Genomic DNA, 57671 nt, shown 5'->3' on the forward strand with positions numbered 1-57671 from the left:
CCGATGCGTATGCGATGCTGAAAGTCAGTGCGAAATTCAAAAAAGAATGTATGGTTGTGATAAATATGGCAAATTCTCAAACCCAAATCAAACAAGTTTTTACGACAATAGAATATGTGGCGCAAAAAAATATCCCACATTTTACATTAGAATTTTTGGGTGGTTTTACTTATAATGACGCAGTCAAAAAGGCTATTTTACAAAGAAAGCTCATCTGCAAAGTAGAGCCATTGAATATATTTTCAACAACAATGCAAGGCGTTGCCAAAAATCTTATCTCCAAGGTGGAACACAATATGCTTAATCATTCCAAGAAATCTATGGGTGGATTCTTAAAAAAACTAATAGGATATTTATAAAGGCTCATAATGCGTGTTTCTAATTTTATCAATCTTTCAGTTGTCGCTGGGTTTTTTATCGGGCTTATTTTTGGGTTGATAAAATTTAATGAACCAGAATTAGTGCTGTTTTTGACTATTGTCGTAACAATTACTATGTATCTTATATCATTAAGTATGGCGACGATTTATATCCATATGATTGAGCCAAAACGTTCTTTGCTCTCAAATAAAAAACTCATCGAACGACAGCTTGATTTTTTTGATTCTGAATTTGATATGACAGAAAAGCAAGCGCGATCAGTGCGGCAATTTATAAACAACTTTGACTTTTCAGAAGAACTTGAAGAAGACAATAAATCATAAAAATACATTATAAGGAAGAGAGAATGAAAATCGATGCTTACACACAAAATCAGCAATACTCACAAGATGAGCTTGCTATCGCATATCTTCCTGCAGTCAAAGCTATGGCATACAAGATCAAAGAAAGGCTTCCGGGGCATATTGAAGTAAGCGAACTTATCTCAATCGGGACAGAAGAGCTCATCAAGCTTGCGCGTCGCTATGATCAAAAGCTCAATGATTCATTTTGGGGATTTGCAAAATCTCGAGTATATGGCGCAATGCTAGATTATTTGCGCTCGCTTGATATTGTCTCGCGCTCATCGCGAAAGCTCATCAAAGCGATAGATTCTGAAGTGAGTCGTTATTTTAATCAGCACGAAGAAGAGCCAAGCGATGAATATCTCGCAGAAGTATTAGGAGAAGATATTGAAAAAATCAAAGAAGCCAAAATCGCATCTGATGTGTATGTGCTTGTGCCAATCGAGGAGCAATACAACACCATAGAATCTGGCAATATCATCGAAAAACTCGAAAAAGAAGAGTTAGTCGAAAAAATCCAAAAAGTGCTCAAAACTTTCTCTCAACGAGAGCAGTTGATTATTCAGCTGTATTTTCTTGAGGAATTAAGCCTTAGCGAGATAAAAGACATTCTCAATATCACAGAATCTAGAATCTCACAAATCACCAAAGAAGTGATTAAAAAGATTCGAACTTCATTAGGAGATAATAATGGCTGATATATTAAGTCAAGAAGAGATTGACGCGCTACTTGAGGCTGTTGATGATGGCGATAGTGAGGATATGCTCCAAAAGCAAGATATTCTTCCTCAAAAGCAAGTTACCCTTTATGATTTTAAACGACCAAATCGCGTAAGCAAAGAGCAACTCCGATCATTTCGAGGCATACACGACAAAATGGCGCGCTCACTCTCAAGCCAAATCTCTGCGATTATGAGAAGCATTGTCGAAATCCAACTTCACAGCGTAGATCAGATGACTTATGGTGAGTTTTTGATGAGCTTGCCTTCTCCTACGAGCTTCAATGTCTTTTCTATGAAGCCTCTTGATGGCACGGGCGTTTTGGAGATAAATCCTAGCATTGTGTTTCCGATGATTGATAGGCTTTTGGGCGGAAGAGGCGATCCTTATGATAATTCGCGAGAATTTAGCGATATTGAGATTAATTTGCTTGATACGATTTTGCGACAGATTATGCAAACCCTCAAAGACGCATGGTCGTCTGTAACAGATATGTTTCCCTCTATTGACGCCAAAGAATCAAGCCCAAATGTCGTGCAAATCGTTGCGCAAAACGAAATTGTTATCATGGTTGTTATGGAGCTTATCATCGGGCATTCAAGCGGAATGATTAATATTTGTTATCCGGTTATCTCGCTAGAGACGGTACTTCCTCGACTTGGAAGCAGAGATATAACGCTTGGCGAAACAAGCTCCAAAAAATCGCGCAATAAAGAGCTTCAAGCATTAGTTGGTGGAGCTGATGTGAATGTCGAAGCATTTGTCGGCGGGACAAATCTCACCCTAAAAGAAGTGCTTGACTTGCAGATAGGCGATATTATAAGGCTAAATGAAACTGCAAGTGATGAGGTGATTGTCAGCATTAATGGCAGAGAAAAATATATGGCAGTCATTGGATTGCAGCGATTTAGAAAAAGTATCAAGATCAAAAATGAGATCTTAACTGAAAAAGACAAAGTCAAAGAAGTGCTTGAAATGCTTGAAACACAAAGAAAAAACAAGCTTGATGCTATCGATGAAGAAGAATAAAAGAATAAGCTAAGAGGGAAGAGGAATGGAAAATTTTATTAAACTACTCGCACAAGAAGCAACCTCAACTATTGAGGGGCTTACAGGAAGTTCACCAACCATTGCCAACACAAAAAGTGGCTCTATCGCAGAAGTGATAACTCAATTTCCAACGATACTCACCACCATTGATATGAGCGGTGATGGATCAGGAATGGTTGGTATGATAAATCCAATCGATCTCACAACCGCACTCTCAGATCTTATGCTTGGTGGTGATGGTGCAAGCAACACACAAGCAAGCGAAGATGACTTAGATGCGATCAAAGAGATAGATTCTAATATTTTAGGAGCTATCTCCACAGCAATGGGTTCGCAGCCAAATATGCCAAAGCTTAATTTCACTTCTCGCAAAACAGAAATCATAAACGATGCTTCAAGCCTTAGTGCTTTCACGCAAGCCTATGAGTTTTCTTTCTCGCTTAATACAATCAATTCAAAATTTATATTTTTAAGCACTCCAGAGTTTGCAAATCTCTTTCATCAAGAAGTCATTGAGCCATCTTCTGCGCAAGATTCTCAAGACTCTTCACAACCAAGTGCTACAACCCTCAATCAAGATGAAATCCGCAATATCGGAATGCTTCTTGATGTCAAGCTCACCATCAAAGTAAGGATAGGACAGAAAAAGATGCTCCTCAAAGATGTCATCTCTATGGATATAGGAAGTATCGTCGAGCTGAATCAGCTTGCAAATGACCCGCTTGAAGTGCTCATTGATGACAAAGTCATCGCAAGGGGTGAAGTGGTGATTGTCGATGGAAACTTCGGAATCCAAATCACAAACATTGGGACGAAACGCGAACGACTTGAGCAATTACGCGGATTATAACAATCTCTTATAAGCCCACAAGATTAAAGAAACTTAAAGAGATTTAAAAGCCCAGAATCTAAAACGACAAAAAAAGGAGCAAAATGAAACTACAAGGAAAATTTAATAAAAGCCTTGCCAACCCAGTGTATGCAGACACAATCACGCAAAGAGAGTTTTGTATTATTGATACAAGAATGCCAGAAGATTATCAGCAAGCCCATATCAGCGAGGCTGAAAATATCTTTGATTTTGCTACATTAAGTCAGAAGATTTTAGAGAATCCAGATGTTGATTTTTTGATTCATTGTTATAGCGGGCATACCGTTTCTGTGTATGGAAGCCATTTGGTCGAAATGGGTGCAAAAAATGTGTTTTATTTTGATGGTAGCTTTGCAGAGATTTATAACGCTATACAAAAAATAAAATAAATTAAAAACAAAAATCAAGGATAAAGCGTTGAAAGTATTATTTGTAGGCTATGGCAATATGGCATGTGCTATTGCAAAAGGGATTGATTCAAACACAAATGGCAAATACACTATCCAAGTGTGCGGGCGCGACAGACAAAAAGCACAAGATTTTATCCAAACAAACAATCTCCACAACGCCTCAAGCATAGATTCTGCGCCTATTGATATTCAAGATAAAATCGTGATTTTGGCTATCAAGCCTTATGGACTTGATGAATTCATCTACAAAGGCGTGGCAAAAAGCGTATATAGCGTGCTTGCTGGGGTAAATATAGAATCTCTCAAGCAGCATATCAAAGCCAAATCATACATCAAGCTTATGCCAAATGTCGGCGCAGCATTTGGGCTATCAAGTAGCGTGGCTTTCACCCAAAACGCAGATTTGCAAGAAGTCAAAGAGATTTGCGAGAGCTTTGGGAGTGTTGTATTTGTGGATAATGAAAAGCTTGTTGATAGTTCGATTGCGACGAGTGGAAGCTCGCCGGCTTTTTTGGCACTCATTGCCCAAGCATTGATAGATTCTGGTGTGAGAGAAGGATTGAAGCGAAGCGATAGTGCTATTTTAGTGCAAAAAACATTTGAAGGAGTAGCCAAACTCCTAGAATCTAAAACCCCACAGCAAATCATAGATCTTGTAACAACGCCGGGCGGAACGACAATAGAGGGCTTAAGTGTGCTAGAATCTAGCGCAGTGAGAGGGGCTATCATGCAAGCCTGCCACGCAAGCGTGCAAAAGATAAAATAACTGCCACAAATCAAAAATGAGAAAAAATCAATGAATTCTATCACGTCAAAATCCACCTCGCCAAAGCACACTGCTTCAAGCCATGCCACGCCAAAATCTAGCACAAAGCCCATTACAAAGCCCAAAAGCCATATCTCACAGCTTCGATTTTTGCTAACAAGGCGAGATAAAATCATTCTTATAATGCTATTTTTAGGGACGATTGCTTTTTCAGTTATGGAGACAATTAGTATTAGCGTGATTATGCCATTTATCACTTTTGCAAGCAACCCAAGCTTGATTCTAAGCGAGCATATACCGCGCACGATATATGATTTTTGTCATTTTGATAGCACGCTAGATTTTATGATTGCTTTTAGCGCAGTGCTTATTATTTTTTATTTTTTGCGCGTGGCGTATGGCGTGTCTTATACTTATGCGCTCAATCGCTTTGCATTTCGCAAATATCATTATTTTGCGTATCGACTTTTTTGTAAAGCTGTGCAGTTAAATTTCCTTGACTTTACAAAAAGAAAAACAGATTCTATCCGCCAAAACATTACAGGCGAGGCACTTCAAGCATCATTTTATGTGCAAAATCTTTTGCAGATCTTTTCTGAAGTTTTTACAATCGTGCTTATGTATTCACTTTTGCTTATCACAAGCTGGAAAATGACTTTGGTTTTAAGCGTGATTTTAAGCTTGCAAGTGGTTTTAATCCTCAAAACCCTCACCAAAAAAATCAAAAAAATGGGCATAATCCGCACGGAAATGCAAGCGCGATTCCACGAGCTCATCACCAATACATTTGGAAACTTCAAAATCATCAAGCTTAAAGGCAATCAAGAAGAAGTCTATAAAGCCTTCGATACGATAAGTCGCAAAAGAATCAACGCAGAGATTTACACACAGACTATTATTCCTATTCCGCGATTGATTTTAGAGACGATTGGATTTAGCATTCTAATCGCGTGCGTGGCGTATATCCTTATCCGCTACAAAGACGCAGCCGCTGTGATTCCTATCATTTCTATGTATGCGCTTGCGCTGTATAGGATTCTGCCTTCTGTAAATAAAATCTTGCAAAACATCAATATGATGGGCTATTATGGGCATTCAGTGGAGAAAGTGTATGAGGATTTGCTCTATCATACTGATTATGAAGATAATGAGCCTTGCGAGTTTGCATGTGATATTGAGCTTCAAAATGTGAGCTTTGGCTATAAAGATCATAAGCCCATTGTCAAAGATTTTAATCTCACAATACAAAAAGGCGATAAAATCGCGTTTTGCGGGGAGAGCGGTGCTGGCAAAAGCACACTTGTTGATCTTATCATCGGCATATATAAGCCACAATCAGGCAAGATTCTAGTCGATGGCGTGGAGATCACAAATAGCAATCTACGTTCTTGGCGCAAAAAAATAGGCTACATTCCTCAAAGCATTTATCTTTTTGACGGAAGCGTGGCGGAAAATGTGGCTTTTGGTAGCGAAATAGATGAAGAGCGCGTCAAAGAAGCGTGCAAAAAGGCAAATATTTGGAGCTTTTTAGAAGAGTATGAGGGGATTCATACGCGCGTAGGTGAAGGTGGGATTTTGCTTTCTGGCGGGCAAAAGCAGCGCATTGGAATCGCTCGGGCTATTTATGATGATCCAGAAATTTTAGTGCTTGATGAAGCGACAAGCGCGCTAGATTCTGCGACTGAAGCAAGGATTATGGACGAGATTTATGATGTCGCCAAAAACAAAACCCTACTTGTCATCGCACACAGAATCAACACAATAGAACGTTGCAATCGCAAAATAAATCTAGGCAACCCTAAAAAACAAGGAAAAAAATCAAAAAGCTCTTAGAATCTAGCTAAAAAACACAAAATTGTTTGTGCCATTATAAGTGTGTGATCGAGTAAAAAGTTCAAAAGAATCTAGGCTTTTTAGATTCTAGAGCGAAATACCTAATACTTTACTCCACACTCTGCCATCAAGTCGAAGCTCCATATTGACTTGGCAAACGCCTTGCTGGCAGCTTGTTTCTTTGATTTGCGCGCCTCGTATAAGTGCATTGAGTCGTGTTTTGATCGTAGAATTTTGAAGCACCATATTGCGGACGCTATCATTTGAGTTGAGCTGGATTCCATACATTTGCTCGCCTAATTGCCGATACGCATCAACAATCGCCGCTCGTTTTGCCATAGCCACAGCTTGCGCTGGCGTGCAGGATTCTTGTGGCGCGACGCCAATCCCCACTGCTTCTAGCTCGATTACATGTTGATTATTGAGTGGTGAGATATTTGTGCCTTGCGGGATTGTCGCTACATTCACACTCTCTACTTCCTTAGTTGCTTGAGTTGCTTGCTCTGCTGAGTCTTGATTAAGTGCCCACAGCGCACTACAGCTGAGCGCACAGATAAGGATTTTGCGTAAGATACTGGATTTTTGAGTTTGCATTGTTTGTCCTTGCATTTAAATATTTGAATGTATTTGCAAATCGACTTTTTTTAAAAATTTTCAATCTTAATAATTTTAGCCTCCAATCCTTAGAATCTTATACTACAATGTAGATTCACAAACATTAAGGACAAAGAACATAAAGGAGCAAGGTATGAAAATAGTCAATCTTGATGCAATCACTTTGGGAGATGCAGATTTTAGTGAATTAAATAATTTTGGCGAGTATATCAGCTATGATCTGACGCGCTATGAGGAGACATTAGAGCGATGCAAGGGGGCAGAGATTGTTTTGACAAATAAAGTTGTGCTTGATAAAGCTATCCTTTCGCAGCTTGAGGCACTCAAGCTCATCTGTGTAACGGCTACGGGGACAAATATCGTTGATGTGGAGTTTGCCTCACAGCGCGGAATCATTGTCAAAAATGTCGCTGGGTATTCTACGCTAAGTGTCGCGCAGCATACGATTACTATGGTATTAGAGTTTTTGAGTCAGCTTCATTATTATGATACATATTGCAAAAGCGGGCAATGGAGTCAAAGCCCAACTTTTACGCACTTAGCGGGCGGAAGAGTGAGTATAGATTCTAAGAAATGGGGGATTATTGGGTTTGGAAGCATTGGGCAAAGAGTCGCACAGATCGCAACTTGTTTGGGTGCAAAAGTATGCTACACCTCCACAAGTGGCAAAAATCAAAACACCTCATATCCTCAAGTAAGCCTTGAGAATCTGCTCAAAGAATGCGACATTATAAGTATCCACGCCCCGCTTAATCCTGCGACCAAAAATCTCATCAATGCCAAATCTCTAGCCCTGCTTAAACCTAATGCTATTCTTATTAATGTCGGTCGAGGCGGAATCGTCAATGAAGAAGATGTAACAGTTACACTAAAGAATGGAGCGCGGTTTTTTTATGGTTGCGATGTGCTTGAAGTCGAACCTATGCGTAAAAATCACCCATTTTTAGATTCTAGCATTCAAGATAGACTTTTGATTACCCCACACATCGCGTATGCGTATGGGGATTCTCTCAAAAACCTTATCGCACTTAGTATAGACAATGTCAAAACATTTATCAAAACAGGAAAATAAATGAATCCGCCTCATAATCAACTCGCCAAGCTCACCCCGCAAGAAGAGCATATCATCATTTACAAAGGCACAGAAGCACCATTTAGCGGGATATATAATGACTTTTTTGAGTCGGGCATTTATGTCTGCAAACAATGCGAAACGTCACTTTTTTCATCAGAATCTAAATTTAGATCAATGTGCGGGTGGGCGAGTTTTGATGATTGCTTTGAAGGAGTAGTAATGCAAGCAGATCGCGATGGCAGACGCACAGAGATTGTGTGCAAAAATTGCAAAGGACATTTAGGGCATGTATTTGAAGGCGAAGGCTTCACGCCCAAAAACACGCGCCATTGCGTAAATTCTCTCTCAATCAAATTTATAGGAAACTCATAATGCAAAATCTCTACAAAACCACAAATGCGCTTGATAAGCGACTTTTGAGTAAGTTTTTATTGCATGATGAGATTCTGATGGAAAACGTTGCAAATGCGATGTTTGCGCTAATACAAAAAATCACTCACGCACAAAGTGTGATTACAATCGTATGCGGAAGCGGGGATAATGGAGGCGATGGCTATGTGCTAGCGCGCAAACTGCATGGCTCTTACAAAGTCAGAATCTACGAAGCCAAAGAGCCAAAATCTAAGCTTTGCAAAATCCAAAGTGAGCGCGCAAATTTATGTGAAATCGAACGCGTCAAAAAGATTCTGCCTTGCGATGTAATTGTGGATTGTTTGTTTGGAAGCGGATTTAGCGGAGAGATGAGGGTAGAGTATATAAAGCTTATTGAAAGCATGAATTGTCATTCAAGACTTCGCGTAGCTTGCGATATACCAAGCGGATTAGATATGGAAGGAAATATCGCTCAAATCGCATTTAAGGCTGATTATACAATCAGTATGGGCGCGCTCAAACTCGCGCTTTTTAGCGATATGGCAAAAGATATTGTCGGTGAAGTGCTTGTCGGAGATTTAGGCGTTAGTAGAGCACTTTATGAAGTAAGGACGCCATTTTTTTTGCTTGAAAAATCCGATCTCAAACTGCCATTTCGAGAATCACAAAACTGCCACAAAGGCAACTTCGGGCATTTAGCAGTCATTATGGGAGAGAAAAAGGGTGCTGGGATATTAAGTGCGCTTGCTGCGTTGCGTATGGGTGCAGGGCTTGTAAGTGTGATTGGGCAGCTTGATGGGTATCCAGAGATTATGTGTGCGCAAGAGATTCCGCATAATGCAAATGTCATAGCCATTGGAATGGGATTTGGCAGAAACTTTGCAAATCGCGCAAATAGCCAAAAAAATGACGAAAAAAGCGGCGAAATACATAATGAAAATAATGAAAATAATGAAAATAATGGCGAGAAACAAAGCGATATAATAAGCTTTAATCCTACATATAAGCAAATAAGCCTTATAGATTTGCTTGGCTCTACTTGCGCTGTGATTGATGCGGATTTGTTTTATGCAAGCGAGCTCAAAGACTTGCTTATCGCACGCAAAGATTTGCCAAACATCGTGCTTACCCCTCACCCAAAAGAATTCGTCTCATTGCTTGAGATTTGCGGGATCGCGCAAATAAGCCTCCAAGAAGTAATCACGCAAAAAATAGAGCTTGCACTGCGATTTAGTGAGATGTTTCCAAACGTTGTGCTACTCCTTAAGGGCGCAAATCCTATCATCGCCTTTCAAAGCAGAATCTATATCAATCCGCTTGGCAATAGCGCACTTGCAAAAGGTGGCAGTGGCGATGTGCTAAGTGGAATTATTAGCGCATATCTTGCGCAAGGCTTTAGCACGCTAGATTCTGCGCTGTTTGGCTCTATGGCGCATGCTCTTGCCGCGCGATGCGAGAGGGCTTCTTATGCGCTTACGCCATTGCGATTAATCGAGCATTTGGGTAAATTGTAGAATCTAGTTTTCATGAGATCTAAATCCTAGCTTTTAAGCGATTTTGTGGGAGTTTGTTTTTTGTTTCGTCAATGAATCATGAGTTTTATTTCTTTAAAGTTCTATTTCCTCGCTTTAAAACCACACAATATATCAAACCCTTGCAAGCCCTTGCAAATTCATCTTAAAATCTAGAATTTCTTAATGCACCATTGCGTTTGCATAGATTCTAGATTGGATTTAGATTCTTTAGCAAGCCTAAGACATGACAGGCTTCAACAAGGATTATTTAAGTGGATTGCCACGCAGTTTTGCAACTGCTCGCAATGACAAAATAGATTCTAGAATCTAGTTTTCATAGAATCTACTTGCGTAAAAATCCCAAAATACTCTCAAGCACATCTTCATCATCTTTGCTTGGCGAATGCAGTATAATTTTTTGATTATCGCGTGTTTGGATTTGGATATTTTGCCCAAAATGCAGAATCGAGGTGATATTTTTTTGGTTTGCTAGAATCTTAATCAAAATAATCTGAATAAAAGCAAAACTCAACGAATCCAAACTCCCAAAGCGATTGGCGATTTCATGCTCTATCTGATAGACTTCTTGGACTTCTTTGCACAAAGAAAGCCTGCGATACAGCTCTAAGCGCAAACGATCGCTACTGATAAGCTCAGGATTGAGATACGCGCTCACTGAAATGCGTAGTTCTACGCCATTTTCGCTTATGCTTTCTTTGCCACTAAGCGTATTTATCGCCTCTTCTAAAAGTCGCAAATACAAACTATAACCGATATTTTTGATATGTCCGCTTTGTGATTCTCCGATAAGATTCCCACCACCGCGTATCTCTAAGTCGTGATGAGCGATACTCGCCCCACTTCCAAGATATGAGTTTTTCTCCAAAGCAAGCAGCCGTTTTGTGGCTTCTTTGGTGATTTGCTTGTCATTATCGATCAAAAAATAGCAAAATCCCTCTTTGTCGCCTCGCCCAACCCTACCGCGCAACTGATGCAAATCCGCCAACCCAAAGCAATCCGCGCCATCGATAATGATTGTATTTGTGTTTGGAAGGTGGATTCCAGATTCTACAATCGAGGTGCAAAGTAGAATCTCAAATTCACCCGCAGCGAATTTTTCCATGATAGATTCTGTTTGTGTTGCGCTGATTTGTGAATGCAAAATCGCAAGGCGCACATGTGGCATAAGATCTTTTAGATAAAGCGCGATACCCTCAATCTGTGCGATATTATTAAACACATAAAAAACCTGTCCGCCTCGCTTAAGCTCGCGATGAATGATCTCTTTTATCAATGGATCGCTTTTTTTCTTGACAAAAGTCCTAGAATCTTTCCTCTCGCTTGGCGGAATCTCTAAGCGACTCATTCCTTTGATATGTGAGAGTGCCATATTGAGCGTGCGCGGAATCGGCGTTGCTGACATACTCAAAACATGCACATTCTGACTCATTGTTTTTATGGATTCTTTTTGTTTGACGCCAAATTTATGCTCCTCATCAATCACAACCAACCCAAGATTTGCAAACTCTAGCCCAAACATCATATGCGTTCCGATTAATACATCAATCTTGCCATTTTTAAGGGCTTGAATGATGGATTTTTTGTCTTTGGCGCTTGAGAATCTATCAAGCTTTGCAACTTGCAATCCAAACTCTCCTAATCGCTTTGAGAGACTGGCAAAATGCTGTGCGCACAAAAGTGTCGTAGGAACGATAAGGGCTGCTTGAAATCCGCTTCTACACACCGCAAAAATCGCATTCATCGCTACTTCTGTCTTGCCAAATCCAACATCTCCGCTCAAAAGCCTATCCATCACCCTGCCACTTGAAATATCGCTATAAATCTCGCTAATCGCGCGCTCTTGATCGGGTGTCAAAGTAAAATGGCAACCATATCGAAACACTTCTAGCTCTGGATTTTTGACATCAATGACTTGCCCTTGGATAAGATTGCGCTTTGCTGCAAGCTTAATGATAGAATCTGCGATTTCAAAAAGCTTTAGTCGCGTCTTTTCTTTGAGCTTAGCAAAGCTTCCTTTACCCAAACGATCAATAATAGGTATGCTTCCGCTTGTAGCGATATATCGATCGATGAGGTGGAGATTTTCAACAGGCAGTAAGAGCTTATCATCGCCCTGATACATAATCGCGATAAAATCTCGCACATGACCTAGCACGCTTGTTTGCGTGATGCCTTTAAAGATTCCGATACCATAGTGTGAATGCACTACATAATCACCGATATTAAGCTCATCAAGCACGATTTTTGGGCGCGATTTTTTGGATTTGGGATTTGCTGTTGTATTGGCTGGGGTAAGGCTTAGGACAATCTGTGAGGGTGTGATGAAATTGACATTATCGCTTGAATCTAGAATCTTAATATTCTTATCATTTAAATGCAACGAAGAAAGCAGGCTTTTGCTTTTGCATAAAAGCGTGATATTTTTAGTGGAATTATGTGTGATGATAGATTCTAGCGCACTAAGATGAAAATCAACATCACTATACCCCTCACTATCGCGCAATATACTAAGCTTTTGCGTAGTCCAAAAATCAGGGAGATTTTCTTTTATTTGGAGTATTTGGGCTAATTCATCTGATGCGGATTGCGTCAAAAGAGTGCTGTATTCTTGAGGAAGAAGGATTGTATCTTTGAGAAACCAGAATCCAAGCGAGGCAAGATTGTTTTCAAACCCTTCACAATCTTGTATTTGAGAGAGAATCTCATCGTATTCATCATGTGAGAGCGAAAAAAGCGCAGGCGGTATGTCTATGGATTCTAATTTATCGCCTAAAGTGAGCTGTGTAGCGATGTCAAACTCTTTAATATCTTCACATTCATCATCAAAAAACCCTATGCGATAGGGCTTAAGAAGTGGCGGATAAATATCGATAATGTCGCCTCTAAAGCTTGCCTCACCCTCCATTTCTATCACATCTACGATGTCATATCCAAAGTGTATCAGATCTTGTTTGAGTGCGTCTAGATCATAATGCTTGCGGATTTGCAAAGAGATAGAGCGCGTATATTGAGATGAAGGCATAGGATACAAAAGCGAGTAAATTGGGGCGATAAGCAATGTGTTTTTGGATTGATAAAATGTCTGAACCTTTGCCAAACACTCGATAAATTCTACAAAAAAACTTCGCAGATCATCACGATAGCTTAGCCTCATCTCTGGAAGCAAAATAGGCGTAGAATCTATAATCTTTTGTGTAAAAGCAAAATGGGTAAGATGATATGCTTTAAGTGCTTCATCTTGATCTTGACAAAGCAAGATTCTATATGTAAAACCCTCTTGAAATTGTTTATAAAGATTTGCTTGAATCATTTTTAGCTGTGGATTGCGCGCCTTTGAGTTTGCTTTCTCCGATAAATACACCCTTTTTCTCAATGACAAGTTCAGTGGCAGTAATCACACCTTCAAATCGCCCAAGTGGCGCGATTTCAACGCTATCGCTTTCTGTTACGCCTTTGAGCTTGCCACTTACGATGAGTTTGTTTGCATACACTTCGCCATTGATAAATCCGCTTTTTCCGATCATCACAGTGCTTTTAGAGCGCACGCTTCCTTCAAACTCGCCATCAATATGTAGATGACAATCTGTAATAATTTCACCTTTGATTTTTGTGCCTTGCGCGATGATTGTCGCTGCTCCGGGTTTTTGGGCTAGTCCATTAGGTTGTTTATTGTCGTTAGTAAAGATTGCCATGCAATGCTCCTTTCTTTGGTAAATATAGAATCAAAATTTTTCATATCCCATTGTGCGAAATGAATCGGATTTATAGGCTGCTCCAAAAATCTAACTTCATAATGCAAATGCGGTCCTGTGCTGACTCCACTATTGCCTGTTTTGGCAATGAGTTGTCCTTTTTTGACAAACGCCCCACTTTTTACCAAAACCTCGCTTAAATGCGCATAATATGTCTTGAATCCAAATGAATGTGTAAGCTTGACAAGCTTACCATATCCGCCATTCCACCCAGAATCTGCCATATCAACCACACCATCAGCAGTCGCATATACCGGCGTGCCAATCCTTGCAGCAAAATCCGTGCCTGTGTGCTGTCGCCTGATATGAAACACCGGGTGATAGCGAAGCCCAAATGGATCTGTGATTCCCATTAATGTCGCTAGAGGATAGCCATTAGGAATAAATTTCATAAAAAATGCTTTTTGTGCGCCGGTGATACTTGCGACATCAATACGCTCTAAGAGATTCTCATTTGCGACATTATCAACCCCTATCACGCCTTCTAAATTATCAACCTTATCGCTTGCGATAGCGATTTCTTCAAGTCGTTGATTGATCTCATCATTTAAAGTCGCATTACCCAAAAGCATTGTCTCATTGTATTCTTCAATCAATGAAGTTTTGACATTAATATCTGCAATCTCTGTCCGAAATACCAAAATAGACAAAATAATAAAAAATGTAAGGCTTAAAAAAAACAATACAACATACAAAACAATTTGCCGAAATACCATACTGACATTGATATAACGACTACCATTTCTATCAGTAATCATCAATACCAAACGTTTTGTAAAAATCATAAAGACTCTTTTTGGTATTGATCTGTAACGCTCACTCTAAAAGTTTGTAATTTAGCAATATCCTCAATCGCCCAGACGAGATTTTTCCAATCTATGCCATCTTCGCCCTCAAAAATAATATCAAAATTATTGATGCTCCAATCTGCATAATGAGTCGGATTAAGCGGGGTATTTAAAAACCCAACTTCATAATACAATCTCTCGCCATCTGATCGCCCGCTATTGCCACTATATCCGATTATTTGCCCTTTTTGGACGAAATCGCCCTTTTTGACAGCCAAGCTATCTAAATGCGCATACATAGAAGAAAACCCAAATGAATGCGTGAGCTTGATAAGATTGCCATATCCTGTTTTACCATTGCTTTGCACGAGCATCACGACACCATCAGCAGTCGCATATACCGGCGTTTTGGACGATACAAGATAATCCATTCCGCCTTCTATGCCCTTTATATTTCGCAATGGGTGAATGCGCTCTGAAGTAACAACTTTGCTTTGAAAATCCTTGAGCGGATCTCCATTTGGAATCAAGCTCAATAAAAGCATTTTTTGATCGTTACTAAGATCTTGTAAGTCAATTTTGTTGATTTGAGGTTGTTTGAAGTTATTGCTTTTGATACTAACAATGTCTTCGAGTTTGTCGATTTTAGAATTCACCACCGCAAGCTCATCGCTTTTTTCTTTGATCGCGCTTTTTAAAATCGCATTTTTTTGGTAGATCGAATGATAGCGCGCAAGTGCGTCTTGCTTTTGTGTCGCAATCGTATTGATTTGATTCATCAAAAAATTCATCGCCAAGAAGCTTAAAAGAAAAAACAAAAGAACAACAATGCCAATGATAAAAAGAAGTTTTGTCGCTTTTTTGGGCATACAAAACTGCTTCATTCCATGTTCATCAGCAATAGAAACAACTAATCTATCTTGCATTTTTCCTCTCCAAAAATTCCTTTACAACGCTAAATGAACCAAATACGACATATTCAGAATCTGCATCTACACCCCTAAAATCAGACCAATCAATTTCTAATTCCCTACAAATCGCAATGAGCTGATCTTTTGGCAAAATCCTATCATTGACAACATCTAGTATAAGAAGTTTTTTGATAATAGGCTTTAGAATCTGCAAAATCTTGACTACATCTTTTTGAAAAAAGCTATTATACACCAAATTTACTTGTTTTTTGCCAATAATTTTCAAAATCTCCCGCGCGCACGCCTCATTATGCCCGACATCAACCAAAATATTTGGCTCTAGCTGCCAAGCACGCGCCAAAAGATTAAAGCCACTAAGCCTATCAAAATCAATCTCCTTATCAAGCAACGCAAGCGTATGTTTAGCGACATTGAGATTCTGCGTTAAAAATGGTGCAAGATGATGTTTTTGCGCGTATTTTAAGAGATTGTTATCATTGATTTTTTCACTTACAAAAACAAGTGAGGCATTGCGCTCTTTGGCAATAGTGCGCGCTATGTGATTGACTTCTTCAAAGCATTGCGGGGCGATTACATTACACTTAGACATTGCGCGTAGCTTTGTTGAGGCGATTTCTTGTATGCTTTCACCTAAAATCTCTTGATGATCGTATGAGATTGGCGTAAAGACACTTAGCGTAGAATCTACCACATTTGTGCTATCAAATTCCCCGCCAAGCCCCGCTTCAAGCACCAAAAATTCACAATCACAAGCCAGCACAAACGCTAAAAAAGTCGCATATTCAAAATAGCTTGCCTCTTGTATGTAGTCAAATTGCTGCAAAAATGCATGTGCTTGCTCTAATTGCGTATCGCTCACACAAGAGCCGTTTTTGTAGAATCGCTCATTGAAGTCAAATAAATGTGGCGAGGTAAAATGCAAAACTTTGCAATTATGCTGCTCTAACCCTAATGTGATAAATCGTCCGGTGCTGCCCTTGCCATTTGTGCCGATGATATGGATAATCGTACGCGGTAATTGCAAATGTATTTTAAGCTTATTGTAGATGTTTTTTGCTCTATCTGGGCAAAATGGCGCGTATTCATTGCCTTTTGATTTGAGATAAGAATCTAAATCCACCTATCGTCTCCCCTCGCTTCCCTCAAAAGACATTTGCGCTATAAATTTATCAAGCGTTTGAGAAAAAGCCTGATTGAGTGCATAATCTCGATTGTTATAAGTTGTGAGTGGATTATCAAGCGATAAGCTATAATCATAATACCCATTAATGCTAAATGTTTTTTTTGTGCCTTTTTTGTCATTATATTCATATGTTACATATGTATTGACACGATAATAACTCGAGAATCCATCGCTACTTACAGCCATAGGATTATCGATAATTTTATTAATATTAATCGTGATAATGCTATCTGCATTTTCTTGATTTGAGAGGCGCGTTTGGAATCTTGAAATCACAATTTTATTAACCAAATCTTTGAGCTCTACTGAATTTTCCGGATTTGCAAGATTGATATTGAGTTTGACAAAAACTTGATTGCCTAAAAGTCTTTGTGTATAGGTTGATGAAGGCACATAGCCACAGCCAGCAAAGCACAACATCACCAAACAAACACACAAATATCTTGTGCCAAAAACTCTCACCAAAAAACCTCTCGCATTATTTATGTCTAAAAATCCCATGCCCTGCTCTAAACATCAAGATTTTACGACAAAATTCACCAATTTAGATGGCACGATAATCTCTTGTTTGATTTCTACATCAGCAAGCCATTTTTCTATGGTTTGATGCGCGAGTGCTAGAATCTCCTCTTTTGTAGCATTGACACCCACGCTCATCTCTCCTCTTTTTTTGCCATTAACCATAAGTGCCATAACCACACTCTCACTCACAAGAGCTTGTGGATCGATTTGAAGTGTGCAAAAATTTTTGCGTTCAAATAATTCATCGCTCAACTCCCAGCAAATATGCGGAATAATTGGCTCTAGGATTGAGAGCAAAATAAAATAACCCTCCGTCCATATATCTGCATTATCTTGATTTGAAAGAAAATTGAGTGCTTCCATACATGAGGCGATAAGCGTATTGAAATTATAATTATTCGCCCGCTTTGTAAAAACATCATGCGATTTTTGCAACGCCTCATAGACTTTTTTTCGTGCAAGTTTTTGGGCTTTGTTTAGCGCGCTAGAATCTATCTTTGGAATGCTTTGTGTTTTGTAAGCACTTCCGCTTCGCTCATACAATCGCCTTATGAAGCGATACCCGCCCTCAACGCCACTATCACTCCATTCTAGCTCACGCACAGGCGGTGCTGCAAATAATATAAACAATCGCGCTGTATCTGCGCCATATTGATCTATAAGCGAGTTTGGATCGACGACATTGCCTTTGGATTTACTCATTTTTGCGCCATTTTTAAGCACCATTCCCTGAGTGAGTAAATGTGAAAATGGCTCATCAAAAGTGCAATACCCCAAATCACGCAAAACTTTTGTCCAGAATCTTGCATACAATAAATGCAAAATCGCATGCTCAATCCCGCCTATATACTCATCAACTTCCATCCAATATGCAAGCGATTTCTCATCAAATGCCTGCTTTTGCCATAATTCTTTGGGTGTAGTATAGCGCAAAAAATACCAACTTGATTCGACAAAAGTATCCATTGTGTCTGTCTCTCTTAGTGCTTCTTTTCCACACTTTGGACAAAGACAATGCTTAAATTCATCATGCTTTGCTAATGGATTGCCCTCCCCGTCAATCACGACATCATCGGGCAGTTTAATCGGTAGATTCTGTATTTTTTCAGGCACCACCCCGCAAGTTTTGCAATGCACCATAGGAATTGGCGCGCCCCAATATCTTTGCCTTGACACGCCCCAATCTCGCAAACGATAATTCACAATATGCTTGCCATTTCCCTCTTTCTCAAACAACTCAATAATACGTCGTCTTGCTTCATCTCCACAAAGCCCATCAAATACACCACTTTGCATAAGCGGGGCTTCTTGAGTAAATGGAAGCTCTTGTTTTGTTTGCAAAACCTGCTTGATTGGCAGATGATATATCTTTGCAAATTCAAAATCTCTTTCATCATGAGCTGGAACGCCCATAACAGCACCACTTCCATAATCCATAAGCACAAAATTCGCCACCCAAATTGGCACAAGCTCTTTTGTCAATGGATGGATTACACAGATTCCCAAATCCACGCCCTCTTTAGTAGCAGTAGCCCTTGCGCGCGTTGAAGTGTTTTGGATAGCTAGGATTTCTTTTTGGCTAGATTCTGGCAAAAACTCAAATATCGCTTTTGTCAAAGGGTGCTCTGGCGCGATAGCACAATATGTAACGCCAAAAATCGTATCAGCTCGCGTTGTAAAAACCTCTAAAGATTGGATTTTGGTAAGCTCTTTTGCTTTTGCCTCAAGCTCAAAAGCAAACTGCAATCCATCTGATTTACCAATCCAATTTTTTTGCATAAGCAAAACCTGAGCAGGCCAATTCCCCTCTAAGCCTTCCAAATCTTTTAACAACTCTTCCGCATAATCAGTGATTTTGATATAGTATTGCTCCATTTCTTTTTGGATAACTTCTGTATCGCAACGCCAGCATTTACCATCAATTACCTGCTCATTTGCTAAAACCGTCTGATCGTTTGGACACCAATTCAAAAATGATTTTTTGCGATAAATAAGCCCTTTATTCCACATTTGGATAAAAAACTCTTGCTCCCACCTTGTATAGATTGGATCACAAGTGGCGAGTTCTTGTTGCGTTGAAAACGAAAGCCCGAGCGAAGATAGCTCTTTTTTCATCGTCTCTATATTGGCATAAGTCCATTGTTTGGGGTGGGTTTTGTGCTTGATAGCTGCATTTTCGGCAGGCATTCCAAACGCATCAAACCCTATGGGGTGCAATACATTAAATCCCTGCATTCTATAAAATCTCGCAATCGCATCGCCTATAGAATAATTACGCACATGCCCCATATGAATAGCCCCACTTGGATAAGGAAACATACTTAAAATATATTTCTTTGGTATATCAAAGTCCCACGAGGGCTCATACATATTGTTTTTGAGCCAAAAATCCTGCCATTTTTTCTCAATCACTTTAGGATTATATGTTTTCATCTTTAGTGTCCTATTTCTAGATATTACTTATCTTAAATATTTAAATATAATGTCTGCTTGCTATATTCTATACTCTGCCACCCTCATATTGCTGTCTAATTTTTTTGCGCTCTTGTGCGCGCTTTTCTTTAAGCATTTCTTTGTGGTGGTATTTTTGAATATCAAACCTAAACAAAATCGCTAATTGTGGGGCGACAAGGGTTGAAGTATAAACCCCACAAAGAACGCCAACAACCATTGGCAACGAGAATCCAACGATAATCTCCCCGCCAAAAATATACAAAGTCAAAACAACAAAAAACACCGTTAGAGTTGTAAGAAGTGTTCGCGAGAGTGTATTTGATACGGCTTCATTCATCACTAAGGCTATATCATTTGTTTTGTCTGTAAGCATTTTTTCTCGGATTCTGTCAAAAATAATAATCGTATTATTGATACAATACCCAATCAATGTCAAAAGAGCAGCAAGCACTTCAAGATTTAAATCAATCCCAAAAATAATCACACACGCCGCAGCAATCACAACATCATGCACCAATGCCAAAATCCCCGCCAACGCAAATCGCCATTCATAACGAAAACTCACATACACCATCATTGCCAAAAATGCCAGAATCAAAGACATAATGCCTTTTTGGCGCAGTTCATTTCCTACTTTTGAGCCGACACTATCAAATTTACGCACTTCAAATTCACCCGTTGGGGCAAGATCTTTGACAATCATTTGTGAGAGTGTATCGTTTTGGATTTCTGCGATAAATGGAATCTTAAGGAGCACCTCTTCTTTTGAGCCAAATTCGCTGACTAAAATCCCCTTAAATTGAGATTCTAGAATCTTTCGTATATCATCAATAGGCGCTTGTTCTGGGTATTTGATCTGCATAACGCTTCCCCCAGCAAAATCAATCCCCAAAGAAAAGCCCGGCTTTACAAATAAAGCAAAAGAGCCAATCATCAAAACACAGCTTACTATCAAAGCATATTTTGAATATTTCACAAAATCAATAATTTTCACTTGTTTAAAAATTTCCACTTCTTTACTCCATTATGTGTTATTTGCGTTTTTATCATTTACATAGCGCACACCAAACCAAAAATAAAGTCGTTTTGACTTAGTGATATAAGGCAAAATAGCCTGATAAAATCCATGTGTGCCAATAATTGCGGTAATAATAGAAGCCAAAATCCCTATACAAGTCGTAATCGCAAATCCCTTAATAGGTCCTGTCCCATACGCATAAAGTAGCACAGATACGATCAAAGAAGTGATATTTGAATCAAAAATCGCCCTTGAAGCATTGACATACCCGATATGTATGGCTTTTGTAATACCATCTCCTGCGCGCAAAGATTCTCTGATACGCTCATTAATGATGATATTTGCATCTACGGCTACCCCAACCGTGAGGACGATCCCAGCCATACCCGGCAATGTCAATGTCGCCCCAAAAATCGCCATAACCGCAATGATGATTAATAGATTCACAATCAACGCTACACACGCAATCACACCAGCCATACTATAATACATCATCATAAAGCACACAACCAAAATAAACCCACCCAAAAGTGCGATCATAGAGGCTTTGATGCTATCTGCTCCTAGGCTTGGACCCACACTGCGCTTTTCTAGCACACTCAAAGGTGCTGATAATGCCCCGCTTCGCAATGTAATAGCCAAATCGCTTGCTTCCTCCACGCTAAAGCTTCCGCTAATTTGCCCACTTCCACCGCCTATGCGCTCTTTTATCTCTGGTGCTGAATACACCTTCCCATCAAGCACAATCGCCATTCTTTTGCGGATATTTGCTCCCGAAAAATCCGCAAATCGCTTTGCGCCCTCTGAATTCAGGCTAAAAGATACCACTGGACGATTATTTTGATCATACGCCACACGCGCATCGCTTATCATACTTCCGTCCAAAATCGGCACAGCCTTAAGCAGAATCTTAGCCTCTCTGCCTTGAGCTTGGGCGATTTGCGCTTCTTTTGTTGTTTTGGCAAATTCCAAAATCACATCATTGTATTTTTGCGCTTCAAAATCGCTCATTTCATACACTCGCGCAACTCTCTCTTCATCAACTGCCATCATTTGCAAAAACGCCACTTTTGAGATGAGATCTTGGATTCTCTCTTCTTCTTGCATACTTTTGACACCAGGCAACTCAACCAAAATATTATTTTTGCCTTGTTGTGTTACGCTAAGCTCGCCTAGCCCAAATTGATCAAGACGATTGCGAATCGTAGAGATAGCTTGCTCTATGGCTTGCTTACGCACTTCATCTTGTTCTTGTGTGGTCATTGTGATGATGTAGTGATTATCGCTTGAGTCAAATTTTACCCCGCGCATACCTTCAAGTATGGTAAGAAGATCTTTTGTATCATCAGAATCTATAAGCTCAAATTGCACATTATCATCTTGTGCTTGCAATCCACTCAAAAGGATAGATTTTTGATTTGTCGCATAATCAATAGAAGACGCTATGGAAGAGTAGCGACTTTTGATAGCTTCTTCGACTTCTACGCCTAGCAAGAGATTTAATCCCCCTTGCAAATCTAGCCCTAAATTAATCTTTGGACCTTGTGTGTGAAAAAACGAAGGTATCGAAAAGATGACACCAAACACAATCGCAATCAGAAAAACAATTAAACGAGGATTCAAAATTTTCATTGTTTAGATTCTGTGTTTGTAGGATCAACTTTATACGCTACATATTCTTTTGAAAGTTTCGCTGTGCTTTCATCGCTTAATCTCACACTAAAAAACCCATCTTCAACCTTTAAAATCTCGCAAATAAATCCACCTTGGGAGACTATTTTATCGCCTTTTTTGAGAGATTCTAGCATTTCTTTGTGTTTTTTGGCTTGCACCCTTTGAGGACGAATCAAGAAAAAATAAAACACCGCAAAAAGCACAACCAATGGCAATAACGAAACTATAAGACTACCTTCTTTTTCCATACATATCCTTTAATGATAAAATCAAGCCAGTATTTTAGCAATTTGTTTATTTATTTTTCTTTAGTTTTTGAAATCAGCATTAAAAAAAACGCGCCAATGATGCCTGCTGTAAGCGAACTACTCAAAATAGCAATTTTTGAGACTTCCATAGCCACATGCGCGTTGGCAGTGTTTTCAAACGCCAAATCAGATACAAATATAGACATCGTAAATCCAATGCCCGCTAGCATTCCAGCCCCCAGAATCTGCACCCACGATACACCAGCAGGTCGCGCAGCAATCCCTAGCTTTTCACATAAAAATGTCGTCAAAAATATCCCCAATGGCTTGCCAACAATAAGCCCCAATGCAATGCCTAAGAAAATATGATCAATATTAAATGTTATATCACCACTAATGCTTACCCCAGCATTTGCAAATCCAAACAAAGGCATAATAAAATACGCACTCCAAGGGTGCAATGTCCTTTGAAGCCTGCCTAATGGGCTTTGAACGGTCGCAAGCTCTGTTTGAATATCTCTCAAAGCTCGCACTTGAGAATCATTTAAAAATTTTTGCGTTGTGTCGTTGTTTTGCACAAAGCTTTTAGTCATATTTCCCACCAAAGGCGCGAAATCCTCAAATTTTGTCTTTGGTGCAGTCGGAATACAAAATGCCAAAATCACTGCTGCTATGGTCGCGTGGATTCCGCTATGGTGAATCGCAAACCAAAGCACAATCCCAACCAACAAATAAGGAAACAAAATTTTCACACCCATTTTATTCATCACAATCAGCACAACTATCAATAATATAGCCACCAAAAACCACACATAATGCAAGCTTGAAGTATAAAAAAGCGCGATAACAACAATCGCCCCCAAATCATCAACCACCGCCAAAGTAACCAAAAATACCTTCAATGCCATAGGCACTCTGGATTTAAGTAGCATAATCACACCAAGCGCAAAAGCAATATCTGTCGCCATTGGTATCCCAAATCCATGCGCTGATGGGGTATTGTAATTGAGACAATAATAAATTAGTCCGGGCACAATCATTCCGCCAATCGCAGCAAGGGCTGGAAAAATAGCTTTTTTGAAAGTCGCTAACTCACCAAACAAAATCTCTCGCTTAATCTCTAACCCAACCATCAAAAAAAACAATGCCATAAGCACATCGCTAATCCATTCTTTGATGCTAAATCCGATAAATCCATTATCGCCGATTTGAAACCCAAAAATCGTCTGCAAATCCTGAATCTCAAATCCAAGCTTAAGCTGCCAAAACGCAAAATACTGCTCTTTAAATGGCGAATTTGCAATAATCATCGCAAGCACAGCCGTAAAGCACAAAAACACCCCACCAAACGCCTCGCTATGCATAAAATGAATAAACACATCACGTAACCCGACTTTTTCTAATTTGTATGTATCTTTTCTCTCCACGCAAATACTCCTTTTTTAAATACCTTTCAATATAAATGAAAAATTTTATAATAACAAAATCTTTTTTAAACTCTAGATTTTTAGATTCTAAATTTTTAAAACTCCAAAATACTTCAAAATCCAAATTTCTTAAACCTCAAATTTCTTAAACCTAATAATAAATTTTGGTAGAATACACCAAATCATCACAAAGCGAACCCAAATGATTTCAGAAGAAAACAACCCACAGCGCGCCAATAATAAAGATTGCGTGCAATTATTGCAGGCTTTTTTTGCGACATTACATAATGTAGATAATGCAAATTATGTAGATTCTAGCAACTCTCAAATACCAAATCCAACACCTCAAAGTGCTACCATAAACACCGCTCAAAATAGCGCACCAAACACTTCTGATATAGACTTTACAGCCGGCATAGCCACTTCACATACCATTGCCTCACTCCCGCCTCAAGCAAAAGCAATCATTCTCTCCACATACCAAGACAACTTCAGCATATACATAAAAAACCCAATCTTTAAAGCCATTCTTGCAAGCCTTACAACCCCAGAATCTAATCCCAAACCCCACACGCTAGAATCTTTGCAATCCCTCCAATCCCAGATTCTACTTTGCACTGATATAAATGAGCTTAACGCACTCAAGCCATTTTTTTTGCGTTTGAGCGCAAGTGAGCTTTTGGATTCTCAATGCGCGCAAAATCTTATCGATATATTTGAGCAGCACGCCCTCAACAAAGAATCCAAACCCCAAACACAACTCAATCTTACTGCGCTAGATAACGAGCTAGAATCCATACAAGCACAAATTGCAGAACTGCAAATAGAGAGCCATTTTCTACAACAAATCAAATCCATAATCCAAAAAGCCAAAGACAAGCATTTTTCAATCGGCGTTACAGGCGTGCTTAGTGCCGGAAAAAGCACATTTTTAAACGCGCTTTTGGGCGAAGAGATTTTAGGCACTTCGACAATCCCAGAAACAGCAAATCTTACAATCCTTAAATACGACACGCAAAAATACGCCACGATACATTTTTGGACGCAGCAAGAATGGAGCGAACTTCAAGAATCTACAAATCCCTTGATACAGGATTTTGTCAAAGAAAGTCGTGTGATTTTTCAAGATGAGCTTGAAACACTCCTTCAAGAATCTACACGACAAATCACTCTTGATGCAATCAGCCTTTACACCTCCGCAAATGCCAAGCCAAAGCTTTGTAATCTTGTCAAAAAAGTTGAGATTTTTACACCGCTTTCATTTTTGCAAAATGGCGTTGAAATAGTCGATACGCCCGGACTTGATGATCCAATCATTAAGCGCGAAGAGATCACCAAAGAATATGTGCGAAATTGCGATTTGCTTATCCATGTGATGAATGCAAGCTGTGCGGCAAGCCAAATTGATATTGACTTTATTTTAGATGCACTGCTTATCCATAATGTCGCACGACTTCTTATCGTGCTAACAAGGGCGGATTTATTAAGCCCTGAGGAGCTACATCAATCCCTCCAATACACCAAAAACTCACTCACAACCCAACTTCACAAACATCACAATAACAACGATATACACGCCCTGCTTAAGCGCATTGAGTTTATACCTATTGCTGGATTTTACGCGCTTTTGCATAAGACTAACCACCCTCAAATCGCGCTTGAAAATGGCTATAATTTAGAGCAAACAAACATCACCAAAGTAGAATCTTATCTTAACACAATGCTTTTTAGCCCAAATAGCCCAAAACACAAAGATATACTTTTTGTCGCGTATAGAGATTTGGCGCGAGTGATTGATTCAAAGCTTGAAGCACTCAATCTAGAATCTCAAATCTTAAACCTCACAAAAGAGCAAACAGCCGACCTTATCCAAGATATACAAGAAAAAAACCAAGCCCTGCTTGCTAATCTTGAAAAAGAAAAGCAACTCATACACACCCAAACACAAGAATTTAACGACTATCTCAACGCTTTGCAAAAGCACATTACAGCAGAGCTATCACTCCAAAACCAAAAACTCAAAACTCTAATTCTTGATGATGCGCGCTATGAAGCGACAAAGAAAAAAACCCCAACACTTGAGCGAATCAAGCATATCGTTACAACCAATCTCACCGATAGTTTTGTGGATTTGAGTCGGGATTACAAATACAAAATCGCCAAAAAACTCGCGCAATTTTTGGATTCTGCAAGTTTGGATTCTGGTTTAGATTCTAGCGTAGATTCTGCGCGCAAAAAGAACCTACCAATAACCAATCTCACCACAAATCTTGCCACTCATAACGCTCAAATTAGCCAAATCGCAGACACTCTTGCAAACTCTATCCACACACTCATTACCCAATCCCAATCCAAACTAGAATCTAGCCTTAGCTCTACCATTAAAGACGGCTTTATGCCACTAAGTGAGCTTATCGCGCAAAAAAACGCCCAAATAGTCGCACTCTTTCTTGACTCTCTAAACCAAAATCTCGCCACAAAAAAGCAACTTTTACAAGAAAACATCGCCCAAACCCAAAATAATCTCAAAAACGCCCTTGAAAAAGCCCAAAATAAAGAGAGCCAAAAGCACTCAATCGCGCCGATACAAAACGCCCTCAAAGAAATCCAAAACGAAATATCCCTCATCATCAAGGCATTACAATGAATCCTACGAATCTAACAAACCCCAAAAACCAAAGCACACAAACCACAGACAATGCAAAAAATAGAGCGCAAAACGCACAAAGCGCGCAACTCTTATACGCAGATACGCTCCTTGAGGACTTCATCAAAGAATGCATTGCACACTCTCAAAATCCGCTAGAAAATCACATAAACCAAACAAAATATATCCTCACCCAAACTGCCGCACTCTCACAATCTGCTAAACACACTCTAAACGAGCTTGTAAGTCTTATTGACTCACCGATAAAAATCGCTGTCATCGGGCAATTCTCAAGCGGCAAAAGCACATTTTTAAACGCGATTTTAGGGCAAAAAATCCTCCCAAGCGGAATCACACCCGTTACAGCCAAAGTGTGCGAGATTTGCTATGGGCAAACATTAGGGCTTGAAGTGTTTTTTGCAAATAACACAACTACCCTTATGCCTCTTGAATTTCTCAACAATACAAACAAACAAACCCTTGCAAAAATCTCACACTTCAAGCTTTATGCGCCAGTTGAGATTCTGCGCTCAATCACCTTCCTAGATACGCCCGGATTTAACTCCCAAAACGAATCTGATACCAAAACAACAAATGAGATTCTTAAGCAAGCTGATGGAATTATTTGGCTCTCTTTGATTGATAATGTCGGCAAAAATAGCGAAAAAGAGATTCTGCATTCGCATATACAAAAATACGCTACAAAGAGCATCTGCGTGCTTAATCAAAAAGACAGACTCAAAAATGAAGATGAAATCCAAACAAGCCTAAAATATGCCAACGAAGCATTTAGCGGGCTTTTTTCACACATCGTAGCAATCTCTGCCAAACAAGCCCAAGATCACGCACGCAAAGCAGAATCTAATATCCAAGCGGTTTTGGATTTTCTTTATACACAAATTATCCCTAATGCCTCATCTTACAAACCACACAGAATCCTAAAACAGCTCCAAGCCCTCACTTTGCAAGAATTATATATGACGCACAAATACGCCTTGCGACTCCAAGAGCTTCAATCCTATCTCTCCCTCCAAAACGCACAAATAAAATTTGATCTCTTGCAAACGCACTTGCAAGATGAATTTGACGCGCTTTTTAGGCAATATGACGCACAGCTTGAGAATCTAAGTCTTAAAATCTTTAATGCCCTAAGAGAGCAGGAAATAGAATTTAGCATTCCCCACAAAAGCGCATTTGGGCTCACCAAACTTCACACACTCAAGCAAACAATCACAACCCTGCCAAAAGATGAAATCCTAAGCCTACTCACCCACAACGAAAACCAAACCATACGCGATTTGAGAAAGCTAAGATTTCAAATCAGCAATTTTGGCAAAAGCTTTGAGTGCTTTTTACATCAAGAATTACAAACATTCCAAGAAACGTTCCACAAATGGCTTTTTCAAGTGCAAAAATATACCCAAGATAACGAACAACCGCTCACAATAACTCTCACCAAAGACTATCAAAACGCTAGCCAAAAAGCACTTTTTGCTTTGCAAAGCGAGCTTGAGACATTAAGCCATTTGCTGATTATAAGTTACCAAAATGCCATAGAACTTGCACTTGAAAAAATCGATGCCAAAATCACATTCGCGCTCAAAAAGCACAAAGAAAATCCAAAAGAGTTTGCGCTATGGATACCAACGTTTGAAAACATTAGAGACTTTATCAATCAAGGATTCCACTATGGGCTGTATCAAGACAAGCTTTTTTTAACCAATTCGCTTTACAAAAAAATGCTTTTTAATTTAAGTGCGGAAATTGAGATTTTTTATCAGCATTATGCTACAATGCTCGCTCAAAAACTCGCTGATTTGGCACAAAAAAAGCAGAATCTAAAAGCTCATCTTAAGGTTTTGCGTGATGGGCGCGATTTGATGTGATGTTTTATAGAATCTAAATCCTAGCTTTTAAGCGATTTGAGCTACGAGATTTGTTTTTCGTTTTGTCGATAGGCAACTAGCCTTATCTCCTTACTCAAAACTTCACAATCTATCAAACCCTTGCAAGCCCTTGCAAACTCATCTTAAAATCTAGAATTTCTTTAGAAATTCTAGATTTTGAGCTTATTTTTGTAGTTTTGCAAGTTTAGCGAGTTAGTCGCTACTTTTCGTGCGTCGCCAAAATAATACAAGATAAGCCCTAAACGAAGCAATCTGCAAAAAGAAGCAAAAAAGAGGATTTAGATTTTAAATCGTCATTGCGAGGACGATAGGACGAAGCAATCTAGTCAAAATGGATTGCCACGACTTCCTAGCGGAAGCCTCGCAATGACGACAAAATGGCATAGATTTTAGATTCTATGGAAACTAGAAAAAAGGACACCAATGATTTTCAGCTCTTTTAATTTTATTTTTATGTTTTTGCCTCTTGTGTGGGTTGTGTTTATGGTGCTAAAAAACACTTCTTTTCCACATCATTATGTCTATGCAAAGCTTTTTTTGGTGCTTAGCTCACTCTTTTTTTATGCGTATTGGAAGATAGAATATTTACCGATTTTGTTTAGCTCTATTTGTGTCAATTATTTTCTTGCGCTTCTTATTATTAATCCAAAGAAAGTATGCGATACTTTACCATCGTTATTTTCATCTTTACTTTCTTACTTGGCTTTTTCATCTCAAAAAGCTTCTAAAGTGCTAATGAGGGGGGGGGCTAAGACGACATAAGTCAAAAAATAAAAAAGAAAATAAATCAAAAATTAGCAAGATAAAAATTAAACACTCTAGCATAACAAAATCTAAAAATCAAGATTCCACAGAATCTAAAAAATCTCTCTCTCAAAATAACCTAGACTCTAAAAATCCTTTACATCTCAAATCTCACAATACTTTAGATTCTGCGCTTAATGCAGATTCTCAATCCACACCTACAACTTTTAAACCAACTCTTTTATCTTTTTTCTGTCTGCATTCAAGTTCATTGTATCTTATCATTGGTATTATATTTAATCTAAGCTTGCTTGGATTTTTTAAATACACTGATTTTTTCTTAGAAAATTTCAATTTCTTTACGCAGATTCTGCATCTAGATTTTACTATTCCGCTACCTCATATTCTTTTGCCTCTCGCACTTTCATTTGTTACATTTCAGCAGATTGCTTTTTTGGTGGATTGTTATAAAAGGATTGATACATCTGATATAGCAGAATCTCACACGTACACTCAAAAAAATCAAACACTCACAACACACAAAAACCAATCCAAATCTCTCTCTATTGATTTTTTAGATTATTGTTTGTTTATTACATTTTTTCCACAGCTCATTGCCGGACCTATCGTGCATCACAAAGAAATGATGCCCCAATTTCAATCTCTTGCAAAAAGTATCAGTATCAATTATGAATACATTGCCAAAGGCTTATTTATCTTTAGTATAGGCTTATTCAAAAAAGTCTGTATTGCCGATAGCTTTGGGATCTGGGCAAATGCTGGATTTAAGGCAGTAGAATCTGGCTCTGTGCTAAATTTTTTTGAATCATGGGCGAGCGCACTCTCTTATACATTTCAGTTGTATTTTGATTTTAGTGGATATTGCGATATGGCTATTGGTTTGGGATTATTCTTTGGGATTGTGCTACCGATAAATTTCAATTCACCTTATAAAGCGAGCAATATTGCTGATTTTTGGAGAAGATGGCATATCACTTTAGGGAGATTCTTAAAAGACTATGTCTATATTCCACTTGGAGGCAATAGATATAGCAAATTTATCACTTTACGCAATCTTTTTATCGTGGCGTTTATAAGTGGGATCTGGCATGGAGCTGGTTGGGGCTTTGTGATTTGGGGGATTTTGCATGGGCTTGCGATGTGTACTCATAGAGCTTATAGATTCTTACTTGAAGCATTTAACCTTACAAATACAAGATTTCTACAAAGCAAAATTTACAAACTCCTTGCGTGGATTCTGACATTTAATTTTATCAATCTCACTTGGATTTTCTTTAGAAGCGAGAATCTAAGTGGTGCATTAAATCTAATAAAAGGAATGTGCGGAGGTGAGATTGTATTGCCAAGATTTATAGAATCTAAAATAGCAAAGCTTGATGTATTACTGCATACTCATTTTGCAAATTATATACACTATTGATCGATGGGCGAGTACAATTCAGACAAGTTCATATATTGTTATTCCTGCGATTATTGGAGGATTTGTGGTGGTGTGGGTGAGAAATAGTTGTGAGCTCACACAAAGCCTAAAACCCAAAATCCATTGGCTGATTTTGAGTTTGGCTCTATTTTGTCTTGCTTTGGGCGTTTTATCTTATCACGATTCAAGCGAATTTTTGTATTTTAATTTTTAGGAAGTATGTATGAGACTTGATTACAAACGCTTTAGTATTGCCTTTATTGTGTTATTTGGGATTATGTCTGTTGGTGCTTTTTGTGTGAATTATTATGCAGATATGTATGGTTTGAGAGATTCTCACCATAAGCGTTTAGCTAATCTTGTAAGCACAAAAACACATCTCTACAAGCCAAGACTTGAAGCCAAAGCATCATATTATACGATTGGCTCTTCGCGTTTTTTGAGAATCAACATATCACGTCTTGCAGATGAGCTACATTCTCATACGATAAGTAGCGCAATATCAAGCATTACAAGCGCAGAGATATTATTTATCGCTAAGCAATTCAAGAAAAATAACGTTCATTTGATTGTGGGGCTTGACGCATTTTCACTCAATACTCAAAAAATGGTGCAAAACAATCGCTTTGAAGAGGCATTGCATACCAATACACTTCCTTATTGGACAAATCTTGGGGATTTTTTGATTTTAATTAAAGAAAAAATAACTGACTTTGTGTTTCAAAGAAATACAAATTATGCTTTTGAGCAAGAAAATAAACAAATAGCACCAGATTTTACTTTTGAAAAACTTGAGCAAACATACTTTGGCACGCCACCCCAAAAAAACTATCTGCATTACTTCAATTACACTATTGATTTAGATGAGATTACAGAGCTAGCAAAGATTGTAGATTCTAAGGATATATTTATCATTTTTCCAAAGCACGCAATGCATTACGAATTATTTGAAAAATATGGCATTAAAGAGCAGTATTTTAAGGCGATTGAGACATTAGTAAAAAACACAAAAGCACGCGTTATTAGCTTTTATGGAGTCAATGAAATCACAAGCCAAAAAGATAATTTTGATACATTAGGGTGGCATTTTAAGCCAAAAATAGGAGGGCTGATTCTTGATAGAATCTTTCAAAAAGGAGATTATCTCAATTTGCCAAATAATTTTGGCGTGGAACTCAATGCGAGCAATATAGATTCTTATTTACAAGCCTTATAAGCCTTCGTTAAAATAAGTTTGTATATAATTGCGCCTGAAAAAACAATCAAAAATGAATGAAATAAGGTTGCTTTGATGATACAAACCATAGTCGGAAAAATACTTGGCACACGAAATGACAAACTCATAAAAAAATACCAAAAGTGCGTCAATGCTATCAACACCCTAGAATCTAGCTACAAAAACCTCAGCGATGATGAGCTCAAAAGCGCGTTTGAAGCACTCAAGCAAAAAGTAAAAGACGGCGCAAGTCTAGATTCTGTGCTAGAGGCAAGCTTTGCTATCACGCGAGAAGCGAGCGTGCGCACACTTGGTATGAGACATTTTGATGTGCAGCTCATCGGCGGAATGGTGCTTAATGATGGCAAAATAGCCGAGATGAAAACAGGCGAAGGAAAAACCCTTGTAGCAACCCTTGCTGTGAGCCTAAATGCGATGCGCGCTCAAAGCGTGCATGTCGTAACGGTTAACGACTACCTAGCCAATCGCGATGCAAACGAGATGATGCCTTTGTATAACTTTTTGGGATATAGCGTAGGTGTCATCACCTCAAACCTCAAAGATGACGCCACGCGCCTAGAAGTGTATGCAAATGATATTGTCTATGGGACAAATAACGAATTTGGCTTTGATTACTTGCGTGATAATATGAAATATGATTTAGAATCTAAAGTCCAAAAATGCCATTTTTATGCGATTATTGACGAGGTGGATTCTATACTTATCGATGAAGCAAGAACTCCGCTCATCATCTCTGGTCCTGTAAATAAAAAGCTAGAAAACTACCAAGCCGCCGATCTTATCGCCAAAAAAATGGAAACGTCAAAAGACTTCAGTATCGATGAAAAAAACCGCGTGATTTTAATCACAGAAGAAGGTATCAAAAAAGCTGAAAATCTCTTCAAAATCGAGAATCTATACAGCATAGAAAACGCCGCCCTCTCTCATCATCTCGATCAAGCCCTGAAGGCAAATTATCTTTTTTCAAAAGACAAAGATTATGTCGTGCAAAATGGTGAAGTGATTATCGTTGATGAATTTACAGGGCGTCTAAGTGAGGGACGACGATTTAGCGAGGGCTTGCACCAAGCACTTGAAGCCAAAGAAAAAGTCAATATCAAAGAAGAGAGCCAAACATTAGCAGATATTACATTTCAAAACTACTTCAGACTTTATGAAAAGCTTGCTGGAATGACTGGGACAGCGCAGACTGAAGCGACTGAATTTTTGCAAATCTATAACCTTGAAGTCGTCTCCATACCCACAAATGTGCCAATAAAAAGGCAAGATCTCAATGACTTAATTTACAAAAGTGAGCGCGAAAAATTTAATGCCGTTATCGCCAAAATCAAAGAGCTTCACGCAAAAGGACAGCCTGTTTTGGTCGGGACAGCAAGCATTGAAAAAAGTGAGATTCTGCATAATCTCCTCAAAAAAGAAAAAATCGCCCATACCGTGCTAAACGCCAAACAGCACACAAAAGAAGCTGAAATCATCAAAGACGCTGGGCTCAAAGGCTCTGTAACAATCGCTACAAATATGGCAGGAAGGGGCGTTGATATAAAGATTGATGATGAGATAAAAGAGCTTGGTGGGCTTTATATCATCGGCACAGAGCGACATGAGAGTCGCAGGATTGACAATCAGCTTCGAGGACGCGCGGGCAGACAAGGCGATCCGGGTGTGAGTCAGTTTTACCTTAGCCTTGAGGACGCGCTTTTGAGGATTTTTGGAAGTGATAAACTTAAGGGCATTATGGAAAAATTAGGACTCAAAGAGGGCGAACATATAGAATCTAGCCTTGTTACGCGCTCTGTGCAAAATGCGCAAAAAAAAGTCGAGAATCTACACTTTGAGTCAAGAAAACATTTGCTTGAATACGATGATGTCGCAAACGAGCAACGCAAAAGCGTGTATAAATTCCGCAATGAGCTTTTAGATCCAGATTATGATATGATTCAGCGCATTCAAGATAATCGATCTCTTGCCCTCGCGCAAACAATCAATAAAATCAGATTCCAAGATGAGCACTCATTAGAGCTTGATACAAATGCGCTTATTGCGATTATCAAAGAAGAATTTGGCTTAGAGCTTGAAAGCGAGGCTTTAAGCAAGATAAATCCTGCTGAAATCGAAGAATACATAAACCACCAGCTCACCAACAGCTACGAAGAAAAAATGTCGCACCTTCCGCCACAGCAACGCAATGAGATTGAACGCATTATCTATCTACAAATCCTTGATAATCTTTGGCGCGAACATCTCTATGCAATGGATACACTCAAAACCGGCATAGGGCTGCGAGGCTACAACCAAAAAGATCCGCTTGTAGAATACAAAAAAGAAAGCTACAATCTTTTTATGGAGCTTGTCGAGCAGATCAAAATCCAAGCAGTAAAAACACTTCACATCATACGACTTCAAGCCGAAGAAAACCCACAAAACCAAACGCAAGAAATTATCCATGATCTAAAAGCCCAAGATAAGAATCTAAGCTTCAATAAAGATGAAATCCAGCAGAATCTAGACTTTGAAGCCAAAAAAATATCGCGCAATGATCCATGCCCTTGCGGAAGTGGCAAAAAATACAAACTCTGCCATGGCAGAAGCGGTCCCAAAAAAGGAATGCTAGCACAATAATGAACCCAAAACAACGCAACATCGCGCACTTTTTGCATAAAAAATTTTTGCGCTTTGATAAAACCCAGCCATTTATATCCATCACTGCTTTGCTCGCGTTTTTAGGCATTGGCGTTGGGGTTATGGTGCTTATAGTCGCAATGGCGATTATGAATGGTATGAGTAAAGAATTTGAGAAGCGACTTTTTGTGATGAGCTATCCACTCACGCTCTATTCGCTCAACCAAAAAGGCATATCTGAAGATTTGCTCCACAAGCTAGAATCTCATTTTCCAAATCTATCATTTAGCCCCTATCTCTACTCTCAAGCTGTCGCAAGGATCAATGGCACAATGGACGCAGCGATTATTTTTGGGATTGATCCCAAAAAAGAAGCGCAAATCAATCCTGTGTTTGCCAAAGCTTTTGGCTCTCAAGAAGTCTTAGAGCAATTTAGCCAAAATAAATTTGGCATTATCATTGGTCAAAGCGTTGTGTATTCGCATTTTTTAAATCAAGATGACAAAATCACTCTGTATTTCACCAAGCTTGAGCCAACAGGGCTTGTCCTAAGCCCTGTGATGAAGCGATTTTCGCTATTTGGATCATTTAGCTCCGGGATTAGCGCGTATGATTCAGCCTATATGTATGCAAACAAAGAAGCACTTGCTGCGATCAAGGGCGTGCCGCAAGGCTTGTATGATGGCGTGCATATTTTTTCAAAAGAGCCGATGAAAGACATTGTGCTATTGCGGGAGTTTTTGGATTCCATCAAAGGGCTTAATGTCGCGCTTGAAGGGTGGTGGCAAAAAAACGCGAATCTTTTTGCCGCGATGAATCTTGAAAAACATGTGCTTTTTATCGTGCTTATGCTAATTATCCTTATGGCAAGTCTTAATATCATAAGCTCTTTGCTTATGGTTGTGATGAATCGACGCAAAGAAATCGCCCTTTTGCTTAGCCTTGGAGCGAGCAAGGCAGAGATTAAAAAGACATTTTTTTATCTTGGTATGACTATTGGCATTTTAGGCATTGTCTTTGGCGTGGGGCTTTCATTTGTCGTGCTATGGGTGCTAGATACTTTTCCTATCATCAGCCTGCCTGCTGATGTGTATGGCACAGATAAGCTTCCGCTTGATTTGTCGTTGTTTGACTTTGTAGCGACAATCATCGGCGCGATCATCATCGTATGCCTCTCATCATATTATCCAGCCAGACAAGCTTCAAAAATAGATTCTCTAAGCGTTCTACGCAATGAATAATTTTAAGAAACTTTAAGCTTAAAAAGCTTATGATTAACAACTTTGAGATGAAACCTTTGAGATTGGACTCTTAGAACCTTTTATTCTTCGCCTTCTGACTCAATGATGACAAATTAAAGCAAAACATTCAAACGGAGAATAATTTGAAAAGTATCTATGTTGGAAATCTCGCTTACTCTGCGACAAATCAGGATTTAGTTGATTTATTTACACAATTTGGCAAAGTAGAGTCTGTCAAACTCATTAACGACAGAGAGACAGGTAGACCAAAGGGGTTTGGCTTTATCGAAATGGACGATGAGAGCGCACTAAAAGCTATCAGCAGCCTTGATAATACAGAATTTATGGGACGCAAAATAAAAGTCAATGAGGCTAATCCCAAAAAATAGCCCCATTTAAAAAAAAAAAAAAACGCTCTGCCACGCACTCCTTTAGCTATGCTTGGCTTTGCTTAAAGTAACACTTGATGCGCCTTAAGTGTCTTTGGTATTTTGGTGGATTTAATGTATTAAAGATATTAAAAGCATTAATATAAACACCAAAGCAAGCAAAATTATTGCCTTATTACCTTGCAAACCTCAAAATTCCTTTAAATTTTGGAATTTCTTTACGCGCCATTGTATTTCTATAGAATCTAAATCCTCTCTTTTTAGCATATTTCAGGGAGTTTGAAATTTTTAGCCTGCGATGAACGCTTAATGTTACACTTTTTTGTATTTTTGCTTGTCTAAAAATTTCTACACAACCCTAAAATCTGCTAAAAATAGAGGATTTCTTAAATGCCTCTTGTATTTGTATAGATTCTAGAATCTATGTCATTTTTATTGTCATATCTTAAGCGACAGCGAAGAATCCAAAAAGAAATTGTCATTGCGAGACTTCGCAAGAAGTCGTGGCAATCCATTTTTTACTAGATTGCTTCGTCCTATCGTCCTCGCAATTGATTGGGCAGGCTTGTCATTGCGAGCAAGGTTTGTCCTTTGCAAACTTTATTTTTTCTGGATTCTTCGGTCGTGCATACGCACTCCTTAAGACATGACAATAAAGATAGATTCTATGCAGACACAAAAGAGCGTGTAAAAAATTCTAGATTTTAAGATGGGTTTGCAAGGGCTTGATAGATTGTGAAGTTTTGAGCGAGGAAATAGAACATGTAGTTCATTGACGAAGCAAAAAACAAATCTCGTAGCTCAAATCACTTAAAAGCTAGGATTTAGAATCTATGGAAAATAGAATCTAGAATCTACCCCTGCACAACATCTTGATAAATCACTGACATATCAGCTAAGCCATTTTTTCTGTGCTTAGCGATTTCTTGTATATCATCAAATGTGTATTTTGTGTGGTTATAGACTATGATTGCGACTTTATCGCCATTTTTCAAAAATCTATGCTCGTTTTTTGGCGTGTAGCGCGTCGCACCGACTGCAAAAATCGCTTTGCTTGGGTATCGTGCCTCTTGTATGAAGTGCCAAAGATTCTCCAAAACCCCGCAATCCTCCTGCGTATTGAGCTTTCTTGCGATCCAATCAAGCAATTTGGTATAAAAATAACTATAAGTTACAAGCTCGCTTTTTTCGCCATATGATTCCATCACACCTTGCGACTCGACAAATGAAGCGATTGAATAGCGATCGCAAATCCCGCCCACATCAAACACATCAAGTGCTATTTTTTGCCCTATCGCTTTTGAGCCGCTTGAAAAATTTTTTTTCTGCGAGAGTTTTTTTGCGTTTTTGTCATTGCGAATTGAGACATCATTAAACGCCATAAAAAATTTAGGCTGGATTGATTTGATATGATTGTCTTGATAGATGATCTCGCATTCAAGCCCTACTTCTGGCTCTGCTTGGATATTGAATGACTGGTTTTTGGGTAGGATTATTTTGTGATTGTCATAGCAAAATCTCCCCAAAAACCCCTCATTATGAGGAATGTAAAACGGAAAAAGCCCTTTTGGCGCGTTTTCTTCCTCTCCCTCAATCTGCGCAAAATCACACGCTTCTCCTGCCTGCTCGAGATGATTTGCGAAATTCCCCGCTACTCCAAATCCCAACATTTTATCCATTGTAATGCCCCTTTTGTTAAATTCTACATTATAGTCTAAATGCGATAAAACGCAAGCAAATTCACACCCCAAAATCTAAAATATACTCAAATCTCAACACTTCATAATCTCATTTTTAATCTTTAAAGTGTAAAATGCGACATTTATTTCTTAGGAGCTAAGATGAAAGAATTGTTTGAAGGGGCAATAAAATTTCAAGAAGAGGACTTTAACGCGCATAAAGATCTCTATGAAAGCCTCAAAAAACACCAAGAACCGCACACGCTTTTTATCTCTTGTGTAGATTCTCGTGTCGTGCCAAATCTCATCACCAATACCCTGCCGGGCGATTTATTTGTTGTGCGTAATATCGGCAACATCGTCCCTCCTTATAAAGAGTCTCAAACCCTGCGCGAAGGCTATCTAGCGACAACAGCAGCGATCGAATACGCACTCACGATTTTAGAGATACAAAACATCATCATTTGCGGGCATAGTAATTGTGGCGCGTGTGCGGCGATTTATGAGCCTCCGACAAAGCTTGAGCAAACGCCCTATGTCAAAAAATGGATAAGTCTTCTTAATCCTGTAAAACAAAAAGTCGAATCACTCAAGCCAAACTCTAAATCCAAACGAATTTGGCTCACAGAGCAAATCAATATCGAACAGCAATTAGAAAATCTAATGACTTATCCATTTGTCGAGGAGAGATTTGATAGAGGCGAGCTACGAATTTATGGTTGGTATTATATCATTGAGACAGGCGAGATTCTAAACTACAACCTCATCTCACGCGAATTCAAACCAATCTCACATAATAAAGAAAAAAAACAATAAAGGAAAAACAATGAAAAAACTACTCTGCTCTATAATGATCCTCATAGCTACCACTGCACTCAATGCAAAAACAGATTCCACACCAGAATCTAAAGATTTAGATTCTAAAATCAATGTGCTTTTTGACAAACTCAATGCTCCTATATGGATACAAAACACTACCCAATATATAAAATACACTGAAGCAAAAATGTCAGAAATCTCACAATGCCTAAGCAAAAAAGCCCAAAAAACTTGGAAAAATCTTTATAAAGAAATGAATAACAATATCAAAAAAGGCGATATTCTTTTCAAAGAAGCCCTTAGCACGATTAATCCTAAGCACACAGATGAACTCATAGAAATGTTTGAAACCCCTATGGGACAAAAACTAAGCCAAGCTTTAAAAGAAAAAGAGAGATATTTTATCTGCCCAGAGCTTGCGCATTATGATCCAGAGTTTTGGGGTGATTCTTTTACGCAAGAAGATTATCAAAAACTTCGAGAATTTCTTGATGGCACATCAGAATCTCTAAAAGACAATCTCACAGAATTTAACAAAACACTCCGACTCAGACTCTCACAAAACAACTCTCTTGAAAACAAAGAAATGCAAGAACTTCAAGATGAGATCACACAATGCCAACAAACACAAAAGCTAAAGGAGGAGAAATGATTTTATTTTGCGGACCTTGCGTGATTGAGAGCAAAGAGCAACTCCGAAAAATCGCGCATGATTTGGCGGTATTTCACGAGGATAAAAGGATTGATTTTTATTTCAAAGCAAGCTTTGATAAGGCGAATCGCACAAGCCTTGAGAGCTATCGAGGACCCGGGCTTGATGAGGGATTGCGCGCGCTTGATGAGATCAAAAAAGAATTTGGCTACAAAATCATCACAGACATTCACGAATCCACCCAAGCGCAAGCAATCGCCCAAGTGGCTGATGTGATTCAGATTCCGGCTTTTTTGTGTCGCCAGACGGATTTAATCGTCTCTGTGGCAAAGACAAATAAAGCCATAAATATCAAAAAAGGGCAGTTTATGAACCCAAAAGATATGCGATATAGCGTGCTAAAAGCGATAAAAACGCGTAGCAATGCTAGTGATAATATCGATACTAGCGATAATGAAGCAATCTTTGCAGAATCCAAAAAACATCAAATCTGCCTCACAGAGCGCGGGGCTAGCTTTGGCTATGGGAATCTTGTCGTTGATATGCGATCGCTTGTGATTATGAGGGAATTTGCGCCGGTGATTTTTGATGTAACACATAGCGTGCAAATGCCCGGCGGTGCGGGTGGAAAAAGTGGCGGAGAGAGCTATTTTGCGCCATATTTAGCCAAAGCTGCGGCGGCTGTGGGGGTTGATGGGTTTTTTATCGAGACGCATTATGATCCTACAAATGCGCTTAGTGATGGGTCAAATATGATTCCGCTTGATAAGCTACAACCGCTCATAAAGCAGCTTTTTGCGATCCAAGATGCCTTGCATTTAGATTCTACCAGTGCAAAAACACATTCTCTAAATATGCATTCTCCAAAAATGCATTCCACACTATAAATTTTTAAACATAAATTCTTATAAAGGAGCAAAAATGAATACATTTGAAGGCAAAATCCTACTTCAAGGATCAGAAAAAATCGCAATCGTTTGCGCGAGGTTTAATCACATCATCAGCGATAGGCTAATCGAAGGCGCGAAAGATAGCTTTTTGAGACACGGAGGCAATGAAAAAAATCTCGATCTCATTTTAGTGCCGGGCGCGTATGAGATTCCATTTGTGCTTGATAGAATCCTAGCCACCAAAAAATACAGCGGAATCTGCACTCTAGGCGTCATCATTAGAGGCGGGACACCGCATTTTGATTATGTGAGTGCTGAAGCGACAAAAGGCATTGCCAATGCCACGCTCAAATACACCACACCTGTGAGCTTTGGCGTGCTTACGACTGATAATGTCGAGCAAGCGATCGAGCGCGCAGGCTCAAAAGCGGGCAACAAAGGATTTGAAGCGATGAATGCACTCATAGAACTCATAAGCCTCTATCAAGCACTCAAAATCTAATGGCGACAAGAACACAAGCCAGAGAGGCTGTCATTGGGCTTTTGTATGGGTATGAGATAGGCAATGACGACATAAAAAAAAGCGCGATCACTATCCTTGAAGAAAAAAAAATCCGCAACAAACAACAAGAATTCGCGCTTTGTCTATTTAATGGCATCACGCAATGCCTTCCGCAAATTGATGAACTCATCAAATCTCATCTCAAAGAATGGGATTTTTCGCGATTGGGCAGAATCGAAAAAAGTATCCTACGACTTGGCGTCTATGAGCTTATCTATACCCAAACTGACACACCTATCATCATCAATGAAGCCATTGAGCTTGCCAAAATCTATGGCGAAGAAAACGCCCCAAAGCTCATCAATGGCGTTTTGGATTCTATTAAAAGTTACAAAAAGGAGCAATAATGTATCATATCTGTTTGAACGCAAATGAAGGGTATATCAAATTTGCAGCAGTGCTTATCACAAGCATAATTACAAATACACATAAAAAAGAGCCAACAAAGCCTCAAAAATCTCGGTTGGGGGGGGGGCAAATACTGCTTTCACATCTTAACTGATAATATCTCAAAGCCTACCAAAGACAAACTCCAAATCCTCCAAAATGAACTCTCGCTTATTTTTCCTTGTGAGATACGCATTCATTATGTAGATATTTCTATTTTTGATTCTGAAGGTATGCCGCAATGGGCAAGACAAGGAACAAATAAGCTTGCATATTGCAGAATCTTACTCGCTCAATTTTTGCCTCAAGATCTTGATATATGCCTATATCTTGATGTCGATATGCTCACACTTTCAGATATAAGCGAACTCTTTGAGATGGATTTAGGTAGCACTTTTGCTGGAGTTGTGCTTGATCCGACTATTGCAACAGAGCCATTTAAGGCTATCCGCCCACACACAAAAGACTTCAAATACCCCAATCCATACGCGTATTTTAATTCAGGCTGTATGCTTATCAATCTCAAAGAATGGAGAAAGCAAAACATACAACAGCAATGCATGGATTTTTTAAATACCTATGCAACACGATTTCGCGATCAAGATATTTTAAATGCGATTATCGGCGACAACACCACAAAGCTAGAGCCAAAATGGAATTTTATTATTTACTTTATGATGATAGCAAATCACAACGCACGACTCAAAACCCCCGCGCAAAACATCTGCAAATTTTCAATCGACACCTATCAAGCCTCGCTTGCTAATATCAAAATCATTCATTATTGCTGCTGCCCTAAGCCTTGGGCGTCCGCTTATAGCGTGCTTGATTTTGATTTTAAGCCTTTTGTAGAATCTTACTTTCGCGAGCAATGGTGGAAAATGGCGGACAAAACCCCAGCTTTCGCACAAGAGCTTCAAGAGCTCAAATCAAAAATCGCTGATACAGATTTCATCTCTTATGCCAAAGCCCTAAGCCAAAGCCTCCAAACGCTCGATGATCGCATAACCAACATAAAATCCGCCCTGTTTGCACCTCATAAATTTATCTACCAAAAAATCAAAAATAAATTTGGATTCAAATAATGAATTAAAGTAAGTTTTAGCGATATGGTGCTAATATTTAGAGATTTTAATGACAAAGGAATAAAATGAATATGTATCATAAGCATATAAGTGAAGGGGGGGGGGGCAGAGAACAACACTCATAAATCTCAAATCCCACTTATTAAATTCGCTCATAACGATTTCTGCCTTACAACTAAAAAACTCCCCACTCGTAGGGCTGTTATATGGCTTGGACAAACTTGTAATCTTAACTGCTTTTTTTGCTACTTTGCCGAACGCATTGCTGACAAAAATCACCCCGAACACGCATTTTTTACATTAGAAAAAGCCAAAACAATGTGTAAGATTTTTGTAGAGGAATATGGACTCAATAGCATTGATATACAAGGTGGTGAGCCAACAATTTATCCGCATATCTTTGAGTTGATTTCATACTGCAATCAAATTGGGCTAAAGCCAACGCTCATCACAAATGGCATAACTTTGAGTAATTTTGAGTTTGCACAAAAATTCAAAACTGCTGGAATCTATGATTTTTTAATATCGTTACAAGGTATTGGCGAGACTTACAATAAGGTCGTAGGAAGCAAAAATGCTTTTGAAAAACAACAAAAAGCCTTAGAAAATCTCAAAAAACTTCAAATCCCAATACGAGTCAATGCAGTCCTCACAAACCAAATCATAGACGAAATGGAGCAAATCGCTGATTTGGCAATCCAATATAATGCGAGGGTTGTAAATTTTATAGCGTATAATAACACTGGTGATCAAAAAATACTCCGACAAGCCCATAAGATTCCATATTATGACATTATCGCTCAAAAATTAGAGCCAATCATTGACAAACTTGAGAATCTTAATATCGAAGTGAATTTGAGATTTTTACCTTTTTGTGTAGTGAGTGAAAAATATCGTAAAAATATCCAAAACAGCGATCAAATGCTTTATGATAATCACGAATGGGAAGCAAGCTCACGATTGTGGGTTGATAGACCTGCACAACGACAAGCCAAATCACCAATTGAGCCAAGACGAACAATCTACTATCTCTCAAGATTTAAAATATCAAGAATCTATCGCTCATCGACACTAAAAGAAAAACTTCAATGGATAAAATCATTGCTTTTACCTTTTGTGCCTTTACGCTTTAAATCATATGCCCCGATTTTGTCATATCAAAAGCCTATATTTGACAAGATGAAACACTATACGCCAAATGCCAAAAATTATGACAAAACCCACCAATATTCAAAAGTAGAATGCTTTTATTTCGAACAAAAAGAAATCATGCACAATATCTCAAAACATAAAATTTATCATTCCAAATGCAATCAATGCGATATAAAGGCTATTTGTGATGGATTTTATTGTGATTTTATCGATGAATTTGGGTCAAATGCTATAAAGCCAATCAAGCTTAAATCCCCAACTACAAATCCTAGATTCTATTCACAACACCAATATAAAGTGATAGAGGCAAAAGAATGGTCATGGTTTTTTAGCCAAGACGAACTTACCCAAATCAAAAAGCACCCTAAATGACAAGCCACAATCTTCCAAAAGTCGCAGTTATTATCAGTAATTATAACTATGCAAAATATATCAAAGAATGCGTAAAATCTATACAAAATCAAAATTACCCATATCTCCAAATACTCATTGTTGATGATGGAAGTAGCGATAATTCACTCCAAACAATCTCATCTCTTACAGGAGTCAAAGTCATCAGTAAAGAAAATGGCGGACAACTTAGTGCATTTAACGCCGGATTTAAGGCACTCAATAAAGATATTGACATTGTGTTTTTTCTTGATGCTGATGATGTGATGAATAAAAACTATATGCTTCAATGCGTTGAATTTTATACACAACACAAAGATGTTGAATTTGCATTCTGCAATAATGAGCATTTACTACCCGATAATAGCACTTACAAACCACAATCACCATACAAAAAATCAATTTTGGGATTTGGGCTGTATAAGGCATACTTTCTCAAAGAATATTTAGGCAACTCAACATCTAGCATAAGCATAAAAAAATCTATCTTAGAGAAGATTCTACCTCTGGATTTGGAGGGTGATTGGCGGATTAGGGCTGATGATTGTATTATCTGGGGCGCAAGCTTAGTGGGAGCAAACATAGGATATCTTGATATATATGGGATCAAATACCGCATACACTCAACAAACAATCATTATGGCAAAACATTTGATAATGCTTATCTGTTTAGGCGAGAACTCAATATTGAAAAAATGTTCGCACTCATTATGTCAAAAAACAATATTATCCTCTCTGCAACAAGCCTATATTTAGAATTTCTCTCCAACAAAGAAAAAACTAAATACATCAAAATCACTCTTTTGTCAAATCTTCACATAATTCAAAAAATAAAACTTATAGGCAGGATTTTACTCTCATAGAATTAAATGCCAATCTATAAAATAAATCGTCATTACTTAAGCACAAGCGTTGTAATCCAAAAAAGAATCGTCATTGTAAGACTTCGTAAGAAGTCGTGGCAATATATAAGAATCCACTTCATCATTATTCTAAAGCTTTGCAACAACTAAAGAATCCTAGAAAATTTTGTCATTGCGAGTAATCGTAAGATTGCGTGGTAATTATGATGAGTTTTAGATTCTCTTTTGCTTCGTCCTATTGTCCTTGCAATGACAAACCTGCCCCCTCAATTGCGAGCAAAATTTTCAAATTTTGCATGGCAATCCATTTTTTAAGTTTTAGAATCTAGATTCTATATTGTTTTGACGCACTCTTACCCGTCATGTCTTAAGCGTTAGCGAAGAATCCAGTAAAAATCTAATACAAAATCTAAAATAGATTCCAGTTTGGATTTGGATTCTTCGTTCGTTTCACTCACTCAAGTAATGACAAGTTTTAATTCTATGCAAACACAAGCAAGCATTAAGAAATTCTAGACTTTTTTTAATTTTTAGATTTTAGAATTTATGCAAACACAATGGCGCGTAAAGAAATCCTCTATTTTTAGCTTATTTTTGTAGCTTTGCAAGTTTAGCAGTGAGTCGCACTTTTCGTGCGTCGCTAATTAAGAGAACCGATGCAATCCGCAAAATTTACCAAAAAGCTAGGATTTAGATCACATGGAAATTAGAATCTAAATTCTAAAATCCATTGATAACTTTGCTAAGTATCGCATCATTTTCTTTGAGTTTTTCAGAACGTTCGACAACTGTTTTGATTACTTCTGATGATTTAAACAAAAGCTGATCGATTTCGTTAAGCTCATTTATGATACCGCGAGTTTGCTTTGTGATCGCGATTGAGCTTTTTGACTGCTCGCTAGTGTTTTGCACCACTTCAAGCATAAAGTCTTGGATCGTTGTGATACTTTGTTTGGAAGTATCCGCTTCATGCGAGAGATCCGAGAAAGTTTGAGAGTTTTGCGTCATCGCAGCACTTATATCGCCTAGATTTTGCATAGCAAGATTAATGCGTGATTCGATTTCTTGTAGGCTTTTTTGTGTAGATTCTGCAAGCTTTCGCACCTCATCAGCCACGACTGCAAATCCCCTTCCATGCTCGCCCGCACGCGCCGCTTCGATCGCTGCATTAAGCGCAAGCAAGTTTGTCTGGTCTGCCACATCATAGATAAGGAGCGAGACATCTTTGACTTGCATGATACTATCGCTTAATTCTTGGAGCTTTTTGTTGAGCTCATCTTGGCTTTTGACCGTGTTACTAAGCTCTTCAAGGAGGGCTGAGATATTGTTGCTTGTATCATCAAGATAGTTTTTGCTCTCTGTGATTTTGCCTTGTGAAGCACTCGCAAGCTCGATATTAGAATCCAAATCCTTAATGATACTATTTCCTGTGAGTGTGTTTTTGTTGGTGCGCACGACAATGTTATCTATGTTGTGTTTGAGATCAGAGATGTATTGATTGAGTCGGACGATTTCTTCTGTCGTATGCCCGGCTACTTCGATAGTTTGCTTCATTTTGTCGATAAATGAATTGATAAAAAGACTTACGATATATAGCTCATCATTTTCACTTCTGCCAAGTCTCAATGTCCCGCCAGCTCGCAATTTATCGCCACCTTTGCTTACATCTTTGAGGTAAGTTGCGACTTGTTGAGAATCCTCTTTAAATCGTCTTAGAATCCTAAATATCACAAACATTGTCATTGCTGTAATCGCTACGATGATAAGAAGCATAAATAAAATAAAAACTGATTGGTTTGATGCAGAATCGCGGATAGAATCAATTTTTTTGAGATTGCCGATGACACCAGAGAGTGAGGCTGAGTTTTGGCTTAAGCTTTCGCTGATTTGTTGGATATTTTTTGATGAGCTATCAAGTTTTTTGTTTATGCCACTTGTCGTGTCATAAATGCGATCAATCAAAATCGAATAAATCTCCTCAAAATACCCCTCCAATCTCATGCAAAGCATTGGGATATTTTGGATCTCTAATGCTTGGGCTATTTTGGGGTAGAAATTTTTAAGATTCTCATCTTTTTTGATAAAGCTTTCATTCCAGCTTTTTGTCATCTGCAAGATAATATTTTTATTGTTGCTATCACCCGGATTTGTGAGAAGTTTGATAAGTTTTGCATTGATTTGCCCGATAAATTCAAACTGCTCGATAAGCTCCTCATAAGTATTCATTGTTTGCTTGGTTTCATTGATGTGGTTTTTCATTATCGAGAATTGATCGGTAGCGCGTGTGGAGAGTCCATTGAGAGCGTCAAAGCTTTTTTGAATGTCTTTCATACTTTGTTCTTCATGTTCCACGAAATTTGAAAAAGTGGATTTAAATCCAAAGAATGCAAGCGTCAAAAGCACAATAAGAGCCGATAGAGTCGTCAATCCTATGTTGAGTTTGCTAGAAAGACTAAGGCTTTTTAGAGTGCTTAGTCTCCCCTCGATCTTAGCACTATATTTTGACATAAACCCTCCTTGGTTATTGACCTGCGACCTGTGCTTTATTTGGATTGTCAGCAGCTTTTGCGATCATGCATTTTTCAAGCTCTTTTGCATCATTGCTATCTGTTACTTTTTTTTCTATCCAGCGTGAGATCTGACCCATTGTTTTAGATTCTGGATCAGGAGCGTCGTATTTTTTCATCAATGATGCACAATCAGCAAGAACCAAACTCGGAATAAATGCCATCATTACAAGTAGAGCAAATTTTTTCATACAAAACTCCTTTATTAGAATCTAAGTAAATACGCTAAAGCGATGTTATGCGTTGTTTGATCGGTAGCTCGCGTAACTGCTGGTAATTCAGCTGCCTCAAAGTTGCGAATCTGTGCAGTATAGCTTAGGCGGAAAAACTGATACAAGTCGATTTGCCAAATCGCATATACATCATGCACATTACCGCGTGTTTGTCGGAAGTTGAGCGGATCGTTGATACTTACTCTTGAGAATGCATACCAGTATTTGCTTCCATGGAAGTATTCATAGCCGAGCTTAAAGTGTCTGCCTATATCATAGCGTCCGCCTGCATGGATAGCAAACGCATTTTCATTAGCAAATCGTGTAAATGGGCTTTGCAGAAGAGTTTGTATTGCAGCAGTATTGCCATTTGCTGCTTGCGTTGCAGCAAGAGTTGATGTCTTGCCATCAGTGCCGATGTAATATGACGCAGAGATAAACCAGTTAAACCCACTTCCAAGCATTTTTTCGTTTTCTAAATGCAAGTTGATGTAATTCATATTTCCTACATCTTGTGCGGGGATTGTCTGTGTAGAACTGACTTGGACTTTAGGTGCGGAGTAATTACTAAGATTTACATAAGTAAGCATAAAGAGATTTGTCCCGAAGCTTTTTGGCAAAAATGGCGTCTCAAACGCAGCAAAATACAAATTTGCATCTTTTACGCCCGCTGTGCCAAAGATATTTCCGCCCGCATAATCGCTATTGAGCGCGAGTGGCTGATAGACTTTTGAGTATCCGACACGAAGTGCGGCATTGCTATAAGGCTTATAAGTAAGCACCCCACCATCGCCAAGTGCATTTACCGCAAGCGCAGGATAAGTGCTCATTCTTGCTGAGCCATTGCGAAGGTTTGCGCCCGGACCATCAGTAGCAGGAAGTCGTCCAAGTGTAAGCGCGAATTTGCTTCCCATAAAAATATCCACATACGCTCTCTCTACATAGATAGCCGCACCGCCAGCTACACCTCTACCCGCATCAAGTGTGCCGATAGAGCCTGCAAGTGGATAGCCAAGATCCAAATCGCCAAATGCCTTTGTCATCGAGAGGCGACCTGTGAATTTCGCGTATTTACCGATAGTGGCGTTCATATTGAGATAGACACCAAGCATAAGTCGTGCGTTTTCAAATCTTGTTGTGTTGTTTTGATTAGTCATAAAGTTATTAAGCGAAGTATTGAAATCAAGCCCAAATTTGACTTTGCTTAATTCTGCTTTTGTCTCGACTTCATCAAGTCGGTCTTCAAGATCATTAATCTGCTTTTGAAGGGCTTTTTCATCAGCCATACCAAAAGAAAGAAGCATACCTGAAAGAAGAAATGCACAAATTCCAGAATGTAGATAATGTAACTTTTTCATTTGTTTCCTTTGTTCCTTGCGGTTTGAATTTGGATTAAATAATGCGCTGTGATTCTAGTAAAAAAAACCTTAAAAATGCTTTATAAAGGCAAACCGTATCGTGTAATGTGTTTTGTGTTTCTTAAAGAAGCAAATGCGAGACATAAGTGCTTTTGATAGTTTTGATAGTTGCATTTGCAACTTGTTGTGTTGTGTGTAATATTTTGTTTTGTTGTATTGCGTTGCGATTTGATACATTAGTTTTGGTATTTAATTGGCATTTGAATCGAGATTCTAAAAGTGGATTCTTATGGATTGCCACGACTTCCTAGCGGAAACCTCGCAATGACTAGGCGAGTTTGTCATTGCGAGCAAGGTTTATCCTTGCGTGGCAATCCATAAGAATCTAAATTTGTCATTTTGACTTTGTTTGTCATCGCGACTTGTTATTTCGTCATTCTTAAGTGGTAGCGTTATAATCCACTTAATCTCCACAGAATCTACACAAAACATTCAGCACTTTTTGTGTGCTACTTTAGTGATATGCAATATTCTTTTTGATAAAATTTGGCTTATGAAAACAACTACATCTGTATTTTATTTGATTGTCTTTTGCACGATCATTGCGCGTGGCTTGTATGCGGACTTCACAGGAAGTCTGCCATACTCTTATACGCTCAATGGCAGAGATGGAGTGCATAAGGCAATTACTGCTTGTAGCAATGTATGATGTGAATTTAAAAGTAGTAATTTTACGCTTTCAAATTCTAGCTCTACTTACGCTAAATCGTGTCAATCCTAATAATGAAAGTCTCCTTACACAAATAGGCTTTCATGATCTCACACTCAATGCAAATACAGGACTTGTGATAAATGACTTTCAAAATCTTAATGTAGGCAACAGCGGAGGGACACAACTTATTTTAGGCTTAATAATGCGTCTTTGGTTTTTAATGGGGATTTGGCAACAAGTATTTTTTCAGGATTTAAAAATAGCTTTATACTTTTAGATTCTAGCACTTTTTCTTGGAGCGGTAATAAATTTACTATGCAAGGACAACTTCAAACAAGTTAATTCTACGCTTACTATTACTTCAGAATCTGTGGCATTTGAAAATAACATAACCAACAATGCAAGCACTTGGGACATCGGCACAGCAAATGCGACAATTTATCTGACTGGAAAAGAGGTTCTTGTGAATACCAATAAGCCCGCCACAGATATTTTGACAAATAATGCTGGCACAATCCCTATCAATGGAAATCTCTTAAATGGTGGAAAATGGCAAAATGACAACCCTTACCCTAACCCTAACCCTTGTGATGTCGATGAATGCGGAGACAGGCATATCATCAATAATGGCGGAAGTATCACGATCACAGGCAAGCTTACAAGCACGGGCATTACAGATTCTAAGGGCAATGTCTATGGCTCGCAGATTCTGATTTATGGCGGGAGCGTGAGTGCGGGCGTGATAGAAAATAGCGCGAATTCTAGCATTGTGATAGGGGCGGATTCTAGTAGGAATCTAGGGTAGCTGATCTCAAATAACATCACAAATAATGGCAAGCTTTTTGTGGATATTGCAAGCGCGAAATTTGGCAATTACGCCCTTAGCACTTCCGCTATCAAGGGCGATGCGACGATTGGACTTTTGAATGCTTGGGGCAATGGATTTGTCAATGCGAGCTTAAATGGCAATACGCTAAACCTCACACGCAATGATAGCGCAATAAATGCCTTAAAAGCGCATTTAGTGTCAATGACAGAGCGATTGTAAGCGCGCTAGAATCTAGGTTTGAGACGCTTTATACTTCTGGCGGGACAAGCGACATTACAAGCCTAACGAGCGCGCTAGATTCTGGAATCTATGGGCAGTTTGTGCTTGCGCCATTTGTGATGTTTGATAGCTTCAAAGAGCAGATTAAGCCTACAAGTTTTTATGCAAATTTTTATGTGAATCCTTTGACAAACTCGCACACAAATGTTTCTATAAGTAGAAATTCTTATGCAAACTCTTATACGCAATATCGCGCAAATCGCGGTTATAGCGGGATTGAGGTGAGTGGATTTGGCAATATGCTATTTGGCTCTGGTAATCTTGGCTCTAGCATTGGCTTTGGCAGGATTGGTGGATTGTGTATCAGAGGGGGGTTTAGTGCTTTAAATCACAATCTCATCGCAACTTTGAGCTATGCGTATGCAAGCACTCAAAGTAATGCAGCTCAAAGTGGCACACAAAATGCCAAAACCAACGCGCGCTCGGAAGTGCGGGCTTCTTTGTTTGGTGTGAATGTTGTTGATATGATGAGGTTTGGCAGGGTTGAGATAGGGCTTAGGCTGTATGCTATGGGTGGTGCGTTTGATAGCGCGTTTAACGCAAGTGGAGTGGGGGCTTTGAGTCTGGCTTCAAATGCGAAGTTTGGCGCGTATCAAATCGCGCTAGATTCTAGCTTGGGCTATCGCTTAAAGTGGCGACATAGCGCATTGAAGCCATATATCGGGCTCAATCAATACCTCAATATCCAAAATGCCATTACAGATTCTGAATTACTGCAATTTAAGGCGTCATCGTATCTGGCGTATATTTTGGACGCTGTGGCTGGCGTGCGCTATGATCTGTATCCAAACTTAGATTTTAATCTTTTTGTCGATGCGCGATATGAGCGGACATTGGCGGATTCTCATAAGGATTTTACGCTATATGTGGCTGATAATCCTTTGCATTTCGCATCGCCATACACGCACAAAATCGCACTCAATCTTGGCGGAAGTTGGCATTTCACGCGCAATCTCTCTATGCAGGTAAGCGGGTTTTATAAAAGTGCTTTGGTCGGCGCGCATTATATAGGCGGGAATCTAGGGCTAGAGTATAGATTCTAGATTCTCATTTACATATTTACATGTGATCTAAATCCTCTCTTTTTGCTTCTTTTTGCAGATTGCTTCGTTTGGTTTCATCTTGTGTTATTTTTGCGACGCACAATATAGTGCGACTCACTTTGGTTTTATCTTGCGCCAAAGCTTTCAAAACTACAAAAATAAGCTAAAAATAGAGAATTTTTTACACGCTCTTTTTGTGTTTGCATAGAATCTAAAATCAAAAAGTTAAAATGACGATTAGATTCTATGGATTGCCACGCGACCTCACGATTACTCGCAATGACAAAATTTTCTAGGATTCTTTAGTTTTGCAAAGCCTTAGAATGATGATTTATAGATTCTCACTTTAGCACTGATAAAGTTTGAGGCTGTTTATGGAGTAATCCTTAGCTTTATATACGCAATGGCACAAAGCGCAAAATCATTGATAATTTTATGCAAAATATCATACAATACGCTCTACTTTCACAAGCAAGGACAACAAAGGATAGCAATGGAGTATGAGATTATAGGATTTATCGCGCTGGGGCTTATTTCTGGGATTGCGGCTGGGTTTTTTGGTATCGGCGGTGGGACTATCATTGTGCCGGCTATGTTTGCGTTTGGACTGCCTATCCACCATGCTATCGGGATTTCGATTATCCAAATGGTGTTTTCATCAATCTTTGGCTCAATTCTCAATTACAAAAAAAATCTCCTTGATCTTAGAGATGGTATTTTCATAGGATTGGGCGGGCTTATTGGGGCGAGCTTTAGCGGGCTTATCCATAATCTCTTAAGCGAAGTTGCGCTTGGTGGGCTATTTTTGGTGCTTACATTTTTTTCATTTTATCGTTTCGCATTCAAAATCAAACCCACAATAAGCCAAACTCCACCTATTCAAAATCGCATTCAAAAAAATGCCATTCTCATAGGAGCTGGCGTCTTCACAGGATTTTTTGCTATTTCTTTAGGTATCGGTGGTGGGCTTCTTATCGCGCCTATTTTGGGGTATTATTTGGGGTATGATTCCAAAAAAGTCGTGCCACTTTCGCTGTTTTTTGTGATTTTTTCATCAGTCTCTGGCGTGGCGTCTTTGTATGGCTCAGGGATTATCAATCACGATATAATGCGTATCGGAATATACATCGGGCTTTCATCAATTGTCGGGGTGAGTATTGGCATTTATCTTATCCACAAAGCCTCAGCCAAAATCCATAGAATCGCACTTCTTTGGATTTATGCTTTTGCGCTGATTGTTACAAGTGTCGAGCTTTTGTATAAGACGCATATACTTTAGAGATAAAGATTCTACAAAAATAAAAGCTATTTCTTACGCAACGCAGAATCTACAATCTGCTTTATCTCAGGATTGAGCTTATAAACATTATGTGCTGTCTCTACATTGAAAACAATATCATAGATTCTAGATTGCATGCTGGCTTTTTGGATTTGCACAGGAAGCGAGATAATAATGCTTGTATCACTCTCTCCAAGCGCAGTGATAAACTCCCAAAACTTGCCTATATCCTCCGTCTGGACTTGTATCTGATAGAGGGTGGTTTTGATTTGGCTTTCCTCATCGATGTGAGAAGAGAGCAAGCGCATAGACTTTTTGCTAAAATACTGCGCCAACAAATCTGTGATAATGTTTTGCGATTTGGCATTATTGAGTCGCGACAAAAGAGATTTGTTATTTGTAAGAAGCCAAACGAGCCTATCTTTTGAGCTATCAAAATCTTTTTGGACTTCTGTAAGAATGAGATTTTGCTTTCTCTCCTCGATGTATTTGACCTTAAAATCCAAAATCAGTGGCCAGAGCATATAGCTAAAAAACATCAAAATCGCGCCAATATAAATCACCACAAATATCATATTGTGCAGCACTAAATCAGTATCTAGATTTCTAAAATTTGGGACTTTAAAGTTTTTCCAAGTTTTTTTCATTATTTTTCCTTATGTATCACGCTTTTTCATCATTCTTCATCATTTTTCATCGCTCTTTTGGCTTTGGCTTAATTCTTGCTCGATGTAGCTAAGAGAGATAAATTGATACCACCCATTTGGCAATGCATAAAAATTCACGCTTGATTTACCAAAGCTTGCTTTAAGCAATGCTTGCAACCCAAAATAAAAAAACTCTTTAGAAGGTGTAACGCCCTTAAGTGTGAGCGAATAATTGCTAAATTCTATGAAATTTATGGTGATTTTGTCAGGAATAATCTCAAGCAAATCTCGCAGCTTTTCTTTGCGGATATTGTGCGTATCAAGCCTTTTGTTTGTCAAAGTCGCCTCATATACAATGCGTTCAAAGTATTCATTCAGATATTTTGTCTGAAGCTGGATTTTGCTTTGAAGTGCGCGATACTCGGCTACACGTCGCAAAGAATTCGCGCTCTCTATTTGCAAAAACATATAATACCCGACCAAAATAACCGCTGTAAGTGCGATATAAAACCACCATATTTTTGTGATGTTTGCAAAAATGTGTTTGGTTTGGGGCTTGATAAAACTTAAGCTCATTATTTCTCTCCAATCTCTGCCCTAGCAAAATCAATCAGCACTTGAGATAAATTAAAATCCCTTTTTACAGATTCTATCATGACTTCTTTTGAGATAAATTCAAACGCATCATCAGCGATTTTGCACGCGTCCAAAAAAATAATCTTCTCTATAAAGCTTCCTTTGCATATAGGATTCTGGTAGTATTCTTTGAGAGAATCTAATATGACTTTTACGATAGTTGGGGCTTTTGACATATCATTATAAGTGATTTTTTCATCTTCTTCGAGATTTGGGACAAACATATCAGTCTGCAAATGCTCCAACGAAAAATCAAAATTAATCTTTGAAAAATTCTCAAACTCTTCATTCATCGAAAAATCATCAAACTGACGCAATTCAAAATTCATTCCGTCATCTTTATTGCTTACAATCTCAACCTCGCTATCTGTCAAAAAAAATCCAGAAAAAGAAATCTCTTGATTTTGCATAATCATTAGCGCGATATTGCCTCTTTGAAGTAGCACATAAAGATTTTTGCCTTCTGTTGGGTTTTGCTGAATGTGATGAGCAATAAGCAAAAATGGCGAAAACAAAAAATCAATCTTGCCAATTCCGTCATATTTTTTTAAATAATCTTTAATCATGGCTTTTTGAGCGAAAAACTCTACTCCATTTTGCTCGATGACTTGGTATTGGCTTGATTTAATGTCTTTGAGTATGCGTTTGTCATTTTTGTCAAACACCACGCCTTGAGCGAGCGTTTTTAGCATAGCAGCGATATAAGTAAATGGATATTTTTTGTGATAAAGTCGAATGATTTTGATAGCGTCCATTGGAATCTTGCCATTGATAGTTTTAAACTCTTTAAAAAAAGATTCTGTTTTTGTTTTGTTTTTGAGTCTAGAAACCTTGATAAAACAAGAGGACGCATCGATATTAATCGAGATAAACACCTTGCTAAAAAATGGCGATACTATTGCACTAAAAATCCCCATATTTATTCCTTGTGTTCTGTTTGACTGATTTTGGCATTCACCATTTGACGTGCCTGCTCTAAGGACAAATCCCTACTGATAGAGAATCCCTCATTCATAAAATAATGTATTTTACCAAAAGGTAGAGGCAATTTGAATCTATCCCATGTTTTAAACTCATAATATCGGCTAGGAAAAATACGACAAATGGTGATTTTTTTGCCTGTTTTTTGTGCCATCATCATCATACCATCAGCGACTTGGTGATATGGTCCCCTTGGTCCGTCCATTGCCACACCGACATCATAGCCATCATTAAGGGCTTTGAAAGATTCTATAAGCACGCGCACACCGCCACGATTTGAGCCACCAGAATTTGTGCTTCCGCGAATCACTTTCATACCAAAAAGCTCGCACATATTTGCGATGAGCCCGCCGTCAAAATGGCTACTTGCGATGATATATACATTTGGCTTTTTGCGTAATTTACGATACAGAAATGGCATCATCAAAATCTCTCCATGCCAAAATGCAATAATCACATTGTCAGATTCTAGATTTGTATCAATCACAAAGCGATGACGATTAAGTGCATACAAAATCCATACCAAACAATACCCAAGACGAGGAACAAAAAATAAAATCATTTTTTGCTTGAGATTCATTCTAGCCTCTTTTGACGCGCCCAAACAGGCTTCCGCCTTCATTTTTGACAATCTCTACATCGACAAAATCGCCTATTTTGAGACATTCATCATTAATGTGGATAAGTTTGTTATTATCACTCCGCCCTTCACTAAAGCGCATCGCGCCATCGTCAAAGGTATTTTCAATCAGCACTTCATACACCCTGCCAATCTCTTGTGATGCTTTTTCTTGCAAAATCTCTCTATGTCGTGCTTGCAGTGTGCGAAGTCTTGATGAGGCGATGTCTTTTGGCACACTCCATTTATCTCCCCATAAATCAGCCAAAGTATGAGGTCGCCTTGAGTAAATAAAGCTATATAAAGTATCAAAGCGCACTTTTTCCAAAACCTCTAAAGTATCGGCAAAATCGCTCTCCTCTTCACTCGGAAACCCCACGATAATATCTGTGCTTATGCAAAGATTGGGAATGAGGCTTTTCATTTTTTCTACGCGATTTAAAAACCACTCTTTTGTATAGCCTCTACGCATTGATTTGAGAATCTTATTTGAGCCACTTTGTAATGGCATATGGATGGATTTGCATACTTTTTTGTTGCGTGCGAATTCTTCGATAAATTCATCGTCCATATGCAATGGGTGCGGAGAAGTAAATCGAATGCGCTCAATGCCTTCAACGCGCGAGAGTTCAGATAGCAAAGTAGCAAAATTAATTTTCTTATGCTCTGAAGAAAAGCGCACACCATAATTATTGACATTCTGCCCCAAAAGCAGAATCTCTTTTATGCCATTTTGGGCGAGTTTGCGCGCTTCATTAAGGATCAAATCCGAAGGAATAGAAATCTCTTTGCCTCTTGTGTGTGGCACGATACAATACGCGCATGATTTATCGCAACCTATTGAGATATTAAGCAATGCTTTGATCCCGCTACTACGCACACTCTCAAACGCATACAAACTATCATCATAATCCAAATCCACCTCAACTGCTTTGTCTTTGTGGATTACTTGCGTGATTTTGGAGATATTGCGTGCGCCTAGGACGAAATTCACGCTTGGAGCTTTTTTGATAATATCTGCGCCCATGTGGCTTGCTGTGCAACCACAGATTCCGATTTTGGCATTTGGCTTTTTGATCTGGGCGTATTGCCCTATTTCAGAAAATAGCTTGCGCTCGGGCTTTTCTCTGACAGAGCAAGTATTAATCAAAATCAAATCTGCCTCATCTGCCCTATCAGTAAGCACATAGCCTTCTTTTTGCTCTAATTCCGCGATCAAATGCTCGCTATCGCGCTCATTCATCGCACAGCCAAGTGTTTCTATAAAAAGCTTCATCAATCTATTTTTGAAACAATGTGAAATTCATAAATAAAATCTTTTGGATCAAGTCCATAATGCACCTCATCAATATAGACTTTTTTGCCCTTAGATTCTAGGAAAGTCTTTGCTTTTTGCAATTCCTTATGGCTATTTTCTCTATCAAAATAATAAAAAATGCTGTCTTTATTTGTCGAGCTTATCTGCTCATAAAGCCCATCAAGAGTGATTTTTTTGGGTGTTTGCCCAATATCCATAGTGGCTAATTTTAATTCCATAAGTATGCGCCTCCAAAATAAAATTTGACGCATTGTAACTAGAATTGCCTTAAAAATTTGCTATAATGCAAAAACTTCAAAGATTCTCCAGAAATATTCTCAAAAATTAAGGATACAAACATAATGGAAAAAATACTTGATATTGTTGAACTCATAGCGTGTGAAAAGGGCTTGGAAACTTCTGTAGTTTCGCAAGTGCTAAAAGAAACACTCATCAAAATGGCAAAAAAATATTTTGGCGAGAATCTAAATTATATCGTTGAGGAAAACCAAAAAGATAGAACTTTTAAGCTTATCCA

General features: G+C 38.7%; 55 protein-coding genes and 3 pseudogenes (2 of these 58 only partly in view). 35 read left to right on the forward strand and 23 right to left on the reverse strand.

Annotation, left to right across the window (positions count from 1 at the left end; all coding sequences use genetic code 11):
- The 8 genes from DY109_RS00940 to DY109_RS00975 form a co-directional block, all read left to right on the forward strand.
- On the forward strand, nt 1-359 hold the 3' end of the coding sequence (locus tag DY109_RS00940) for a P-loop NTPase (RefSeq protein ID WP_023946546.1). 496 nt of this gene lie to the left of the window's left edge; the window shows 359 of its 855 coding nt (coding positions 497-855); its start codon lies beyond the left edge, outside the window; its stop codon occupies nt 357-359.
- Nucleotides 360-368: 9 nt separating this feature from the next.
- Entirely contained in the window at nt 369-704 is a 336-nt protein-coding gene (locus tag DY109_RS00945; RefSeq protein WP_023946547.1) for a hypothetical protein, read from the forward strand.
- 23 nt (nt 705-727) lie between these two features.
- The gene (locus tag DY109_RS00950; RefSeq protein WP_023946549.1) at nt 728-1423 is read left to right on the forward strand and encodes an RNA polymerase sigma factor FliA; all 696 of its coding nucleotides are present in this window, start codon (nt 728-730) and stop codon (nt 1421-1423) included.
- Nucleotides 1416-2474: a flagellar motor switch protein FliM gene (gene fliM, locus DY109_RS00955; RefSeq protein ID WP_023946551.1), complete on the forward strand. Its 1059-nt coding sequence runs from the start codon at nt 1416-1418 to the stop codon at nt 2472-2474. Before DY109_RS00950 ends, fliM begins: the two co-directional genes overlap by 8 nt.
- A gap of 25 nt (nt 2475-2499) precedes the next feature.
- Complete coding sequence (gene fliY, locus DY109_RS00960) at nt 2500-3345, forward strand: flagellar motor switch protein FliY (protein ID WP_023946553.1); 846 nt, start codon at nt 2500-2502, stop codon at nt 3343-3345.
- Nucleotides 3346-3428: 83 nt separating this feature from the next.
- Nucleotides 3429-3755 carry a rhodanese-like domain-containing protein gene (locus tag DY109_RS00965; protein ID WP_023946555.1) on the forward strand — a complete coding sequence of 109 codons (327 nt, stop codon included), beginning with the start codon at nt 3429-3431 and terminating at the stop codon, nt 3753-3755.
- Nucleotides 3756-3783: 28 nt separating this feature from the next.
- Entirely contained in the window at nt 3784-4542 is a 759-nt protein-coding gene (gene proC / locus DY109_RS00970; protein ID WP_023946557.1) for a pyrroline-5-carboxylate reductase, read from the forward strand.
- 30 nt (nt 4543-4572) lie between these two features.
- Nucleotides 4573-6375, forward strand: a complete 1803-nt coding sequence (locus DY109_RS00975; protein ID WP_023946558.1) for an ABC transporter ATP-binding protein/permease — start codon at nt 4573-4575, stop codon at nt 6373-6375.
- Nucleotides 6376-6462: 87 nt separating this feature from the next.
- On the opposite strand, the pseudogene DY109_RS00980 reads toward DY109_RS00975, so the two are convergent.
- Nucleotides 6463-6813, reverse strand: a pseudogene (locus tag DY109_RS00980) (LPP20 family lipoprotein); the annotation flags it as partial.
- Between the two features lie 310 nt (nt 6814-7123).
- On the opposite strand from DY109_RS00980, the gene DY109_RS00985 reads away from it, so the two are divergent.
- From DY109_RS00985 to DY109_RS00995, 3 genes are read left to right on the forward strand one after another with little or no spacing between them, the layout of a single operon-like run.
- Nucleotides 7124-8062 carry a D-2-hydroxyacid dehydrogenase gene (locus DY109_RS00985; protein ID WP_023946564.1) on the forward strand — a complete coding sequence of 313 codons (939 nt, stop codon included), beginning with the start codon at nt 7124-7126 and terminating at the stop codon, nt 8060-8062.
- Nucleotides 8063-8437, forward strand: a complete 375-nt coding sequence (locus DY109_RS00990; protein WP_023946566.1) for a methionine-R-sulfoxide reductase — start codon at nt 8063-8065, stop codon at nt 8435-8437.
- Nucleotides 8437-9951: an NAD(P)H-hydrate epimerase gene (locus DY109_RS00995; RefSeq protein ID WP_023946569.1), complete on the forward strand. Its 1515-nt coding sequence runs from the start codon at nt 8437-8439 to the stop codon at nt 9949-9951. Before DY109_RS00990 ends, DY109_RS00995 begins: the two co-directional genes overlap by 1 nt.
- A 343-nt stretch (nt 9952-10294) precedes the next feature.
- On the opposite strand, the gene mfd is transcribed toward DY109_RS00995, so the two are convergent.
- The 11 genes from mfd to nhaA all read right to left on the reverse strand — a co-directional run bounded on the left by mfd (nt 10295) and on the right by nhaA (nt 23907).
- Nucleotides 10295-13282 carry a transcription-repair coupling factor gene (mfd, locus tag DY109_RS01000; RefSeq protein WP_023946572.1) on the reverse strand — a complete coding sequence of 996 codons (2988 nt, stop codon included), beginning with the start codon at nt 13280-13282 and terminating at the stop codon, nt 10295-10297.
- Nucleotides 13260-13664: a bactofilin family protein gene (locus tag DY109_RS01005; protein ID WP_023946574.1), complete on the reverse strand. Its 405-nt coding sequence runs from the start codon at nt 13662-13664 to the stop codon at nt 13260-13262. The genes mfd and DY109_RS01005 overlap by 23 nt, the downstream gene beginning before the upstream one ends.
- A complete protein-coding gene (locus DY109_RS01010) occupies nt 13622-14509 on the reverse strand; it encodes a M23 family metallopeptidase (protein WP_023946576.1) in 888 nt (295 codons plus the stop codon). Before DY109_RS01010 ends, DY109_RS01005 begins: the two co-directional genes overlap by 43 nt.
- Nucleotides 14506-15438, reverse strand: a complete 933-nt coding sequence (locus tag DY109_RS01015) for a M23 family metallopeptidase (RefSeq protein WP_023946578.1) — start codon at nt 15436-15438, stop codon at nt 14506-14508. Before DY109_RS01015 ends, DY109_RS01010 begins: the two co-directional genes overlap by 4 nt.
- On the reverse strand, nt 15428-16564 hold the full coding sequence (locus tag DY109_RS01020; protein WP_023946581.1) for a Mur ligase family protein: 1137 nt from the start codon (nt 16562-16564) through the stop codon (nt 15428-15430). The genes DY109_RS01015 and DY109_RS01020 overlap by 11 nt, the downstream gene beginning before the upstream one ends.
- The gene (gene lptE / locus DY109_RS01025) at nt 16565-17089 is read right to left on the reverse strand and encodes an LPS assembly lipoprotein LptE (protein WP_244916622.1); all 525 of its coding nucleotides are present in this window, start codon (nt 17087-17089) and stop codon (nt 16565-16567) included.
- Between the two features lie 54 nt (nt 17090-17143).
- Entirely contained in the window at nt 17144-19582 is a 2439-nt protein-coding gene (gene leuS / locus DY109_RS01030; RefSeq protein ID WP_023946585.1) for a leucine--tRNA ligase, read from the reverse strand.
- 67 nt (nt 19583-19649) lie between these two features.
- Nucleotides 19650-20615, reverse strand: a complete 966-nt coding sequence (secF, locus tag DY109_RS01035) for a protein translocase subunit SecF (RefSeq protein ID WP_023946587.1) — start codon at nt 20613-20615, stop codon at nt 19650-19652.
- 12 nt (nt 20616-20627) lie between these two features.
- On the reverse strand, nt 20628-22253 hold the full coding sequence (gene secD / locus DY109_RS01040; protein ID WP_034549158.1) for a protein translocase subunit SecD: 1626 nt from the start codon (nt 22251-22253) through the stop codon (nt 20628-20630).
- Nucleotides 22250-22543: a preprotein translocase subunit YajC gene (yajC, locus tag DY109_RS01045; protein ID WP_023946591.1), complete on the reverse strand. Its 294-nt coding sequence runs from the start codon at nt 22541-22543 to the stop codon at nt 22250-22252. Before yajC ends, secD begins: the two co-directional genes overlap by 4 nt.
- 50 nt (nt 22544-22593) lie before the next feature.
- Nucleotides 22594-23907 carry a Na+/H+ antiporter NhaA gene (nhaA, locus tag DY109_RS01050; RefSeq protein ID WP_112059075.1) on the reverse strand — a complete coding sequence of 438 codons (1314 nt, stop codon included), beginning with the start codon at nt 23905-23907 and terminating at the stop codon, nt 22594-22596.
- A 265-nt stretch (nt 23908-24172) separates the two neighbouring features.
- Between nhaA and DY109_RS01055 the strand changes: the two genes are divergently transcribed.
- The 8 genes and pseudogenes from DY109_RS01055 (at nt 24173) to DY109_RS01095 (ending at nt 36195) form a co-directional block, all read left to right on the forward strand.
- Nucleotides 24173-26617 (forward strand): dynamin family protein, encoded by a 2445-nt coding sequence (locus tag DY109_RS01055; RefSeq protein WP_023946597.1) that lies wholly within the window; start codon nt 24173-24175, stop codon nt 26615-26617.
- Entirely contained in the window at nt 26614-28503 is a 1890-nt protein-coding gene (locus DY109_RS01060; RefSeq protein WP_023946599.1) for a dynamin family protein, read from the forward strand. The genes DY109_RS01055 and DY109_RS01060 overlap by 4 nt, the downstream gene beginning before the upstream one ends.
- A gap of 444 nt (nt 28504-28947) precedes the next feature.
- A complete protein-coding gene (locus DY109_RS01065; RefSeq protein ID WP_115737726.1) occupies nt 28948-29286 on the forward strand; it encodes a hypothetical protein in 339 nt (112 codons plus the stop codon).
- Between the two features lie 256 nt (nt 29287-29542).
- A pseudogene (locus DY109_RS01070) lies at nt 29543-30616 on the forward strand (MBOAT family O-acyltransferase); the annotation flags it as partial.
- 316 nt (nt 30617-30932) lie between these two features.
- Nucleotides 30933-31925, forward strand: coding sequence for a hypothetical protein (locus DY109_RS01080; protein ID WP_023946607.1), 993 nt, complete (start codon nt 30933-30935; stop codon nt 31923-31925).
- A 75-nt stretch (nt 31926-32000) separates the two neighbouring features.
- Nucleotides 32001-34565, forward strand: coding sequence for a preprotein translocase subunit SecA (secA, locus tag DY109_RS01085; protein WP_023946609.1), 2565 nt, complete (start codon nt 32001-32003; stop codon nt 34563-34565).
- The gene (locus DY109_RS01090; RefSeq protein WP_023946610.1) at nt 34565-35806 is read left to right on the forward strand and encodes an ABC transporter permease; all 1242 of its coding nucleotides are present in this window, start codon (nt 34565-34567) and stop codon (nt 35804-35806) included. Before secA ends, DY109_RS01090 begins: the two co-directional genes overlap by 1 nt.
- A 143-nt stretch (nt 35807-35949) precedes the next feature.
- Nucleotides 35950-36195 (forward strand): RNA recognition motif domain-containing protein, encoded by a 246-nt coding sequence (locus DY109_RS01095; protein WP_023946612.1) that lies wholly within the window; start codon nt 35950-35952, stop codon nt 36193-36195.
- Between the two features lie 386 nt (nt 36196-36581).
- On the opposite strand, the gene DY109_RS12275 is transcribed toward DY109_RS01095, so the two are convergent.
- Nucleotides 36582-36710 carry a hypothetical protein gene (locus tag DY109_RS12275; protein WP_023946614.1) on the reverse strand — a complete coding sequence of 43 codons (129 nt, stop codon included), beginning with the start codon at nt 36708-36710 and terminating at the stop codon, nt 36582-36584.
- Nucleotides 36711-37049: 339 nt separating this feature from the next.
- Nucleotides 37050-37874, reverse strand: coding sequence for a DUF5718 family protein (locus tag DY109_RS01100; RefSeq protein WP_034549164.1), 825 nt, complete (start codon nt 37872-37874; stop codon nt 37050-37052).
- A gap of 162 nt (nt 37875-38036) precedes the next feature.
- Between DY109_RS01100 and DY109_RS01105 the strand changes: the two genes are divergently transcribed.
- From DY109_RS01105 to DY109_RS01140, 9 genes are all read left to right on the forward strand, one after another.
- On the forward strand, nt 38037-38690 hold the full coding sequence (locus tag DY109_RS01105; RefSeq protein ID WP_023946620.1) for a carbonic anhydrase: 654 nt from the start codon (nt 38037-38039) through the stop codon (nt 38688-38690).
- A gap of 10 nt (nt 38691-38700) precedes the next feature.
- Nucleotides 38701-39345 carry a hypothetical protein gene (locus DY109_RS01110; RefSeq protein WP_023946622.1) on the forward strand — a complete coding sequence of 215 codons (645 nt, stop codon included), beginning with the start codon at nt 38701-38703 and terminating at the stop codon, nt 39343-39345.
- The gene (gene kdsA, locus DY109_RS01115; RefSeq protein WP_081714854.1) at nt 39309-40232 is read left to right on the forward strand and encodes a 3-deoxy-8-phosphooctulonate synthase; all 924 of its coding nucleotides are present in this window, start codon (nt 39309-39311) and stop codon (nt 40230-40232) included. Before DY109_RS01110 ends, kdsA begins: the two co-directional genes overlap by 37 nt.
- A 34-nt stretch (nt 40233-40266) precedes the next feature.
- Entirely contained in the window at nt 40267-40737 is a 471-nt protein-coding gene (ribH, locus tag DY109_RS01120; protein WP_023946627.1) for a 6,7-dimethyl-8-ribityllumazine synthase, read from the forward strand.
- Entirely contained in the window at nt 40737-41144 is a 408-nt protein-coding gene (gene nusB, locus DY109_RS01125; protein ID WP_023946629.1) for a transcription antitermination factor NusB, read from the forward strand. The genes ribH and nusB overlap by 1 nt, the downstream gene beginning before the upstream one ends.
- Complete coding sequence (locus DY109_RS11755; protein ID WP_244916623.1) at nt 41144-41299, forward strand: hypothetical protein; 156 nt, start codon at nt 41144-41146, stop codon at nt 41297-41299. Before nusB ends, DY109_RS11755 begins: the two co-directional genes overlap by 1 nt.
- Nucleotides 41300-41333: 34 nt before the next feature.
- Entirely contained in the window at nt 41334-42269 is a 936-nt protein-coding gene (locus DY109_RS01130; RefSeq protein ID WP_244916672.1) for a glycosyltransferase family 8 protein, read from the forward strand.
- Nucleotides 42270-42359: 90 nt separating this feature from the next.
- Nucleotides 42360-43793, forward strand: coding sequence for a radical SAM protein (locus DY109_RS01135; protein WP_244916624.1), 1434 nt, complete (start codon nt 42360-42362; stop codon nt 43791-43793).
- On the forward strand, nt 43790-44674 hold the full coding sequence (locus DY109_RS01140; protein ID WP_023946634.1) for a glycosyltransferase family 2 protein: 885 nt from the start codon (nt 43790-43792) through the stop codon (nt 44672-44674). Before DY109_RS01135 ends, DY109_RS01140 begins: the two co-directional genes overlap by 4 nt.
- Before the next feature lie 879 nt (nt 44675-45553).
- Here DY109_RS01140 and DY109_RS12455 read toward each other — a convergent pair.
- The 3 genes and pseudogenes from DY109_RS12455 to DY109_RS01155 form a co-directional block, all read right to left on the reverse strand.
- Nucleotides 45554-45892 (reverse strand): annotated as a pseudogene (locus tag DY109_RS12455) (methyl-accepting chemotaxis protein); the annotation flags it as partial.
- Between the two features lie 1303 nt (nt 45893-47195).
- Nucleotides 47196-47432: a hypothetical protein gene (locus DY109_RS01150; protein WP_023946640.1), complete on the reverse strand. Its 237-nt coding sequence runs from the start codon at nt 47430-47432 to the stop codon at nt 47196-47198.
- Between the two features lie 14 nt (nt 47433-47446).
- Entirely contained in the window at nt 47447-48811 is a 1365-nt protein-coding gene (locus DY109_RS01155; RefSeq protein WP_023946642.1) for a DUF3373 family protein, read from the reverse strand.
- A gap of 409 nt (nt 48812-49220) precedes the next feature.
- Here DY109_RS01155 and DY109_RS11095 point away from each other — a divergent pair, with 409 nt between their 5' ends.
- The 6 genes from DY109_RS11095 to DY109_RS01185 all read left to right on the forward strand — a co-directional run bounded on the left by DY109_RS11095 (nt 49221) and on the right by DY109_RS01185 (nt 52953).
- Nucleotides 49221-49520: a hypothetical protein gene (locus DY109_RS11095; RefSeq protein ID WP_147291150.1), complete on the forward strand. Its 300-nt coding sequence runs from the start codon at nt 49221-49223 to the stop codon at nt 49518-49520.
- 1 nt (nt 49521) lies between these two features.
- Entirely contained in the window at nt 49522-49800 is a 279-nt protein-coding gene (locus tag DY109_RS01165; protein ID WP_147291151.1) for a hypothetical protein, read from the forward strand.
- A 93-nt stretch (nt 49801-49893) separates the two neighbouring features.
- Nucleotides 49894-50328, forward strand: coding sequence for a hypothetical protein (locus DY109_RS01170; protein ID WP_034549170.1), 435 nt, complete (start codon nt 49894-49896; stop codon nt 50326-50328).
- 39 nt (nt 50329-50367) lie between these two features.
- Nucleotides 50368-50571 carry a hypothetical protein gene (locus DY109_RS01175; RefSeq protein ID WP_023946656.1) on the forward strand — a complete coding sequence of 68 codons (204 nt, stop codon included), beginning with the start codon at nt 50368-50370 and terminating at the stop codon, nt 50569-50571.
- Nucleotides 50572-50672: 101 nt separating this feature from the next.
- On the forward strand, nt 50673-51674 hold the full coding sequence (locus DY109_RS01180) for an opacity family porin (protein WP_023946658.1): 1002 nt from the start codon (nt 50673-50675) through the stop codon (nt 51672-51674).
- Nucleotides 51675-52167: 493 nt separating this feature from the next.
- Nucleotides 52168-52953 (forward strand): sulfite exporter TauE/SafE family protein, encoded by a 786-nt coding sequence (locus DY109_RS01185; RefSeq protein ID WP_034549281.1) that lies wholly within the window; start codon nt 52168-52170, stop codon nt 52951-52953.
- Nucleotides 52954-52979: 26 nt separating this feature from the next.
- Here DY109_RS01185 and DY109_RS01190 read toward each other — a convergent pair whose 3' ends face one another.
- The 6 genes from DY109_RS01190 to DY109_RS01215 are packed head-to-tail and all read right to left on the reverse strand — an operon-like array spanning nt 52980 to nt 57372.
- Nucleotides 52980-53600: a hypothetical protein gene (locus DY109_RS01190; RefSeq protein WP_023946664.1), complete on the reverse strand. Its 621-nt coding sequence runs from the start codon at nt 53598-53600 to the stop codon at nt 52980-52982.
- 39 nt (nt 53601-53639) lie between these two features.
- A complete protein-coding gene (locus tag DY109_RS01195) occupies nt 53640-54176 on the reverse strand; it encodes a hypothetical protein (protein WP_023946666.1) in 537 nt (178 codons plus the stop codon).
- The gene (locus DY109_RS01200; RefSeq protein WP_023946668.1) at nt 54176-55153 is read right to left on the reverse strand and encodes a hypothetical protein; all 978 of its coding nucleotides are present in this window, start codon (nt 55151-55153) and stop codon (nt 54176-54178) included. The genes DY109_RS01195 and DY109_RS01200 overlap by 1 nt, the downstream gene beginning before the upstream one ends.
- A 2-nt stretch (nt 55154-55155) precedes the next feature.
- Nucleotides 55156-55797 carry a lysophospholipid acyltransferase family protein gene (locus DY109_RS01205; RefSeq protein ID WP_023946670.1) on the reverse strand — a complete coding sequence of 214 codons (642 nt, stop codon included), beginning with the start codon at nt 55795-55797 and terminating at the stop codon, nt 55156-55158.
- Nucleotide 55798: 1 nt separating this feature from the next.
- Nucleotides 55799-57112 carry a tRNA (N6-isopentenyl adenosine(37)-C2)-methylthiotransferase MiaB gene (miaB, locus tag DY109_RS01210; protein WP_023946672.1) on the reverse strand — a complete coding sequence of 438 codons (1314 nt, stop codon included), beginning with the start codon at nt 57110-57112 and terminating at the stop codon, nt 55799-55801.
- A complete protein-coding gene (locus tag DY109_RS01215; RefSeq protein WP_023946674.1) occupies nt 57112-57372 on the reverse strand; it encodes an HP0268 family nuclease in 261 nt (86 codons plus the stop codon). The genes miaB and DY109_RS01215 overlap by 1 nt, the downstream gene beginning before the upstream one ends.
- A gap of 123 nt (nt 57373-57495) precedes the next feature.
- On the opposite strand from DY109_RS01215, the gene nusA reads away from it, so the two are divergent.
- A protein-coding gene (nusA, locus tag DY109_RS01220; RefSeq protein ID WP_023946676.1) for a transcription termination factor NusA crosses the window boundary here: on the forward strand, nt 57496-57671 show its 5' end (the start). Its footprint extends 961 nt past the window's final position; the window shows 176 of its 1137 coding nt (coding positions 1-176); it begins with the start codon at nt 57496-57498; its stop codon lies beyond the right edge, outside the window.

Origin of the sequence: Helicobacter fennelliae (genome assembly GCF_900451005.1) — a bacterium.
Classification (GTDB): domain Bacteria; phylum Campylobacterota; class Campylobacteria; order Campylobacterales; family Helicobacteraceae; genus Helicobacter_B; species Helicobacter_B fennelliae.

Excerpts from the sequence above, each read along its gene's own strand:
- mfd (WP_023946572.1), bottom strand. The coding sequence starts at position 13,282 with ATGATTCAAGCAAATCTTTATAAACAATTTCAAGAGGGTTTTACATAT.
- DY109_RS01080 (WP_023946607.1), top strand. The coding sequence starts at position 30,933 with ATGAGACTTGATTACAAACGCTTTAGTATTGCCTTTATTGTGTTATTT.
- DY109_RS01090 (WP_023946610.1), top strand. The coding sequence starts at position 34,565 with ATGAACCCAAAACAACGCAACATCGCGCACTTTTTGCATAAAAAATTT.
- kdsA (WP_081714854.1), top strand. The coding sequence starts at position 39,309 with ATGCCAACAAACACAAAAGCTAAAGGAGGAGAAATGATTTTATTTTGC.
- DY109_RS00975 (WP_023946558.1), top strand. The coding sequence starts at position 4,573 with ATGAATTCTATCACGTCAAAATCCACCTCGCCAAAGCACACTGCTTCA.
- ribH (WP_023946627.1), top strand. The coding sequence starts at position 40,267 with ATGAATACATTTGAAGGCAAAATCCTACTTCAAGGATCAGAAAAAATC.
- secD (WP_034549158.1), bottom strand. The coding sequence starts at position 22,253 with ATGAAAATTTTGAATCCTCGTTTAATTGTTTTTCTGATTGCGATTGTG.
- yajC (WP_023946591.1), bottom strand. The coding sequence starts at position 22,543 with ATGGAAAAAGAAGGTAGTCTTATAGTTTCGTTATTGCCATTGGTTGTG.
- DY109_RS01190 (WP_023946664.1), bottom strand. The coding sequence starts at position 53,600 with ATGAAAAAAACTTGGAAAAACTTTAAAGTCCCAAATTTTAGAAATCTA.
- DY109_RS01100 (WP_034549164.1), bottom strand. The coding sequence starts at position 37,874 with ATGGATAAAATGTTGGGATTTGGAGTAGCGGGGAATTTCGCAAATCAT.
- fliM (WP_023946551.1), top strand. The coding sequence starts at position 1,416 with ATGGCTGATATATTAAGTCAAGAAGAGATTGACGCGCTACTTGAGGCT.
- DY109_RS01015 (WP_023946578.1), bottom strand. The coding sequence starts at position 15,438 with ATGCAAGATAGATTAGTTGTTTCTATTGCTGATGAACATGGAATGAAG.
- DY109_RS00950 (WP_023946549.1), top strand. The coding sequence starts at position 728 with ATGAAAATCGATGCTTACACACAAAATCAGCAATACTCACAAGATGAG.
- fliY (WP_023946553.1), top strand. The coding sequence starts at position 2,500 with ATGGAAAATTTTATTAAACTACTCGCACAAGAAGCAACCTCAACTATT.
- DY109_RS00995 (WP_023946569.1), top strand. The coding sequence starts at position 8,437 with ATGCAAAATCTCTACAAAACCACAAATGCGCTTGATAAGCGACTTTTG.
- DY109_RS01065 (WP_115737726.1), top strand. The coding sequence starts at position 28,948 with ATGATTTTCAGCTCTTTTAATTTTATTTTTATGTTTTTGCCTCTTGTG.
- miaB (WP_023946672.1), bottom strand. The coding sequence starts at position 57,112 with ATGAAGCTTTTTATAGAAACACTTGGCTGTGCGATGAATGAGCGCGAT.
- DY109_RS01010 (WP_023946576.1), bottom strand. The coding sequence starts at position 14,509 with ATGATTTTTACAAAACGTTTGGTATTGATGATTACTGATAGAAATGGT.
- DY109_RS01155 (WP_023946642.1), bottom strand. The coding sequence starts at position 48,811 with ATGAAAAAGTTACATTATCTACATTCTGGAATTTGTGCATTTCTTCTT.
- DY109_RS01215 (WP_023946674.1), bottom strand. The coding sequence starts at position 57,372 with ATGGAATTAAAATTAGCCACTATGGATATTGGGCAAACACCCAAAAAA.
- DY109_RS00965 (WP_023946555.1), top strand. The coding sequence starts at position 3,429 with ATGAAACTACAAGGAAAATTTAATAAAAGCCTTGCCAACCCAGTGTAT.
- DY109_RS01195 (WP_023946666.1), bottom strand. The coding sequence starts at position 54,176 with ATGAGCTTAAGTTTTATCAAGCCCCAAACCAAACACATTTTTGCAAAC.
- DY109_RS01060 (WP_023946599.1), top strand. The coding sequence starts at position 26,614 with ATGAATCCTACGAATCTAACAAACCCCAAAAACCAAAGCACACAAACC.
- DY109_RS00985 (WP_023946564.1), top strand. The coding sequence starts at position 7,124 with ATGAAAATAGTCAATCTTGATGCAATCACTTTGGGAGATGCAGATTTT.
- DY109_RS00945 (WP_023946547.1), top strand. The coding sequence starts at position 369 with ATGCGTGTTTCTAATTTTATCAATCTTTCAGTTGTCGCTGGGTTTTTT.
- nusB (WP_023946629.1), top strand. The coding sequence starts at position 40,737 with ATGGCGACAAGAACACAAGCCAGAGAGGCTGTCATTGGGCTTTTGTAT.
- DY109_RS11755 (WP_244916623.1), top strand. The coding sequence starts at position 41,144 with ATGTATCATATCTGTTTGAACGCAAATGAAGGGTATATCAAATTTGCA.
- DY109_RS01205 (WP_023946670.1), bottom strand. The coding sequence starts at position 55,797 with ATGAATCTCAAGCAAAAAATGATTTTATTTTTTGTTCCTCGTCTTGGG.
- DY109_RS01110 (WP_023946622.1), top strand. The coding sequence starts at position 38,701 with ATGAAAAAACTACTCTGCTCTATAATGATCCTCATAGCTACCACTGCA.
- DY109_RS01140 (WP_023946634.1), top strand. The coding sequence starts at position 43,790 with ATGACAAGCCACAATCTTCCAAAAGTCGCAGTTATTATCAGTAATTAT.
- DY109_RS01150 (WP_023946640.1), bottom strand. The coding sequence starts at position 47,432 with ATGAAAAAATTTGCTCTACTTGTAATGATGGCATTTATTCCGAGTTTG.
- DY109_RS01055 (WP_023946597.1), top strand. The coding sequence starts at position 24,173 with ATGATTTCAGAAGAAAACAACCCACAGCGCGCCAATAATAAAGATTGC.
- DY109_RS12275 (WP_023946614.1), bottom strand. The coding sequence starts at position 36,710 with ATGGATTGCCACGACTTCTTGCGAAGTCTCGCAATGACAATTTCTTTT.
- DY109_RS00990 (WP_023946566.1), top strand. The coding sequence starts at position 8,063 with ATGAATCCGCCTCATAATCAACTCGCCAAGCTCACCCCGCAAGAAGAG.
- DY109_RS01185 (WP_034549281.1), top strand. The coding sequence starts at position 52,168 with ATGGAGTATGAGATTATAGGATTTATCGCGCTGGGGCTTATTTCTGGG.
- leuS (WP_023946585.1), bottom strand. The coding sequence starts at position 19,582 with ATGAAAACATATAATCCTAAAGTGATTGAGAAAAAATGGCAGGATTTT.
- secA (WP_023946609.1), top strand. The coding sequence starts at position 32,001 with ATGATACAAACCATAGTCGGAAAAATACTTGGCACACGAAATGACAAA.
- nhaA (WP_112059075.1), bottom strand. The coding sequence starts at position 23,907 with ATGCATAGCGAGGCGTTTGGTGGGGTGTTTTTGTGCTTTACGGCTGTG.
- DY109_RS01005 (WP_023946574.1), bottom strand. The coding sequence starts at position 13,664 with ATGGCAATCTTTACTAACGACAATAAACAACCTAATGGACTAGCCCAA.
- DY109_RS01200 (WP_023946668.1), bottom strand. The coding sequence starts at position 55,153 with ATGGGGATTTTTAGTGCAATAGTATCGCCATTTTTTAGCAAGGTGTTT.
- DY109_RS01105 (WP_023946620.1), top strand. The coding sequence starts at position 38,037 with ATGAAAGAATTGTTTGAAGGGGCAATAAAATTTCAAGAAGAGGACTTT.